The following is a 54,289-nucleotide window of genomic DNA, read 5'->3' on the forward strand; positions in this document are numbered from 1 at the left end:
CTCGGCCGGTATCCGGGCTGGCGGCGGTCCGGCTCGCCTTCCCGCGCGATGACGCGCAGTGGCCCGCGCCCGCCTGCGACCTGCACGCGAAACGCGCCCGAGCCGGCCTGCGTCACACGACGCGGCCGCTTACCGTTGCGGGGGCAGCGCAGGTTGGCACGCTCGTGGAGCCCGCACCCTGCTTCCCGTTTAACCGCGCGTCCTGCGCGCGAGCACCGAGGCGGCGCCAGTTTAGGAGGCGGTCGCGCGAGCGTCAAGGAAGCGTCCGGAGCGGCGCGGGACACGCCTATTCGCGGCAAGAAGCCGGGGTGTTACGACTGGAAACGTTACAGATGTCGGATTGCGCGTTATTCCGCGCTAAAATGCTGGGTCTTTAGAGGACGCAGCAAATGCTCAACGAACTCGAAACCCTATCTCAAAATATTGGCCGTCTGATTTCGCTGAACAAGCGCTATCACTCGGAACGGCTCGCGCTCGAGGAGCAGGTCGCGCAATTGCGCGCGGAAGCGGACACGGTCCGCGCGGAACTCGCGCAGCTGCGCGACGAACGCAATGCGCTCGCGGCCGAGCGCGACACGCTGTCGGCGAAGATCGACGACGCCCAGGTGAAACTGAACGCGATTCTCGAAAAGCTGCCGCGCTCGAAGAGCGCGGAGCAAGCCGACAACCAGCTCGACCTGCTCGATGCGCAGGCGCGCACGGATGGCGATGACGCGGCCAGCCACGGAGAACATGCATGAGCACCAAGCAGATCGAAGTCTCGATTCTCGGTCAGCCGTATCGGCTCGCCTGTTCGGCCGAGACCGAAGCGGCGCTGCTCGAAGCGGTCGCACGCGTCGACGCCGAAATGTCGAAAATCCGCTCGAACAGCTCGGTGCGCGGCACCGATCGCATCGCGGTGATGGCGGCGCTGTCCCTCGCATCGGAATTGCTGCGACTGCAAACGAGCGTGCGGCACGGTGAAGCATTTCCGGCCGAGGAAATCCGTCGTACAATGCACCAGATGAACGAACAGCTCGGCGCGGTGCTCGCACAGCACGAGACGCAGTAACGTTTCAAACGATACGTCGATTCCGCTTGATCTCGACGATCAACGGTGGTCAAATTGGCGCATCGAAACACAGTTCAGTCAGCTTCCCTGCCTGGTTCGCCAAGGTCATATATTCCTTGAACCAATGCCATGTGCACGGTTGCGGAAATTTGTAGCACGGGCGCGCGCGTCACTCTGTCTGATGTACCCGAAGTGCTGCTAACTGCGACCAATTCTGAACCTCAGGTTCAGGATGCCGGCCTAGCGGCCAAGGCGGGGGCCTATCCAACGGCATCGGGCAACGCCCGGTGCCGTTTTCTTTTGTAGCAGCCTCTTTCTGCGTCGATCACGACCATGCAATACTGGCTGATGAAGTCCGAACCGGACGAAGCGAGCATCGACGATCTCGCCAACGCACCGCAGCGCTCGCTGCCGTGGACCGGCGTGCGCAACTATCAGGCGCGCAATTTCATGCGCGACACGATGAAGATCGGCGACGGCGTGCTGTTCTATCACTCCAGTTGCCCCGAGCCGGGCATCGCGGGCCTCGCCGAAGTATCGTCGACGCCCTACCCCGATCCCACGCAGTTCGATCCGAAAAGCCCCTATTACGACCCGAAATCGACGCAGGAAGCGCCACGCTGGCTGCTCGTCGACGTGCGCTTCGTGAAGAAGTCGCCGCTCGTGCCGCTCGCCGCGCTGCGCGAACACGACGAGCTCGCCGACATGCGCGTGCTCGCGCGCGGCAACCGGCTGTCGATCACGCCCGTCACGCGGGCGGAATGGCGATTCATCACCGAAAAGTTGATGAAGTAGGCGCGCGCCAAACGTCAAATCCGGTCAGTACGCGTTGCCGTAACGGAACTCGCGAAGCATTCGCGCAGCCTAAGCAACCGCTGTCGGCCAATCGGGCCGGCTGTCGTTTTTTCGTCGCGCGGTACGCCCGCGTCGCGCACGCGTGATCCGCGTGCGCGCCCTCGCACAAGGAGTCCAACAATGACCAAGAAATCCGCACTCGCGCTGTCGCTCGCCCTCGCCGCCGCCGTTCCCGTCGCGCTGACGCTCGCGTCGCCCGCCGCGCACGCGCAGGCGGCGAATCCGCACTTTCCGGAGCCGGCGGGCGTGCTGTCGCTGTCGTCGCAGGCCAGTGCCGACGTGCCGCAGGACATCATCCACATCACGCTGTTCTACGAGCAGCAGGCCAAGGACCCGGGCAGCCTCACCGCGCAGTTGAACCAGCGCGCAGATGCGGCGCTGTCGCAGGCGAAGGGCGTGTCGGGCGTCACCGCGCACACGGGCGCGTTCTCCGTGTATCCGAGCACCGATCGCGACGGCAAGATTTCCGCATGGCGCGGCCGCACCGAGGTCGCGCTCGAATCGCGCGATTTCGCCGCGGCGTCGAAGCTGGCGGGCCAGTTGTCGAACCTGATGCAGGTCGCGAACGTCGAATTCTCGCTGTCGCCGGAAGCACAGCGCACGGCCGAGCAGAAGCTCACGACCGAAGCGATCAAGTCGTTCCGCGCCCGCGCGGACGAAGCCGCGAAGGCGTTCGGCTACAGCAGCTACACGATCCGCGACGTGAACGTCGGCAGCGGCCGCAACGTGCAGCCGTACCCGCGCATGATGGCGATGGCCGCGGCGCCGATGGACAGCGCGAAGATGAGCGCGCCGATCGCGGTCGAAGGCGGCAAGGCCACCGTGTCGGTCACCGTCAACGGCTCGGTGCAGATGAAGTAACGCGCATCGCGCAGTCGTCGGAAACGAAAAACGCCGGCCCGAGGGTCGGCGTTTTCATGTGCATCGGGGTGACCGACGCGCGCGCCAGGCGCGCATGCATCGTTACTGCGTCATGCGGCCACCTCATGTAGCCATTTCAAGCAGCCGCATTCGCATTCGCCGCGCGGCGGCGATACGCCCAGATCATCATCGCGATACCGGCGAGGATCATCGGCAGCGACAGCCACTGCCCCATCGACAGGCCGAGTGCGAGCAGGCCGAGGAAGTCGTCGGGCTCGCGCGCGAACTCGACCGTGAAACGCGCGAGGCCATAACCGATCAGGAACAGCGCGGATATCGCGCCCATCGGCCGCGGCTTGCGCGCGAACAGGAACAGCACGAAGAACAGCGCGATCCCTTCGAGCGCGATTTCATAGAGCTGAGAAGGATGGCGCGGCAGCATCTGGTATTGCATGAACACGTCCGCGAGATGCCACTTCTCGACGAGTTCCGGATGTTTCGGCAGCCATGCCGCATCGTCGCGCATCGCGCCCGGGAACAGCATCGCCCACGGCGCCGTCGGATCGGTCACGCGGCCCCACAGTTCGCCGTTGATGAAGTTGCCGAGCCGCCCGGCCGCGAGCCCCAACGGCACCATCGGCGCGACGAAATCGGTGACCTGCAGCCAGTGGCGCTTGCGCTGCCACGCGAACAGCATCATCGCGAGCGTCACGCCGAGGAAGCCGCCGTGAAACGACATGCCGCCTTCCCACACCTTGAACACGTCGAGCGGATGCGAGAAATAGAAATCGGCCTTGTAGAACAGCACGTAGCCGAGCCGGCCGCCGAGCACGGTGCCGAGCACGCCGTAGAACATCATGTCGTCGATGTCCTTCGCGGTCCAGCCCTGCGCCGCGACGTACGGCAGCTTCAGGCGGATCCGGCCGACGACGATCGCCGCGATGAAGCCGACGAGATACATGAGGCCATACCAGCGCACGGCCAGCGGCCCGAGATGGATCGCAACGGGGTCGAAATTCGGGTGAATGATCATGGGTTAGCGAAGAAGTTTTCGAATACGGTACGGCCGTCGCACATGTGCGGCACCGCGCGTTGGACGGTGCGCGCGCGCCATCGTTCACGTCACGCGGCAAGACCTTGCGCGCGCACGACGTCGATGAAGCCGGCGAGCACGGGACTCACGTCGCCGGTGCGCCACACGAGGCCCGTCTCGACGACCGGCGCAGGGCCGGCGAGCGGCCGGTAGACCACGCCGGTGCGCCGCAGGTTACGCAGCGATTGCGGCACCAGTGCGACGCCCATGCCGGCCGACACGAGGCTGACGATCGTCTGCATCTGGATCGCCTCCTGGCCGATGTGCGGGGTTTCCCCCGCCGCGCCGTAGCAGCCTGTAATGATGTCATAAAAGCCGGGCGCCAAACGACGCGGGAAGATCACGAGCGGCAACGCGGCGACCTCGGCGAGCTGCACGGGCGCGTCCTCCGGCGCATCGGATGCCCCGGCCGGCATCGCGACCACCAGCGGTTCGCGCACGACGGGCAGGTACGACAATCCGGCCGCGTGACGCGGCGGTACGGGCGGAATGACGAGCCCGGCATCGATGCGCCCGGCGACGAGTTCGTCGATCTGCACGTCGCTCGTCGCTTCCGCGAGCTGCAGCCGCACCTGCGGATAGCGCGCGCCGAACGCACGCAGCAATGACGGCAACAGCCCGTAATCGGCGGTCGATACGAACGCGAGCGACAGCGAGCCGGCCTCGCCGCGTGCGAGCCGCCGCGCGAGCGGCGGCAGCGCGTCGGCCGACGCCAGCAGCCGGCGCACGTCCGGCAGCAGCGCCGCGCCGACCGCCGTCAGCGCCACCGAGCGCTTGGTGCGCACGAACAGCGCGACCCCCAGCGCGTCCTCCAGCGCGCGGATCGCCTGCGACAGCGGCGGCTGCGTCATCGACAGGCGCTCGGCCGCGCGACCGAAATGGCGTTCGTCGGCGATGGTGACGAAATAGCGCCACTGGCGCAGGTCGGGGGTGGGATCGGCCATGCTCGACTCATTCGCAAAACGACTTAATAAGCGACAAATAATATATTGGACATCCGATAACGGAAACTCCATGCTTGGTTGATCCACCCGGCGCGCCAGTCGCGCCGGCGTCGCCAAAACAACGATGGAGCTTCCCCATGTCGTACAACCGCCGCTCTAAAAACATCACGCAAGGCGTGGCCCGTTCGCCGAACCGGTCGATGTATTACGCCCTCGGCTACCAGAAGGACGATTTCGACAAGCCGATGGTCGGCGTCGCGAACGGCCACTCGACGATCACGCCGTGCAATTCCGGCCTGCAGCGCCTGTCGGACGCGGCCGTGGATGCCGTGAAGGCGGCCGGCGCGAACCCGCAGATCTTCGGCACGCCGACGATTTCGGACGGCATGTCGATGGGCACCGAAGGGATGAAGTACTCGCTCGTGTCGCGCGAAGTGATCGCCGACTGCATCGAGACCTGCGTGCAGGGCCAGTGGATGGACGGCGTGGTGGTGGTCGGCGGCTGCGACAAGAACATGCCCGGCGGCATGATCGCGCTCGCACGCCTGAACGTGCCGGGCATCTACGTGTACGGCGGCACGATCCGCCCGGGCAACTGGAAGGGCCGCGACCTGACGATCGTGTCGTCGTTCGAGGCCGTCGGCGAATTCACCGCGGGCCGGATGTCGCAGGAAGACTTCGAAGGCGTCGAGAAGAACGCGTGCCCGACGTCGGGTTCGTGCGGCGGCATGTACACCGCGAACACGATGAGTTCGTCGTTCGAGGCGCTCGGGATGTCGCTGCTGTATTCGTCGACGATGGCGAACCCCGACCAGGAGAAAGTCGATTCGGCCGCCGAATCGGCACGCGTGCTGGTCGAGGCGGTGAAGCGCGACCTGAAGCCGCGCGACATCATCACGAAGGAATCGATCGAGAACGCGGTGTCGGTGATCATGGCCACCGGCGGCTCGACCAACGCGGTGCTGCACTATCTCGCGATCGCGCACGCGGCCGAAGTCGACTGGACGATCGACGACTTCGAGCGCATTCGCAAACGCGTGCCGGTGATCTGCGACCTGAAGCCGTCGGGGCAGTACGTCGCGACCGACCTGCACCGGGCCGGCGGGATTCCGCAGGTGCTGAAGATCCTGCTCGATGCAGGGCTGCTGCACGGCGACTGCATGACGATCACCGGCCGCACGATCGCCGACGAGCTGAAGGACGTGCCGGCCGTGCCGCGCGCGGACCAGCATGTGATCTTCCCGATCGACCGCGCACTGTACAAGGAAGGCCACCTCGCGATCCTGAAGGGCAATCTCGCGGAAGACGGCGCGGTCGCGAAGATCACCGGCCTGAAGAACCCGGTGATCACGGGGCCGGCGCGCGTGTTCGACGACGAGCAGAGCGCGATGGACGCGATCCTCGGCGACCGGATTCGCGCGGGCGACATCCTCGTGCTGCGCTACCTCGGCCCGCAGGGCGGCCCCGGCATGCCGGAAATGCTCGCGCCAACTTCCGCGATCATCGGCAAGGGACTCGGCGAATCGGTCGGCTTCATCACGGACGGACGCTTCTCGGGCGGCACCTGGGGCATGGTGGTCGGCCACGTCGCGCCGGAAGCGTTCGTCGGCGGCACGATCGCGCTGGTGCAGGAAGGCGATTCGATCACGATCGACGCGCACCGGCTGCTGCTGCAATTGAACGTCGACGAGGCGGAACTCGCCCGGCGCCGCGCCGCGTGGCGACAGCCGGCGCCGCGCTATACGCGCGGGGTGCTCGCGAAATTCGCGGCGCTCGCCCGACCGGCGAACCAGGGGGCGGTCACGGGTTGAAGCAGGGCCGCAAGGCATGCGACCCCGATAAACGAGGCCGCCGGGAACACGCAAAACGTGCTTCCCCTTTGCTTCTATAATGCGCGGACCATGAAGCCGGCCGTCCCCGCCGGCGGAGAACCGCATGAAACAGACGATATTGCGCGTGCTGCTCGCCACACTGCTGACCGGCAGCGCGGCGGCGGCGCGTGCCGACCAGACCGACGGGCTCGCGCTGGCGCAGCGCAAGAACTGCATGGCGTGCCATGCAATCGGCAAGCCGCTGATGGGCCCGTCGTTCCACGACATCGCCGGCAAGTACGCGGCGCGCGGCGACGCCGCCGATTATCTGGCGCAATCGATCGTAAAAGGCAGCGTCGGCGTATGGGGCAGCGTGCCGATGCCCGCCAATACGCAACTGACGAGCATCGAAGCCCACACGCTCGCCCAGTGGGTGCTGTCGGTCCGCTGAATCGGATACTCGCGCGGCGTACCCGCGCCGTGTGCAGGGCGCCGCGAGACGGCGGCTCGATACTGGCCGCCCCACACCTCTGCGGCGCCTTCGCAGGCCCTTACCGGCCCCGCCCCTTCTTTTTCGCCAGCGCGAAAGATCGGCCGTTCAGCCGGAATGACCGACGCGACGGCGGGCGATCTCTTCATCGACCGCATCGCGCACCCAGTCCATCACCTCGGTTTCCAGCGCGAGGGCGACTTCGCGCGTGATCTGGCCGACCAGCCAGGCCGAATGCTCGTGCAGCGCATCGCGACAGCGCGCTTCGATGGCGTCGCGCCCCGCCCCGGTCAGATAATTCGTCAGCCGATTGCGCAGCCGCTCGGCGATGTGCTGCGCATCTTCCGGCGTCAGCCCCGCTGCGGCCTGCGCGTCCGGCTGCGGCGCTGCACTCGGCAGGTCCGCCTGCGGCATCGCCGTGTCAGGCGCGTGCGCAACCGCTTCGGGCGCAATCGCGGCGAACGTGTGCGGCGGCAGGTCGTCATCGACCAGCGACGAGCGCAGCGGCGCCGTCATCGCGGCCGCGTCTTCTGCGACCACGTGCTCCGCGGCGCCGGGTTCGGCCGGTGCATCGGTCTCGCCCGCGGCGGCCGCCGTCGCCGCGTCGCCGGGCAGTTCGACGGCCGGCACGTGCGGCGTCGGGATGGGCTCGACCACGACGGATTCGGGGTCGGCTTCGGTTTGACGGAAATCAGCCGGCGCCGCACCGGCGGCGCCCGGGGCGATCACGTCGGTTAGCACCGGAATGGCCGCGCTGTCGTGCGGTTGGGGCGCGGCGGACGCGGACGAACGCGCCGACGCCGGCTTGCCCGGCACCAGCACGTCGGTCAGTGTCGGGATCGAGGATGAATCGGCTTCTGTCACGGGAACACTCCGTCGACGGTTGCGGCTAGCCGCCCTGCTTGTAGTTGTTCAGCGCGTAGCCGCGGTCGCGATAGAACCGGTAGCGGTCGCGGCCCGCGGCCAGCTCGTCCGGCGCGTTGCCGACCACCTCGAGCAGGCGCTCGAAGCGGGCGAACTGCGCGGGCACGGTCGCGCCGAGGTTCAGCAGCACGTGATGATGCGGCGCACGGTCGAGATCGGCGGCCAGCACGATCGGCGTGCCGGCTGCATGCTCGCTGTCGACGCCGCAATGCGGGATGAAATCGAGCGGCGAGAACGTCCAGAGCCGCTCGTCGAGCGCGCGCAGGCGTGCGGGCTCGGCGAGCACGACGACCGGCTGCCTGGCCTGATAGGCCTTGCGCAGCAGCCGGCACGCGTACGCGAGCGAATCGCCGACGTTCGAGTGGAAATCGATCCGCGTCATTGCCCGCGCACCCGCAGCGTCGTCAGCCCCGCCATCACTGGCCGGCGCGGTCGATCAGGAACTGCGCGAGCAACGGCACCGGACGGCCCGTCGCACCCTTCGCGGCACCGCCCTTCCATGCGGTGCCCGCGATGTCGAGGTGGGCCCACGGATAGCTCTCGGTGAAGCGCGACAGGAAGCACGCGGCCGTCACGGCGCCGGCCGGGCGCCCGCCGATGTTCGCGAGATCCGCGAAATTCGACTTCAGCTGATCCTGGTACTCGTCGTCGAGCGGCATGCGCCATGCCGGGTCGTTCGCCTCGCGCGACGCGTCGAGCAGTTCGCCCGCGAGCGCGTCGTTCGTCGAGAACAGCCCGCTGTTGTGGCCGCCCAGCGCGATCACGCACGCGCCCGTCAGCGTCGCGACGTCGATCACGGCGGCCGGCTTGAAGCGCTCGGCATAGGTAAGTGCGTCGCACAGGATCAGGCGGCCTTCGGCGTCGGTGTTCAGCACCTCGATCGTCAGCCCCTTCATGCTGGTGACGATGTCGCCCGGCTTCGTCGCATTGCCGCCCGGCATGTTCTCGCAGGTCGGGACGATCGCGACGACGTTGATCTTCAGGCCCATCTCGGCGACCGCACGCATCGTGCCGAGCACCGAGCCGGCGCCGCACATGTCGTACTTCATCTCGTCCATGCCCTCGCCCGGCTTCAGCGAGATGCCGCCCGTGTCGAACGTGATGCCCTTGCCGACCAGCACGACCGGCGCGGCCTTCGCGGCGGCGCCCTGGTAGTGCAGCACGATGAACTGCGGCGGCTCGACCGACGCGCGCGCCACCGACAGGAACGACCCCATCTTCAGCGCCTGGATCTGCTTGAGCCCGAGGACTTCGGCCTTCAGGCCCCAATCCTTCGCGATCTTCTTCGCGGTGTTGCCGAGATAGGTCGGCGTGCAGACGTTGCCGGGCAGGTTGCCGAGGTCGCGGGTGAGATCCATCCCGTTCGCGAGCGCGACGGCCTGCTTGACCGCGACCTTCGCGGCCTTTTCGTCCGCCGGGTCGACGCTGAACACGACGCGCTTGAGCGTGTGCGACGCCGGTTCCGGCTTGCTCTTCATCTGCGTGAAGCGGTAGGTCTCGTTGCGCAGCGCGAGGATCGCGGCGCGCACGCCCCAGTCGGAGCTGCGCTCGTCGACCGGCAGTTGCGCGAGCGAGAACGTGACCTGGACGACCTTGGTCGCCAGCAGCGCGCGCCAGGCGGCCGTCGCCGCATCGTTATAGGCTTTCTGATTGAAAGCATCCTGCTTGCCGAGCCCGACGAGCAGCACGCGCGACGCGCCGATGCCCGACACTTCGTGCAGGAACAGCGTCTTGCCGCGCTTGCCGTCCATGTCGCCGGCCTTCACCACGCGCGAGATCAGTCCCTTGGTGGCCGTGTCGATGTCGAGCGCCGCGCCCGACAGGGTCTGCGCCTCGAAGATGCCGAGCACGATGCAGTCGGACTTCCCGGTCAGGAACCCCTTGGCCTCGCCTTTGCTCCAATCACAGCCTTTTATGCTAAAGTCCATCGCGCTTGTCCTCGGATAAAATCTGGGCTAAGGATGAAAGCCGCAATTATCCGCTATTTTTCCCGTGGCGGCGCGAGCGCTCCACCACGCGTGCGCAGCCTCCCGCCCTCTTCTCATCAAGAATGATCTTCGAACGCTCCCTCCAGCGCGAGCTTGCGTATACGGCTGGCGCCGTGTTCATGGTGCTGCTCACGATCATGCTCACGACGATGATGATTCGCATCGTCGGCTACGCCGCGTCCGGCGAAATCGATCCGCGGGACGTGCTCGTGCTGATCGGCCTGACCGTGATCGGCTACCTCGCCGTGATGCTCGTCGTCACGCTGTTCGTGTCGATCCTGTTCGTGCTGACCCGGTGGTACCGGGACTCCGAAATGGTGGTGTGGCTCGCGTCGGGCGTGAGCCTCACGCGCCTCATCAAGCCGATCGGCGTGTTCGCCACGCCGATCATCCTGCTGATCACCTTCTTCGCGTTCGTCGGCTGGCCGTGGTCGAACCAGCAGAGCAAGATGATCCGCGCGCGCTTCCAGCAGCGCGACGAAATCTCGCTGCTCGCGCCGGGCCAGTTCCGCGAATCGGCCGCGAACCATCGCGTGTTCTTCATCGAGAAGATGTCGCCGGACCAGAGCAAGGTCCAGAACGTCTTCGTCACGTCGACGGAAAACGGCAAGGTCAACGTGGTCGTGTCGCAAACGGGCCATACGGAAACCTCGAAGGACGGCGATCGCTTCGTCGTCCTCGAGGACGGCCGCCGCTACGACGGCACGCCCGGCCAGCCGAACTTCAAGATCATGGAGTTCGAGCGCTACGGCGTGAAGATCACGAGCAAGCCGGTCACCAACGTGCAGACCACCAACAGCACGCCCACGCCCGACCTGCTGCGCAACCCGACGCGCGACAATCTCGCGGAATTCGCGTGGCGCGCGGGACTGCCGCTGATCGCGATCAACCTGATGGTGCTCGGCATCCCGCTGTCGTACCAGAACCCGCGCCGCAGCCGCACGATCAACCTCGTGATGGCCGTGCTGATCTACCTCACGTACTCGAACCTGCTGAACGTCGTGCAGGCGCAGATCGAGCAGGGCAAGATGTCGTTCGGCGTCGGCCTCGTCGGCCTGCATGTGGTCGTCGCGGCGATCGTCGCGTTCATTTTCTGGTTGCGCGTGCGCAATCGTCCGTTGTTGACACGCGCGCTGTTCGGCCGCTCGGGAGCATGATCGATGCGGCTCTATGAAAAATACTTCGCGCGGCAGATCTACATCACGTTCGTCTTCATCCTGTTCGCGTTCTCGGGTCTGTTCTTCTTCTTCGACCTGATCAGCGAGCTGAACTCGGTCGGGCACGGCAACTACAAGTTCGGTTACGCGGTGCTGCGCGTCGCGCTGCAGACGCCGTCGCGTTTCTACGAGATCATCCCGGTCGCCGCGCTGATCAGCGCGATCTACGTGTTCGCGCAGATGGCCGCGAACTCGGAATTCACGATCTTCCGCGTGTCGGGCCTCGCGACCAACCAGGCGCTGCGCTCGCTGCTGAAGATCGGCGTGCCGCTCGTGATCGTCACCTACCTGATCGGCGAATTCGTCGGCCCGTACGCCGACCAGTTGTCCGAACGCGTGCGGCTGCAGGCGCTCGGCGCCTCGGTGTCGTCGAACTTCCAGTCCGGCGTGTGGGTCAAGGACACGCTCGCCGCCCGCGAGAACGGCGAGCAGGTCACGCGCTTCGTCAACGTCGGCAGCCTGTCGCCCGACTCGACGATCAGCAACGTGCGCATCTACGAATTCGACTCGAAATTCCAGCTGCAGAACGTGCGGATCGCGCAGACGGGCCGCTACGAGCCGCCCGGCCACTGGCTGCTGAAGGGCGTCACCGAGACGGAGCTGACGCCGATCAAGCCGATCACCGGCCAGCCGGCCGATGCGCTGAACCCCGTGTACCGGTCGCAGCAGGTGTCGCTGCCCGAATACCGGCTGCGCTCCGACCTGACGCCGCAGATCCTGTCGGTGCTGCTCGTGTCGCCGGAGCGCATGTCGATCATCAACCTGTTCCGCTACATCCAGCACTTGCGCGAGAACCAGCAGGACACGCAACGCTACGACATCGCGCTGTGGCGCAAGCTGCTGTATCCGTTCGCGGTGTTCGTGATGCTCGTGCTGTCGCTGCCGTTCGCGTACCTGCACACGCGGGCGGGCGTGGTCGGCGTGAAGGTGTTCGGCGGCATCATGCTCGGCATGAGCTTCCAGTTGCTCAACACGCTGTTCTCGCACATCGGCACGCTGAACACGTGGCCCGCGCCGCTCACCGCCGCGACGCCGGGCCTCATCTATCTCGCGCTCGGCCTGTTCGCGCTCAAGTGGGTCGACCGGCACTGAGCGCCGTCACGACGGAGGCTTCCACATGAGTTCGCACGGTATCGTCCTGTTCGGCCACGGCGCCCGCGACCCGCGCTGGGCCGAGCCGTTCGAGCGGCTCGCCGCGCGGCTGCGCGGCGCCGGCTCCTCTGCCACGCACGTGTCGCTCGCGTTCCTCGAACTGATGACGCCGTCGCTCGGTGAGGCCGTGGCCGCACAAGTCGCGGCCGGCTGCGCGCGCATCACCGTGGTGCCCGTGTTCTTCGGCCAGGGCGGCCACGTGCGCCGCGACCTGCCGCAGCTCGTCGATGCATGCCGCGCCGCGCATCCGGGCGTCGAGATCCGCTGCGCGACGGCCGTCGGCGAAGACGACGGCGTGCTCGACGCGGTCGCGCGCTATTGCATCGACCAGCTCGGCGGCGACGTGTAGCCGCCCGCGCCTTCGCCGTACCCAAAGAAAAAGCGCCGGCATCTGCCGGCGCTTTTTTCGTTTCGGACCGCGTTCGAGCCGTGCTCAGGCGGCATGGCGCACCGGCGCACCCGCCTGCGCCTGCCGTGCGCGTTCGGCGAACGCATCGCCGATCATCAGCAGGCTCGGTTCCGCGGGATCGAGCCACGCCTGCGCGTCGCCGGCCGCCATCTGCGCGAGTGTCAGCGTCAGCGTGCGTTCGCGTGCGGTGCTGCAGGCCTCGACGATCGCCACCGGCGTCGCAGGTGCACGGCCAGCGTCGATCAATTCCTGCGCGATGCCGGGCGCGCTGTCGCGGCCCATGTAGTAGACGATCGAATCGGCACGCGCGGCTTCGCGAATCTCGTCGCTGCCCGGCGCGCGGCTGTGCGTCGCGAACGCGACGCTGCGCGACACGCCGCGCAACGTCAGCGAACGCTTGAGCGTCGCCGCGCCGGCCAGCGCCGCGGTGATGCCCGGCACGACCTCGTAGTCGATGCCGGCCGCCTCCAGCGCGCGCATTTCCTCTTCCGCGCGGCCGAACAGCATCGGATCGCCGCCCTTCAGCCGCACGACGCACGCATGCTCGCGCGCCGCATCGACGACCTGCTTGTTGATGAAATGCTGCGCGGTCGAGCGCTGCCCGCAGCGCTTGCCGACCGCGATCTTCCGCGCGTTCGGCGCATAGTCGAGCATCGCCGGCTCGACGAGCGCGTCGTGCAGCACGACGTCGGCCTGCTCGAGCAGCCGCATGCCGCGCACCGTGATGAGGTCCGCCGCGCCCGGTCCTGCTCCGATCAGATATACCTTGCCCATGTGTGTCGCTTCGCTAGGGTCCTGCGTCGGCGGCCGGTTCGCCGCCGCGCAGATTGACGATTACGCCGAGAACGCGCGGATCATGCCCGCGGCGACCGTGTGATGCGTCGCCTCGTCGATCAGCACGAACGCGCCCGTACCGGGGTGCGCATCGTACGTGTCGCAGACGATCGGCTTTTGCAGCGTCAGCGCCACGCGGCCGATGTCGTTCATTTTCAGTTCCTGACGGTCGGTCGCGTGCGACAGCGTATGCACGTCGAGCACCTGCTTGATCGCGCCGATCTTCGCGAACACCGTGCTGGTGGTCTGCTTCAGCAGGTACTTGCGCTGCGGCGACAGCGGCGCCTCGTCGAACCAGCACAGGTCGGCCTCGAGCTTCTTGGCCGGCTCGACCGGCTCGGCGGTCGTGACGAACATGTCGCCGCGCGACACGTCGACGTCCTCTTCGAGACGGATCGTCACCGTCTGGCCCGCGAACGCGTGCGCAACCGCCGCGGTGCCGCCCGGCACCGGCGCGACGATCTCGGCAACCGTCGCGGTGCGGTTCGACGGCAGCACCACGATTTTGTCGCCGACCTTCACTTCGCCCGACTCGATGCGGCCCATGTAGCCGCGGAAATCGTCGGCCGAACTGCCGTCCTGGCGTGCGACCCACTGCACCGGGAAGCGCAGCGCGTCATGCGCCTGCGTCTCGACCGGCAGCGACTCGAGCACGTCGAGGAGCGGCTCGCCCGCGTACCACGGCATCCGCTCGCTCGCGCCGACGATGTTGTCGCCCTTCAGCGCCGACACCGGCACGAAGCGCACGTCGGTCAGGCCGAGCTGCTTCGCGAGCGCGACGTACGCGTCGCGGATCTCGTTGAACCGCGCCTCGCTGTAGTCGACGAGGTCCATCTTGTTGATCGCGACGATCACGTGCTGCAGGCCGAGCAGCTTGACGATCGCGCTGTGGCGCTTGGTCTGCGGCAGCAGTTGCACGACGCCGTTCTCGACGGTGATGCGCGTCGCGTCGATCAGCACGATCGCCGCGTGCGCGGTCGACGCGCCCGTCACCATGTTGCGCGTGTACTGCTCGTGGCCCGGCGTGTCGGCGATGATGAACTTGCGCTTCGCGGTCGCGAAGTAGCGGTACGCGACGTCGATCGTGATGCCCTGCTCGCGCTCGGCTTCGAGGCCGTCGGTCAGCAGCGCGAGATCCAGCTCGTCGCCGACCGTGCGCTTGTTCTTCGCGCGCGACAGCGCGGACAGCTGGTCGGACAGCACGGCCTTGCTGTCGTACAGCAGGCGGCCGATCAGCGTGCTCTTGCCGTCGTCGACGCTGCCCGCGGTGATGAAACGCAACACGCCGAGGTCTTCGGTGTTCTCGATGATGCTCATGATGTGAATGTCCTCGTGTGCTTCAGAAATAACCTTGCTTCTTGCGCTGTTCCATCGCGGCTTCGGAGGCCTGGTCGTCCATCCGGGTCGCGCCGCGCTCGGTGATCTCGGTCACCGCCGTCTCGGCGATGATCTTCTCGACGTCGTCCGCGTCGCTCTCGACCGGGCACGTGCAGCTGATGTCGCCGACCGTGCGGAAGCGCACCTGCGCCAGCTCGCTCGTCTCGCCGTCACGCATCGGCGTGAGCGGCGTGACCGGCACGAGCAGCCCGTTGCGGCGCACGATCTCGCGCTGGTGCGCGTAATAGATCGACGGCAGTTCGAGGTTCTCGCGCGCGATGTACTGCCACACGTCGAGCTCGGTCCAGTTCGAGATCGGGAACACGCGCAGGTGCTCGCCCTTGTGCAGGCGGGCGTTGTACAGGCTCCACAGTTCCGGGCGCTGCGCCTTCGGGTCCCACTGTCCGAATTCGTCGCGGAACGAGAAGATCCGCTCCTTCGCACGCGCCTTCTCTTCGTCGCGGCGCGCGCCGCCGATCAGCGCCGTGTAGCCGTGCTGTTCGATCGTCTCGAGCAGCGTGACGGCCTGCGCGGCGTTGCGCGAATCGGTCTCGCGGCGCAGCACGACCGTGCCGCGCTTGATCGAATCCTCGACGTGGCCGACCACCAGCTCGGCGCCGAGCTCTTGCGCACGGCGATCGCGGAAGTCGATCACTTCCTCGTAGTTGTGGCCCGTGTCGATGTGCACGAGCGGGAACGGCAGCGTCGTCTTGCGGTTCGCGCCGAGGCCGAACGCCTTCAGCGCCAGATGCAGCACGACGACCGAATCCTTGCCGCCCGAGAACAACAGTGCCGGCTTGCTGCATTCGGCAACCAGTTCGCGCAGGATGTGGATCGACTCGGCTTCGAGCCAGTCGAGGTGGCCCATACGGCTGTCGGCGCCGGTGGGCGGGGCAAAGGCGGATTGCTCGAGCGTCGTGCTCATGATTTCAGTCCTTCTCTTCTGGGTTCGTGCCGCCCGCTGTCGCAGGCGGCGCAATATTCAGTTTCTTGTCGGCTTTCAGTGCGCGGCGCCGGCTTCGGCATCCGCGGAAATCGGGGTGATCGTCGTGATGTGCAGCCCGCATTCCTTCGTGTCGCGCGATTCCCACCACCAGCGGCCCGCGCGGCTGTCCTCGCCGGGACGGATCGCGCGCGTGCACGGCTCGCAGCCGATGCTCGGATAGCCGCGGGCATGCAGTGGGTTGACCGGCACGTCAAACGCCTTAAGGTACGCCCACACGTCGGCTTCCGTCCAGTCGGCGAGCGGGTTGTACTTCGCGATCCCGCGCGCTTCGTCCTGTTCTTCCTCGTGCAGCTCCGCGCGCGTGACCGACTGCTCGCGGCGCTGGCCCGTCACCCACGCGCCGACGTCGGCCAGCGCGCGGTTCAGCGGCTCGACCTTGCGGATGTGGCAGCACGACTTGCGCAGCTCGACGCTCTCGTAGAACGCGTTCAGGCCGTGCTCGGCCACATACTGGTCGACCGCGTCCTGCCGCGGATGGAACTGCTCGATCTCGTAGCCGTAGCGCTCGCGCACGCGGTCGATCATGCCGAGCGTTTCCGCGTGCAGGCGGCCCGTGTTCAGCGAGAAGATGCCGATCGACACGCCCTTCGACAGGATCGCGTGCGTGAGCAGCATGTCTTCCGCGGCGAGGCTGCTCGCGAATTTCACCTTGTCGTGACGCTCGCCGATCCGCGCGAGCAGCGCGTCGAGGCGCTCGACCTTCGCGGCGAGTTCCGGCGCCAGCGCGGGGGCGGTCGCGGTGCTCATGCGCTCACCTTGGCGGCAGCCGCCTCGCGGCGGCGGAACAGCGGCGCCGGCTCGTCGAACGCGCCCTGGTAACGCTGCGTGAATTCGGTGAACGCTTTCAGCGCGTCGTGGATGTCCTTGTCGGCACGCACCGCGAACGCGTCGAAGCCGCAACGCGACATGTACAGCAACTGGTCGCGCAGCACGTCGCCGATCGCGCGCAGCTCGCCGGTCCAGCCATGACGCTCGCGCAGCAGGCGCGCGATGCTGTAGCCGCGGCCGTCCGCGAAGCGCGGGAAGTCGACGGCGATCAGCGAGATCGCGCCGAAGTCGGCCACGAGATCGGCCGGTTCGCTGTCCGGCGCGAGCCACACGCCGAGTTCGTCCTTCGTCTTCGCGGCGACGAGCGCCGCGCGCTCGGCCTGCCACAACGCGAACGGCACCAGCACCTTGCCGGCCGGCAATGCGTCGACCGCGGGCAGCGTACCGTCTTCCGCCGCGCGTACGACCTGCCATGCGTCGTCGATCACTGCGCGGTTCTTGATAATCGAAGCCATCTGCAAATTCCCTCTACCCGGTTGGTTACGCGTTCACTGCCTGGCGCGCCGCATACACGCGCTCCTTGAACGGCGCGATGCCGATGCGGTCGTACGTGTCGATGAAGCGCTCGCTGTCGATGCGCGCCTCGACGAACGTATCGATCAGCGTCGCGATCACGTCGGGCACTTCTTCCGCCGAGAACGACGGCCCGATCACGCGGCCGAGACGCGCGCCGTTGCGGCCCGTGCCCTGCTCGCCGCCGAGCGACACCTGGTACCACTCGGCGCCGTCCTTGTCGACGCCCAGGATGCCGATGTTGCCGACGTGGTGGTGACCGCACGAGTTCATGCAACCGGAAATGTTCAGCGACAGGTCGCCGAGGTCGTACACGTAGTCGAGATCGTCGAAACGCTGCTGGATCGCCAGCGCGATCGGGATCGACTTCGCGTTCGCGAGCGAGCAGAAGTCGCCGCCCGGGCACGCGATGATGTCGGTCAGCAGGCCGACGTTCGGCGTCGCGAAACCGGCCGCCTTCGCCTTTTCCCACAGCGCGAACAGGTCGCGCTTCTTCACGTTCGCGAGAATCAGGTTCTGCTCGTGCGACACGCGCAGCTCGCCCAACGAATACGCGTCGGCCCAGTCGGCGACCAGATCCATCTGCGCGTCGGTCGCGTCGCCCGGGGCCACGCGGTGGTCCTTCAGCGACAGCGTGACGGCCGCATAGCCCGGCACCTTGTGCGGCGCGACGTTACGCTCGACCCAGCGCGCGAACGCCTTGTTCTCGAGCAGGTGCTGTTCGAACGACGCGTCGGTGTCGGCCAGCTTCTCGTAGACGGGCGGCTGGAAGTACTGCGACACGCGGTCGATTTCGGCCTGCGTGAGCGTCGACGGGCCATCCTTCAGGTGCTGCCATTCTTCCTCGACCTGCTGCGCGAACTTCGCCGGCGACAGCGCCTTCACGAGGATCTTGATGCGCGCCTTGTACAGGTTGTCGCGGCGACCGTAACGGTTGTACACGCGCAGCACGGCTTCGCAGTACGTGAGCAGGTGCTGCCACGGCAGGTCTTCCTTGATCACCGCGCCGACGATCGGCGTACGGCCGAGGCCGCCGCCCGCGAGGATGCTCGCGACCACCTCGCCCTGCGCGTTCTTCTTCAGGTACACGCCGAGGTCGTGGATCTGCACGGCCGCGCGGTCGCGCTTCGAGCCCGACACCGCGATCTTGAACTTGCGCGGCAGCCACGCGAATTCGGGGTGGAACGTCGACCACTGGCGCAGGATCTCGGCCCACGGACGCGGATCGATCTCTTCGTCCTGCGCGACGCCGGCGAACTGGTCGGCCGTGATGTTGCGGATGCAGTTGCCCGACGTCTGGATGCCATGCATCTGCACCGACGCGAGCTTCGCGAGGATCTCGGGCGTATCTTCCAGCTCGATCCAGTTGAACTGGATGTTCGAGCGGGTCGAAAAATGGCCGTAGCCGCGGTCGTGTTCGCGGGCGATGCGCGCCAGCATCCGGAGCTGGTCGCTGCGCAGGTTGCCGTACGGAATCGCGATGCGGTGCATGTACGCGTGGCGCTGCATGTACAGGCCGTTCTGCAGACGCAGCGGACGGAATTCGTCTTCGCTCAACTCGCCCGACAGCCGGCGGCGCACCTGATCGCGGTACTGCGCGACTCGCTCGTCGACGATCGTCTGGTCGTATTGGTCGTACTGATACATTCGGGGACCCCAGGGTTTTCGTGGTGACTGCGCGACGTCCTAGCCACGTCGCGCCCGAATCTCCGTTCCGTCGTCATCGCCGCCAACCGCTGCCGGCTGGATTGCTAATGACGAAAACAGATATCCATATTTGAAAAACTCCGGTGAATCGTAATAAACTCGCCTTATATTTCAAACGACTAAAAAATTCTGTTGATATGCGGAAGGGTTATAAATGAACCTGCACCAATTTCGCTTCGTGCGCGAGGCCGTCCGGCAGAATTTCAACCTCACCGAGGCCGCCAAGGCGCTCTACACGTCGCAACCGGGGGTGTCGAAGGCGATCATCGAGCTCGAGGACGAGCTGGGCGTCGAAATCTTCACGCGGCACGGCAAGCGCGTGCGCTCGCTCACCGAGCCGGGCCGGATCATTCTCGCGTCGGTCGAGCGAATTCTCCAGGAAGTGGAAAGCCTTAAAAGGGTCGGGAAGGATTATGCGGCGCAGGACCAGGGCAACCTGACCATCGCGGCGACCCACACGCAGGCCCGCTATTCGCTGCCGGCCGCGATCGCCGAGTTCAAGAAGCGCTTTCCGAAGGTGCACCTGTCGATCCTGCAAGGCAGCCCGACGCAGGTGGCCGAGATGGTGATCCACGACCAGGCCGATCTCGCGATCGCCACCGAGGCGATCTCCGACTACAAGGAGCTCGTGTCGCTGCCCTGCTTCCAGTGGCATCACGCGGCCGTCGTGCCGGCCGACCATCCGCTGCTCGAACGCAAGCCGGTCACGCTCGACGATCTCGCTCAATACCCGCTGATCACCTACGACGACGCGTTCGCGGGCCGCAAGAAGATCAACCATGCGTTCGCGCTGCGCGGGCTGTCGCCGGACATCGTGCTCGAGGCGATCGACGCCGACGTGATCAAGACCTATGTCGAACTCGGCCTCGGCGTCGGCATCATGGCCGACATCGCGTTCAATCCCGAGCGCGACCGCGGCCTGCGGCTGATCCCGGTCGGCCACCTGTTCGGCAGCAACGTGACGCGCGTCGCGCTCAAGCAGGGTGCCTACCTGCGCAGCTATGTGTATACGCTCGTCGAACTGCTGTCGCCCACGCTGAACCGCAAGCTGATCGAGCAGGCGCTCAAGGGCGAAGCCGAATCGTACGAGCTTTGACGGACAGGTATGAACGCCGGGGCGCACATTGCGCCCCTTTTTCGTTGCCCGACGGAGATGGAGATTCCCGCATGACGCTTCCCGCCCTGTTGCGACGTCCCACCCTGTTGCGCCGCGCCGCCGGCGCCGCCCTCGTGCTGGCCTGCGCGGCCGCGCATGCCGACCTGAAGGTCGGCGTCGACCTGTCGTCGACCGGCCCGGCCGCCGCGATCGGCATCACGAGCAAGAACGCGATCCTGATGTGGCCGAAGACGATCGCCGGGCAACCCGTGCAGGTCACGGTGCTCGACGACGCGTCCGACCCGGGCGCGGCGGTACGCAACATCCGCAAGCTGGTCGACGAGGATCACGTCGACGTCGTGGTCGGCCCGAACATCACGCCGGCCGCGCTCGCGGCGCTCGACGCAGTGGCCGCCGCGCAGACGCCGATGATCACGCTGGTCGGCTCGGGCTCGATCGTCGAGCCGCAGGAAGGCGCGCGGACCTGGGCGTTCAAGATGGCGCAGAGCGACCGCGCGATGGCCGACGTGATGACCCGCTACATGGCCAACCACGGCGTGAAGACGGTCGGCTTCATCGGCTTCGCGGACAGCTACGGCGACAGCTGGCTCAACGAATTCACGCGCTTCGCGGACCTGCGCAAGATCCGCGTGATCGCGACCGAGCGCTTCAACCGCACCGACGCGAGCGTCACCGGCCAGGCGCTGAAACTGATCGCGGCGAAGCCGGACGCGATCCTGATCGCGGGCGCCGGTACGCCGACCGTACTGCCGCAGCGCACGCTGATCGAGCGCGGCTACAAGGGCCCGATCTACCAGACGCACGGGATTGCGACGCCGGAATTCATCAAGCTCGGCGGCAAGGATGTGGACGGGACGCTGTTCCCGACCCAGCCGGTGGTCGTCGCCCGCACGCTGCCGGCCGACCACCCGGCCCGCCAGGCCGCGCTCGCGTTCGTCGACGCGTACGAGGCGAAATACGGCGCCGGCACGGTCACGCAGTTCGCGGGCGATGCGGCGGGCGTGTACCCGCGCCTCGCCGATGCGGTCGGCCGCGCGCTGAAAGCGGCGCAACCCGGCACGCCTGCGTTCCGCGCGGCGCTGCGCCGCGAGCTCGAACGCGCGCACGAGCTCGTCGTGCCGAACGGCGTCGTCAATACCAGCGACAAGGATCACGTGGGGCTCGACCAGCGCGCGAGCGTGATGGGGATCGTGAAGCAGGGCCGGTTCGTGTACCTGAGCCAGTAGCAGAAGCAGCCGGTCGCCGGGCTGCTTGCCCGGTGCCCGGTTTTCCGCCATAATCCGCGTTTCGCCGCGCACAATCTGCATCGGGCGCGCGGCCAGGATCAAGCCCAGGTGGTGAAATTGGTAGACGCAGGGGACTCAAAATCCCCCGCCGCAAGGCGTGCCGGTTCGATTCCGGCCCTGGGCACCAGAATTTCGCAGCGTCATGCGCTGCAACTGTCGAAACCCGCGCAAGCTCGCCGCTTCGCGGGTTTTTTGTTGTCGCGCCGCGTTCGCCGCAACAGGTGGCCCGCTCCGGTAGTCCAAGCATCAGGGAATGCCGACCATGGAGGCGCCCATGTCCATGCGCACGATTTCATGCCGGATCTGCCGCGGGGTGCTCGCCACCGTGCTGGCGCTTATGCTCGGCGGGTGCGACATACTGAGCGCGCCGCCCGTACCCGACTGGCCCGGGCCGCATGCGCCCTATCCGTTCCCGGACAACGTTCCCCATCGCACCGAATGACCCGACGGCCGCCGTTCGCTCGGCAGACTCAGGCCATCAACTCGCGGACGAAGTCGAGAAACACCCTAACCTTGGCCGCAACGAGATTCGACGCGTGGTGATACGCATAAAGCGGAAAAGTCTCGTCGGCCCACTCGGGCAACAACTGAACCAACCGCCCGTCGGCGAGGATCTCCCGCGCATAGAGCCCCAGCAGTTGCGCGATGCCGACGCCGCCCAGGCACGCGCCGAGCAGCCCGCCCGTATCGTTGACGGTCAACCTGCCGGCGACGTCGACCGGCACCACTTCCTTGCCGCGATGAAACTCCCATTCGTACGGTCGCCCCGTCACCGGATCGCGGATCAGCACGCAACGATGCCCGTCCGCGAGATCGCGCGGATGACGCGGTTCGCCATGACGCGCGACGTAGGCCGCCGATGCGCAGGTCAGCACACGCGTCTCGAGCAGCAGTCGCGCACGATATGACGACGGCTCCGGGATACCGAAGCGCACGGCCACGTCGAAGCCGTCGGCGACGAGGTCGCCCATCCGGTCCCGCACGCTGATCTCGACCGACAGATCGGGAAAGCGGTCGAGAAATTCCGCCATCCGCGGCGCCAGCACGTAGTGGCCGAACGTACCGTCCACATTGACCCTCAGCCGCCCTCTCACGCGCGCCTTCGACTGGCCGGCGTCGAGCGCCGCCTCCTCGATGCCGGCCAGCAGCGGCGCGACCGCCTCGTAAAAGCGTCGCCCTTCGTCGGTCAACGTGATCGCGCGGGCCGTCCGGTTGAAGATCCGGATGCCGACCCGCTCTTCCAGCCGGGCGACGGCGCGGCTCACCGCCGGTTGAGTCAGCCCCATCGCCTCGCCCGCCCGCGCGAAGGTGCCGGCCTCGATCACCGCGGAGAGCACACCGATACCGCTGAGCAGCCTGCTGTCGAATCCCATGAGACATACTTTTAGTCATTCATCTACTGATCATTATTCATTATTTTTATTGATCGAGGAAGCCTACAGTTGTCCTGTCGCCGGATCGAACGGCATTCATCCAGTCATCAGGAGCAGGACATGAGCACATCGGAACAGGTCGCCCTCGTCACGGGTTCGTCGCGCGGCATCGGCGCGGAAATCGCCCGCCAACTCGCCCGGGACGGATTCCGGGTCGTCGTCAACTATGCCGGGAGCGCCGGCCCGGCCCGCGAAGTGGTCGACGCGATCGTCGCCGACGGCGGCCATGCGGTCGCGGTGCAGGCGAACGTCGCCGACCCGGCGGCCGTGGCCGCGCTGTTCGACACCGCGCAACAAGCATTTGGCGCTCTGGACGTGGTGGTCAATTCCGCGGGCGTGATGAAGCTCGCGACCATCGCCGACTGCGACGATGCGCTGTTCGACGAAACGCTCGCCATCAACGTGAAGGGCACCTTCAACGTCTGCCGCGAAGCGGCCAGGCGGGTGCGCGACGGCGGACGCATCATCAACCTGTCGACCAGCGTGATCGGCATGCGCATGCCGACTTACGGCGTGTACGTCGCCAGCAAGGCGGCGGTCGAAAGTCTCACGCAGGTGCTTGCGCAAGAAATGCGCGGGCGCGGCGTCCGCGTGAATGCCGTCGCGCCCGGGCCGGTCGCGACCGAGCTGTTCCTGCAGGGCAAGAGCCCGGAACTCGTCGAGCGGCTCGCGAAGCTGAACCCGCTCGAGCGGCTCGGCCAGCCCGACGACATCGCGCGCGTCGTCGCGTTCCTCGCCGGCCCGGACGGTGCGTGGATCAACGGCCAGATCCTGCGCGCCAACGGCGGCATGTGCTGACGAACCCCTCGCCGCCACCTCATCTTTCTGCCAGGAGATCGCTCATGAAGGAAGTCGTCCTCGTCACCGGCGCGTCCAGCGGCTTCGGCTTGCTGACGGCCCAGGCGCTCGCGCGCGCCGGTCACACGGTCTATGCATCGATGCGCGAGCGCGCCGGGCGCAACGCGCCGCGCGCCGCCGCCGTCGCGGCCTATGCGCAGGAACACGGCGTCGACCTGCGCAGCCTCGAACTCGACGTCGGCGACGGCGCATCGGTCGACGCCGCCATCGAGCGCGTGATCACCGACAACGGCCGTCTGGACGTCGTCATCCACAACGCCGGCCACATGGTGTTCGGGCCGGCCGAAGCCTTCACGCCGGAGCAGCTTGCGCAGCTCTACGACGTCAACGTCGTGTCGACCCAGCGCGTGAACCGCGCGGCGCTGCCGCACCTGCGCCGCCAAGGCCGCGGCCTGCTCGTGTGGGTGTCGTCCTCGTCGGCGCGCGGCGGCACCCCGCCGTTCCTCGCGCCCTACTTCGCCGCGAAAGCCGCGATGGACTCGCTCGCGGTGTCCTACGCCGCCGAACTCGCCCGCTGGGGCATCGAAACGTCGATCGTCGTGCCGGGCGCGTTCACCCGAGGCACGAATCACTTCCTCCATGCGGGCAAGCCGGCCGATACCGCCGTGCAGGCTGCCTACGACAGCGGGCCGTACGCGGGCGTCGCCGAGCAGGCGTTGACGGGCCTCGCCGCGCTCGAACCGGCGGACGCCGACGCCGGCGCCGTCGCCACGGCGATTGCCGAGCTCGTCGCGGCGCCGGCCGGCAAGCGCCCCTACCGCGTGTTCGTCGACCCGTCGCAGGACGGCGCCGAGGAAGTGTTCCGCGTCGGCGATCGCATCCGCCGCGAGATGTTCCGGAACATCGGGCTCGCCGATCTGCTCGCGCCGCGTGTCGGCGGCTGATTTCTTCGCGCGCCGGGCCGGCCGGCGCGCGTCAATCCTGCTCGCAGAAGCCGAGAATCGCGTCAGCGACCGCCGCCGCGAATTCGCGCTGCGGAAAGTGCCCGATACCGTCGAGCACCTGCCGCTCGTAGCGCCCCGCGAAGAACCGCTCGCGCCCGGCCGAGCTGTCCGGATGATTGCAGGTGTCCGCGCCGCCGTGCAGCACGAGCGTCGGTACCGTCAGCACGGGCGCCGGGTTCAGCCGCGCGTCGTCGTCGGCATAAGCCGGCGTGCCTGGCGCGAAGCCCCAGCGCTGCCGGTACGAATGCAGCACGACGTCGATCCAGTCGGGTCCGTCGAACGCGGCGGCCGCCGCGTCGAAATCGCTGTCGCGATACCAGCCCGGTGGCGACCACGTATCCCACATCAGGCGCGCGAACGCGCGGCGGTCGTCGCGCAGCGCCTGCTCGCCGCGCGGCGTCGCCATGAACCAGTGATACCAGTAGTTGCGCGCCTGCTGCAGCGACAGCGGCTGGGCGGGATCGTTGGTGCCGTAGCCGACCGACAGCATCACGAGCTGCGAGGCAACACCGTCGCGTAGCCCGCATGCGTTCGCGGCCGCGCGGGCGCCCCAGTCGTGCCCGACCAGCACGGGCCGCTCGATACCGAGCGCATCGACGAATTCGAGCAAGTCGCGCCCGAGCGCGGCGAGCTGGCCGCTGCGCGGCACGGACGCGTCGCGAAAGCGCGTCGGCGCGAAGCCGCGCAACGCGGGGGCCAACACGCGATAGCCGTGCGCGGCCAGCGCCGATGCCACCGCCTCCCAGCCGACCGGGCTGTCCGGCCAGCCGTGCAGCAGCACGGCCACGCGTTCGCCGCGCGGGTTCCATTCGAGATAGGCAATGTCGAGCGACGCGGTCGTCGCATGCGCATAGGTCGTCATCGTGTACTCCGTGAGATCACCGTGAACCTACGATGGTAGGTCGGTCTTTCATCACGATTCACGGAGTATCATGATTCATTCTTCAAATCTTGCATTGAATCGATCCATGCCACCGCCGACCGACCCCGCGTCGACCACGCTCGACATCGCGCTGCTGCGCACCTTTCTCGAAGTCGTCGACCGCCGCGGGTTCGCGCCGGCCGCGGAACGCCTCGCGCTGACGCCGTCCGCGGTGAGCGGCCACATCAAGCGGCTCGAACAGGCGGCCGGCACCGTGCTGCTGGCGCGCACCACCCGCCGCATCGCGCTGACGCCGGCCGGCGACACGCTGTACGCGTACGCGCGCAACATCGTCGACATGGAACGCGAGGTGCGGGCACGGCTGCGCGGCGCGCCGGCGCACGGGCCGCTGCGGATCGGCGCGTCGGAGGATTTCGCGGGCACGTGGCTGCCGCAGGTGCTGCGCACCTTCCGCGACAGCCATCCGCGCGCATCGATCGAACTGAAGGTCGGCATCACCGCATCGCTGCTGCGGGAGCAGACGTTCGGCCGGCTCGACGTCGTGTTCGGCAAGCAATGCCGACAGGTCGACACGCCCGCCGAACTGCTGTGGGAGGAGCCGCTCGTGTGGGCCTTCGCGGCCGATACGGCGCTCGACGCCGAGGAAGGCGTGCCGCTCGCGCTGTTTCCGGAACCATGCGTGTACCGGGAAGCCGCGGTGTCCGCGCTCGCCGCGGCGCTGCGGCCGTTTCGCGTGCTGTTCGAAAGCGCGAGCATGGCCGGCTGCATGTCGGCCGCGCTCGCCGGCTTCGCGGTCACGACGCTCGCGCGCAGCCAATTGCGCGACGGCTTGCGGGAATGCGGGCCGCACGACGGCCTGCCGGCGCTGCCGGCCGCACGCTTTTATGCATTCGCGTCGAAACCCGCGGGCGCCGGCGCCGCGCTGATCGACGCGGTGCGGGCCACCGGGCGCACGCGGCAGTTCGCCGCCTGAGTACGCACGGCGCGCTCGTCGCACGGGCCGCCTCGCGCCGGCGCCGATCGGCCGGCGTCACCGGCCAGCGAGCAATAAGCCGGCCCGCGGATACCGGCACGATGCCGCCGTCAGTCGCCGCTGCCGCGCGCGCCCGCGTCGTTCAATGCATCGGCCATCAACGCGCCGAACCACTCGATGAACGCGTTGAGCCGCCGCGAGCGATGCCGGCGGTGCGGATACACGGCCGACACGTCCATCGGCTCGGCGCGGTGGCCGGGCATCACGTCGACGAGCGCGCCGCTTGCCAGCAGATGCTCGACGTCGAAGCGCGGAATCTGGATCAAGCCCATTCCGGCGATGCAGCCGGCGATATACGTTTCGGCGTTGTTGACGATCACGCGGCTCGGCAGCGTCAGCGTGTGCCGCTGCCCGTCCGCGCAGTATTCCCAGCCAAGCTCGCGTCCCGTCGTCGGCGACGCATAGCCGATCGCCCAGTGCCCGTGCGCGAGCGCGTCCGGATGCTCGGGCACGCCGCACTCGCGCAGATAGTCGGGGCTCGCGCAGTTGATCAGCGTGAACTGCCCGAGCGGCCGCACGACGAGGCTGCTGTCCGCGAGCCGCCCAACGCGGATCGCGCAGTCGACGCCTTCCTGCACGAGGTCGATCGAGCGGTCCGTCGAGCCGAGCGACAGTTGCAGCTTCGGGTGGCGGCGAAACAGCGACGGCAGCGCGGGCGCCACGACGCGGCGCGCGATCCGGCTCGGCACGTCGACGTTCAGCCGCCCGACCACGTCGCGGTCGCGGCGCCGAAACAGGCGGTCGAGTTCGTCGGCCTCCGCGAGCAGGCGCCGGCCGCGCTCGAGCAGCAGCGCGCCGTCGGCGGTCAGCTGCACCTGGCGGGTCGTGCGGTGCAACAGACGCGTGCCGAGCGCCGTCTCGAGTTGCTGGACGGCCGCCGACACGGTCGCGCGCGGCACGTCGAGCGCATGCGCGGCCTTGATGAAGCTGCCCATCTCGGCAACCTGCAGGAAGATCCTGACCTGATCCAGCTTGTCCATCGGCGGGGAAACCCGGGTTCGAACGACGGTCGGCGCCGGCCGCCGCGCATCGCGGCCGGCTTCGGCGGCACAGAGAAAACGGGCGCGCGGCCTCGTGGCTGCGCGCCCGTCCATTGTCCACGCAAACGCGCCAGTGCGGTGCGCCGCGCGGCCTGCAAGCGGCCCGGTTACTTGGTCGTATAGCCGCCGTTGATCAGGATCGTCTGGCCCGTGATCCACCAGCCGTCGGTCACCAGATGGCGGATGAACGGCACGACGTCCTCGATGTCGGTCAGCCCCGTCTTGCTGAACGGCGACAGCGCGGCGGCCGTCTTGTGATACGCGACCGCATCGGCGCCTTCGGCCGGATAGAAGAACGGCGTGTCCATCGGGCCCGGCCCGACGGCCGTCACCGAGATCCCGCGCGCGCCGTACTCCTTCGATGCCGCGCGCGTGAAGTGCTCGACCGGCGCCTTCGATCCTTCGTACGCCGCGTAGAACGGCGTGAACGCGCCGAGCAGCGACGTCACGAGCGTGACGAGCTTGCCGTGATCCTCGAGATGCCGGCCGGCTTCCTTGATGAAGAAGAACGCCGACTTGCTGTTGACCGCGAACATCTCGTCGTATTCGGCCTCGCTGATCTCGGTGAACGGCTTCTTCAGCACCTTGCCGACCGTGTTGATCGCGATGTCGATCTTGCCGAAGCGCTGCTTCGCGTCGCCGAACAGCTTCTCGACCGCGGCGGCCGTCGTCAGGTCCGCCTGGAACGTCGCGGCCTCCGCACCGGCCGCGCGCACCGCGGCGGCCGTCTCCTCGGCCTGCGCCTGCGACGCCGCGCTGTTGTAGTGAATCGCCACCGCCTTCGCGCCGTGGCCCGCCAGGTCCCGGGCGATCAGGCCGCCGAGATTCTTTGCGCCGCCTGCGATCAGGACGACCTTGTCTGCGAGCGTATGAGTTGCCACGGTTGACTCCTTTTTTCGTTGAACGAAGCTAGGAGTGTAGGCATGCGCGACGCGCCGGTCAGCCGGCCGCGGCTGGATGGATTATCCAGAAAACCGATCCAATCAAAGCGGCACAAGGTGGTCTGCCGCACCGACGACGACGCCGGATTCTGAAGCCGGGCGCGGCCGCCGGCCAGGTCAGCGCGCGTACAGCGCCGCGTCGATCTTGCCGAGCAGCCACTGCATGCCGGCCAGATGCTGCTGGTCGTGGCTGCACAGGTAATGGACGAGCCCGCGCACGGTCAGCGAACCGTAGCCGTCGAACTCGCCGGTACGCTCGAACTGTGCGGGCGTGAGGCGCGACAGCCATTCCAGCGTTTCGCGTCGTGCGTCGCGGATCGCCGCGAGCACGTCGGACGCATACGCGTCGTCGTAGCGCCGCTCGATCGCGAGCGCGTCGCCGTCGATCGACACGAGCAGCGGCCGGTCTTCGTCGAGCATGCGCCGCAGCCGCACGTGATAGCCGTCGATCTCGATGTCGCGCACATGGCAGAGCTGCCCGAGCGGCGAGAAATGCTCGCTCGGGATGCCGGCCCAGTCGTCGGGCGTCCAGCGCGCATAGCCGTCGGGCACGGCCGCGAAATGCGCTTCGAGCTGACGGGGGAAATCGGCGAGTGCGTCGAGCGTCGTCGGATTCATGCGGAGACTCCCTGTCGGATAAAGGCGGGCGGCAACCCTGGCACGGGCCTGCCGCCGTCGTGGCGTCACTTCACGCTGAAGCCGTACGCGCCCTGCGTGCGATGCCCGTCGGTCGCGACGGCCACCCACTTCACCGTATACGCGCCGGTGCCGAGCGCCGCGAGCGGCACCGTCATCCGCTTGCGGTTCGACGCGTCGATGCGCGCGCGGTCGTTCGACACCGTCTTGCCGTCGCCGTCGACGACGACGATCGAGCTGAATGCCGGCTCCAGCGGCTCGGTGAAGTCGATCGTGACGGCCGCCGGTGCGGCGGCCAGCGCCGCGCCCGCCGCCGGGTCGCTCTTCGCGAGATGCGCATGCGCGAACGCGGCCGACGAAACGGTCGCGGCCGCGATGACGGCGGCAACGTGGCGGCCGAACGGGAATGAATCGAAAGGCATGGACTTTCCGTGAAGAATGAACGGGTGCCGCGCGCTGCGCGGCGTCCCGGCAGCTTACCAGCGCGGGCGCGTTCATGCCGCCCATGCGCCGGTGCTTGATAGAATGCGCGCGCTATGGATCTCGAAAGCATTCTCTACACCCAGGGCTTCGGCTCGCGCCGCCAGTGCCGCGGCCTGATCGAAGCGGGCCGCGTCGCCGTCGCGGGCGCCGCCGCGACCGACCCGGACGCCACCTTCGACACCGACGGCCTCGTGTTCTCGGTCGACGATACGGCGTGGCCGTTCCATGCACGCGCGTACCTCGCACTCAACAAGCCAGCGGGCTACGAGTGTTCGCGCGATCCGCAGCACCATGCGAGCGTGTTCAGCCTGCTGCCCGCGCCGCTCGTCGCACGCGGCGTGCAATGCGTGGGCCGGCTCGACCAGGACACGACCGGCCTGCTGCTGCTGTCCGACGACGGCCAGTTCGTGCACGCGTACACGTCACCGAAGCGCAAGGTGCCGAAGACCTACGTCGCGACCGTGCGCCACCCGCTCGACGACACGCAACTGCACGCGCTGCGCACCGGCGTGCAACTGCATGGCGAATCGAAGCCGATCGCGGCCGTCGCCGCCGACGCCCGCGACACGCACGCACTCGCGCTGACCGTGCTCGAAGGCAAGTACCACCAAGTCAAGCGGATGGTCGCCGCGGCGAGCAACCGCGTCGAATTGCTGCACCGCGAAAGCATCGGCGGGTTCGCGCTGCCGGCCGACCTCGCGCCCGGCGCATGGCGGTGGCTCGACGAAGCCGACCTCGCCGCGCTGCGCAATCCGGTCAAAACCCTGTAAGGGAAAATCCGCACGACCGTTCGGTGCCTGGCCGCGTCTCGGCCGCAAGTTCCCCCGCTATACTGAAATCACAAGCTGCAAGAGCAGCGATGCAGGGGGAGGCATCATGAACGTCAACCATTCTTTCGAACTGTCGTCGGTGATGATCGCGTTCGCGGTCATCGGTGTCATCGTGATCGGCGGCCTGCTGGCCACGATGCATCTGAAGCACAAATATCATCCGAACCTGATCGGCGCGCTGATCGGGGCGCTGCTGTGCTTCCTGCTGATCGAGGCGTTACCGGCGCTCACCTGACGCACTGCCCGGCGCGAGCGTTTGAAGGAAATCGTCTACGGTCGGATAGCGCAACGTCACGCACAATTCGGCCTTGAGCCGTATGTTGGACAGGCGCCGCGACTCGCGCATGAACGACAGCAGCGTCGGCTCGAGCACGCGCTCGGCGTCCGCGCGGCTCACGCGCGGCGGCTTCGGCAGGCCGAGCACCTGCGCGACCCGGTCGAAATACTCTCCCATCCGCAGTTCGGTGTCGTCCGACGCGTGCACGACGCGCGCCGGCTTGCCGCGCTCGACCACCCGGCGCAGGATCGCCGCGAGATCGTCCGCATGGATGTGGTTCGTGTAGACGTCGTCGGCCGGCTCGAGCGCCGGCGTGCCGCGCTCAAGCCGCGCGACCGGCAGGCGGTTCGCCGCGTAGATGCCGGGGATGCGCACGATGCGCGCGGACAGCACGCCGCGCACCGTCGCCGCACGCAGTTGCCGCTCGGCCGACACGCGCCGGAACGCGCGCGGATTCGCGGGGCGCAGCGGCTGCGTTTCGTCGATGCGCGCGCCGCCGCAGTCGCCGTAGACGCCCGTCGTGCTGGCGTAGACGAGCGTCGGCGCGCGAAGGCCGTCGGGTACAATACGCGCTGCCCGAACGGGCGCGCCGGCCTGTCGCGCCGCGCTGCGCAGCGTTCGGAGCCGGCCGACCGCCGATGCCGGCGGTGCCGCCGGCCGACGCGCGGGCATGGACGTTGCGGCGATCAGCGCACGCGTGCGCCGGTCGTCACGGCCGTCGGACGGCGGCGGCGCGAGATGCAGGATCGTGCGGGCGAGGCCCGCGAGACGGCCGAGCGTCGCCCGGCGATCGAGGTCGCCGACGATCGGCGTCGCGCCCGCGGCGCGCAGTTCGTCGCGGCGAGCCGGATGGCTCGTCAGCGCGAGGATATGCAGGTCGGGGCGCGCGTTACGCCATTGCGCGACGCAGCGCATGCCGACGTTGCCGCAGCCGACGATCAGTACGCGCGGCCGGCGCAGGATTCGTGTCGCGATCATGTTGGTTGCGAAATCAGTAGCCGCCGTTGCGCGACGCGCAACGGCTTTGCATTGTAGCTGCCGTGCGCGACATGCACGGTCCCCCCATTTTGTTCTAGTTTGGTTCTATGGCATTCAACGTCACTCTCAAGCAAAGCGGCCGGCAATTCCAGGTCGAGTCGGACGAAACCGTGCTGGCGGCCGCGCTGCGCCAGAACGTCCATCTGCCGTACGGCTGCAAGAACGGCGCGTGCGGCTCGTGCAAGGGCCAGATCGTATCGGGCCAGATCGAACAGGGCCCGCATGCCGCGTCGGCGCTGTCCAACGACGAACGTACGCGCGGCCTCGCGCTACTGTGTTGCTCGAAGGCCCAATGCGATCTCGAGATCGACGTGCGCGAGATCGCCGGCGTCGACGGCGTGCAGGTGAAGAAGCTGCCGTGCCGGATCGCCGCGCTCGAACGCAAGGCGGACGACGTGATGGTCGTGAAGCTGCAGTTGCCCGCCAACGAACGCCTGCAGTACCTCGCGGGCCAGTACGTCGAATTCATTCTGAAGGACGGCTCGCGCCGCAGCTACTCGATGGCGAATGCGCCGCACGAGGAAGGCCCGATCGAACTGCACATCCGCCACATGCCGGGCGGCAAGTTCACCGACCACGTGTTCGGTGCGATGAAGGAGCGCGACATCCTGCGCTTCGAAGGCCCGCTCGGCACGTTCTTCCTGCGCGAGGATTCCGACAAGCCGATCGTGCTGCTCGCGTCGGGCACCGGCTTCGCGCCGATCAAGGCGATCATCGAGCACGTGAAGCATTCGGGCATCACCCGCCCGATGACGCTCTACTGGGGCGCGCGCCGCAAGAAGGACATCTACCTCGCCGAGCTCGCCGAGCAGTGGGCGCGCGAGATCCCGAACTTCAAGTACGTGCCGGTGCTCTCCGAGCCGGACGACGCCGACCAGTGGACGGGCCGCACCGGCTTCGTCCATCGCGCGGTGATCGAGGACCTGCCCGATCTGTCCGGCCACCAGGTGTACGCGTGCGGCGCGCCGGTGATGGTCGAATCCGCGCAGCGCGACTTCACGCAGCACCACGCGCTGCCGGCCGACGAGTTCTACGCGGACTCGTTCACGAGCGCCGCCGATCTCGCGCATCCGGTCTGAGCACCGGGCGCGCCGCGCTCCCGCTGCGCGCCGCCGTGTCACATCCGTGGCATCGCGGCGGTTTACAGTGGGGCGCGGGATGCCTTATGCTTGCGCACATGAACCGCTTCCTGTCCGCTCTCCGACGTCGCCGCTCGCCGCTCCGCCCGGATGCCGCCGGCTCGTCACGGACTCGCGCGTAACCCTCCTCCGCTTCACCGGTTACGCACAAGCTGTTCGACCCACCAGCCACGGCCTTCCGTGGCTTTTTTATTGCCCGTTTCCCTTTCAACACCCGCTGGAGTCTGCTGCCATGCCCCTGAACGATTATCCGATCGACTCGCTGATGTACATCACGAACCGCCCCGACATCGTGTTTACGCACGGCAAGGGTTCGTGGCTCTACGATCACACGGGCAAGCGCTATCTGGACTTCATCCAGGGCTGGGCCGTCAACAGCCTGGGCCACTGCAACGACGGTATCGTCGAAGCGCTGAAGACGCAGGCCGAGAAGCTGCTGAACCCGTCGCCGGCGTTCTACAACGAGCCGATGGCGAAGCTCGCGGGCCTGCTCACGCAGCACAGCGTGTTCGACAAGGTGTTCTTCACGAACAGCGGCGCCGAGGCGAACGAAGGCGCGATCAAGCTCGCGCGCAAGTGGGGCCGCAAGTTCAAGAACGGCGCATACGAGATCATCACGTTCGACCACAGCTTCCACGGCCGCACGCTCGCGACGATGTCGGCCAGCGGCAAGCCGGGCTGGGACACGATCTACGCGCCGCAGGTGCCGGGCTTCCCGAAAGCCGAGCTGAACAACATCGAGTCGGTCGAGAAGCTGATCACCGACAAGACCGTCGCGGTGATGCTCGAGCCGATCCAGGGCGAAGGCGGCGTGATCCCGGCCACGCGTGAATTCATGCAGGCGCTGCGCGCGCTGACGAAGCAGCACAACCTGCTGCTGATCGTCGACGAAGTGCAGAGCGGCTGCGGCCGCGCGGGCACGCTGTTCGCGTACGAGCTGTCCGGCATCGAGCCGGACGTCATGACGCTCGCGAAGGGCATCGGCGGCGGCGCACCGCTCGGCGCGCTGCTGTCCAAAGCCGACGTCGCGGTGTTCGAGGCCGGCGATCAGGGCGGTACGTACAACGGCAACCCGCTGATGACGGCGGTCGGCTATTCGGTGATCTCGCAGCTCGTCGCACCCGGCTTCCTCGAAGGCGTGCGTGCGCGCAGCGAGTATCTGAAGCGCAAGCTGCTCGAGCTGTCGGAGGAACGCGGCTTCGAGGGCGAACGCGGCGAAGGCCTGCTGCGCGCGCTGCTGCTCGGCAAGGACATCGGCCCGCAGATCGTCGAGAAGGCGCGCGACATGCAGCCCGACGGCCTGCTGCTGAACGCCGCACGGCCGAACCTGCTGCGCTTCATGCCTGCCCTGAACGTGACGACCGAAGAAATCGACCAGATGATGGCGATGCTGCGGTCGATCCTCGACACGCTGTAAGGAGACCGTCGCGATGGATGCCGCCGCCGATGCTGTCGCTATCCGCCCGTTCGAACGCGCCGACACCGATGCCGTGCTCGCGGTATGGCGCGACGCGTTCCCGCAGTACGACGAAGCCGGTGCGCCGCCGCACCGCGATCCGCTGCGATCGATCGAGCTGAAGCTCGCGACGCAGCCGGAACTGTTCTTCGTCGCGACCAGCGGCGCGCGCGTCGTCGGCACGCTGATGGCCGGTTTCGACGGACATCGCGGCTGGCTCTACTCGTTCGGCGTCGCCAACGACGCGCGCCGGCTCGGCATCGGCCGCGCACTGATCGCGCATGCGGAACGCGCGCTCGCCGCGCTCGGCTGCCTGAAGATCAACCTGCAGGTGCTGCCCGGCAACGACGACGCATGCCGCTTCTATGCGGCGCTCGGCTATCGCGTCGAGGAACGCATCTCGTTCGGCAAGACGCTGTCGGCCGCGTAACACGGCCGCTCGTAGCAGTACGGCTCAGCGCGTGATCGGCCCCGCGCCCGGCAGCGGATTGCCGAGCGCGTCGGTCGGCACGGCCTGCTGCTCGAACGCCGCGAAATACGCGGCCCATTGCGTGTCGCTCACACGCACGAGCAGCGCGCCGTCCTGCCAGACGTCGTTGTGGTCGTTGTGGTCGTCACCCGCGCGATGCAGGTAGTTCGGGCCCGTCGATCCCTGGTTCATGTGCGTGTCGTGGATGCCGTTGCCTTGCGCATAGGTGCGGCCGAACACGACGACGTCGAGGCCCTGCGACTGCGCGGCGTTCACGAGCCGCAGCAGCGACGGGATCGGCTCCGGATGCTCGGTGCCGTCCATCACCGCGCTCGCACGCCACGCGCCCGTCTCGTTCAGGATGTCGCTGCGCAGATAGTCGAGCGCGGGCAGCGCGGCCCGCCCCGTCAGATCGGTATAGCCCTCGGCCGCGGCGGCGAGCGTCGCCGTGACCGGATGGTGGAAATCGTAGACGAGCTTGTAGTTCAGCAAATCGTCCGCATCGCTGGTGCCGACGTTGATCGCGACGTCCCAGTCGCCCGCCGGCAGCGCCAGCGTCAGGTGAACGTGATACTGGATCTCGCGGCCGTGCGGCGAGCCCTTCAGCCTCGCCACCGACGTCACCTTCGCCTTCACGAAACCGTAGTCCAGACTCATGCGTGTTCTCCGTGTCCCGATGGGTCATCGATGCTACGCGGCCCGTGTGTCGGTTTGCCGACGGCCAGCCGCGTGCACGACCCAACAGTCGAATGGAGTCGCCTTTGCGCGCAGAGTTCGACGCGATCGCCCAAGACGAAAAAAAGCCGTCACGGTTTCTGCCGTGACGGCTTTTCGACAGCCCGGGCGCGACTTGCGCAACCGGGCCCGTTCGTTCGATCGCTTACTCGCCCAGATACGCGGCGCGCACCTTCGGATCGTCGAGCATCTGCTTCGCGTCGCCTTCCATCGTGACCGTGCCCGAATCCATCACGTAGCCGCGGTCGGCCGCCTGCAGCGCGAGGCGTGCGTTCTGCTCGACCAGCAGCACCGTGATGCCCTCCTTCGAGATCTCCCGAACCACTTCGAAGATCTTCTCGACCATGATCGGCGACAGCCCCATCGACGGCTCGTCGAGCAGCAGCAGCTTCGGCTTGGACAGGATCGCGCGCGACATCGCCAGCATCTGCTGCTCGCCGCCCGACAGCGTGCCCGCGAGCTGCGTCGCCCGTTCCTTCAGGCGCGGGAAGAAGCCGAACATCCGGTCGACGTCCTTCTTGATCTGCTCGTTGTCGTTGCGCAGGTACGCGCCCATCTGCATGTTCTCGATGATCGACATGCGCGCGAAGATCCCGCGGCCTTCCGGCACCATCGCGAGGCCGCGCTTGAGCAGCTCGTGCGACGGGATGCCCTTGATCGACTTGCCTTCGTACTCGATGTCCCCGGCCGAATACGGCTTCAGGCCAGTGATCGCCTTCATCGTCGTGGTCTTGCCGGCGCCGTTCGCACCGATCAGCGTCACGAGCTCGCCCTGACGGACTTCCATGTCAACGCCCTTGACGGCCTGAATGCCGCCGTAGTTGACCTGCAAGCCCTTGATTTTCAACATTGCCGCTGCCATCAGTGCACCCCTGCGCCGAGATATGCCTCAATCACCTTCGGATTCTTCTGCACGTCCTGCGGCAGACCTTCGGCGATCACCTTGCCGTAATCGAGCACCGTCATCCGGTTGCACAGCCCCATCACGAGCTTCACGTCGTGCTCGATCAGGAGAATCGTGCGGCCGTCCGAGCGGATCTTGTCGAGCAGGCGCGTGAGTTCCACCTTCTCGGTCGCGTTCATCCCGGCCGCCGGCTCGTCGAGCGCGAGCAGCTTCGGGTCGGTCGCGAGGGCCCGGGCGATTTCCAGCCGACGCTGGTGACCGTACGACAGGTTGCGCGACGTGTAGTCCGCATACTGCAGCACGCCGACGTATTCGAGCAGCTCGATCGCGCGTTCCTTGATCTCGCGCTCTTCCTGGCGTTCGGCCGGCGTCTGGAACACCGCGCCGAGCAGCCCGTGCTTGGTGCGCACGTGGCGGCCCACCATCACGTTCTCGAGCGCCGTCATCCCGCCGAACAGGCGGATGTTCTGGAACGTGCGCGCGATGCCGGCCTTGGCCACCTGGTGCACGGCCGTCGGCGTGTAGTTCGTGCCGTCCAGCTTGAAGTCGCCGGAGTCGGGCGTGTAGAGGCCCGTGATCACGTTGAAGAACGTCGTCTTGCCGGCGCCGTTCGGGCCGATCAGACCGTAGATCTCGCCTTCGCGGATCTGCAGGCCGACGTCGGACAGCGCCTGCAGCCCGCCGAAACGCTTGTTCACGCCCGAGACGGACAGTCGGATTTGCTTGTCGCTCATGTGTGTATCCCCTTGTCCGTAGGTTAAGCGCGCACCGGCTTCTTGCTGTTGCGCTTCGCCAGTTTCGCGATCTTGTCCTCATGCTTCGGCGCGGGCCACAGGCCTTCCGAGCGGTACAGCATGATGATCACCATCGCGAGGCCGTACAGCGCCTGACGGATCACTTCGGTATCGACGATGTCATGACCGAACAGCGCGTGCTGCAGCGGGCTCATCGTCGAGCGCAGGAATTCCGGGAAGATCGCGAGCAGCACCGCGCCCAGGATCACGCCCGGGATGTGGCCCATGCCGCCGAGCACCACGCAGGCGAGCACGACGATCGATTCCCAGAACGTGAACGACTCGGGCGACACGAAGCCCTGGAACGCACCGAACATCGAGCCCGACAGGCCGCCGAACGACGCGCCCATCGCGAACGCGAGCAGCTTCACGTTACGGGTGTTGATGCCCATCGCCTTCGCGGCGATCTCGTCTTCGCGGATCGCGGCCCATGCGCGGCCGATACGCGAGTGCTGCAGGCGCGTACACACCCAGATCACCAGCAGCGAGCAGAGCACGAACAGGTAGTAGTACATGTACACCGACGGCAGCTGGAAGCCGAACAGCGTATGCGTCTGCGACAGGTTGAAGCCGCCGACGTGCACCGGATCGATGCCCGTGATCCCCTTCGGGCCGTTGGTGATGTTCACCGGACGGTCGAGGTTGTTCATGAAGATCCGGACGATTTCACCGAAGCCGAGCGTGACGATCGCCAGGTAGTCGCCGCGCAGGCGCAGCGTCGGCGCGCCGAGCAGTATCCCGAAGGTCGCCGCCAGCGCCATCGCGATCGGCACGATCAGCAGGAACGGCACGTGCAGCCCGTTCGGCGCGAGCGCCGCGATCCACTCGAACTGCGAGGTCAGGTGCGGCGAGCTCAGGAGCGCCGCCGTGTAGGCGCCCACCGCGTAGAACGCGATGTAGCCGAGGTCGAGCAGGCCGGCAAAGCCGACCACCACGTTCAGGCCCAGCGCGAGCATCACGTACAGCATCGCGAAGTCGAGCACGCGGACCCAGTAGTTGCCGCCGGCCGAGCCGATGATGATCGGCGCGGCGATCACGAACGCGGCGGTCAGGATGCCGATGACGACGGTCTTGGCGGTATTGCGCTCTTCGACCAGCGACGTCGACGATTCGATCGGTTGAATGGATGTCATGTTGTTTGCTCCCCTTCCGTTACGCGCGGTCCGCGACCCGTTCGCCCAGCAGGCCCGACGGGCGGAACACCAGCACGATGATCAGCACGACGAAGGCGAACACGTCCTGGTAGTTACTGCCGAATACGCCGCCCGTGAGGTTGCCGATGTAGCCGGCCCCGAGCTGCTCGATCAGGCCGAGCAGCACGCCGCCGACCATCGCGCCGCCCAGGTTGCCGATCCCGCCGAGCACCGCCGCGGTGAACGCCTTCATGCCGGGGATGAAGCCCATGTAGAAGTGCACGTTGCCGTATTCGGACGCGATCATCACGCCGGCCAGCGCGGCGAGCGCGGAGCCGATCATGAACGTCGCGGAGATCACGAAGTTCGGATTCACGCCCATCAGGCTCGCCGTGTTCGGGCTTTCGGCGATCGCGCGCATCGCGCGGCCGAGCTTGGTCTTGTGCACGAGCAGCAGCAGGCCGCCCATCACGATGAACGCGACCGCGATGATCACGATTTCAGTGACCGAGATCACGGCGCCGGGGGTCGTGTCGGTGGCCTTGATCACGTTGATCGGGTCGGTCGGCAGCAACTGCGGGAACGGCAGCGGGTTGCGCGACCAGATGATCATCGCAGCGGTCTGCAGCAGGATCGACACGCCGATCGCGGTGATCAGCGGGGCGAGACGCGGCGCGCGGCGCAGCGGCCGGTATGCGACGCGTTCGATGGTGAAGCCGACGAACGCACAGACGACCGCGGCGATGCCCAGGCCGATCGTCAGCGTCGCGACGTTGCCGAGTCCGGGAAAGTGGTTCTGCAGCACGGTGATGGCCGACAGCGCGACCATCGCGCCGATCATCAGCACGTCGCCGTGCGCGAAGTTGATGATGCCGAGAATGCCGTACACCATCGTGTATCCCAACGCGATGATGGCGTACACACTGCCGAGCACCAGCCCGTTGAGAACCTGCTGGACGAAAATATCCATTTAAAGCTCCTTGGCCCGTGCTGCCGGAGGACGTTGCGCCCCGCGGGTAAGCGAGGAATCGCGCCTTCTCGGCGACACTGCGGGTACTAGTCGATACCGGTAAGGGTGGATCGTTCCGGCGCGCGCCGCCCGGCCTGTACGGCCGGACCTGCCGCCGGAGCGGATACAAAAACGGCACCGCACTGTTCCGGTGCCGTCATGAGTCCCGTCGCTAAATCGTCACGACATCGAGGACGGTGTTCGTGGCCTCCTTGAAGTCGTGGGGCTGCATGCCGAGACGGCCGTCGTCCGGTTTCCCGGCATCCGTGCCTTGGCCCGTCCAGTGCCATGCAAGCATCGCGCCAGGACGGATCGGATTCCGCGTCGCGTCGCCGGCGAGGGCGTTGCGACAGCCGCGCCCGACTTTCGTCAGGACTGCATCGGAATCCATCGTACGAACCAGACTGCGCGTCGCGACACGGTCGGTCGCGGCGGCGCGCTGTTTCGTCGAATCGAATTGAAGGGGGGACAGTGGCCTCGGCACGCTGCCGGCCTGGCCGTGAGCGTCCGGCATCCGTCGATCGGCGGCTGGCCGCGACGCAGCCGGCATACCCGCTGCCGGCCCGATCGTCGGGCCGGGCACGTGGATTTCCTCGATCGCCAAACTCGTCAAACGTGCCCCGTTTTCCTTGTCCCTGCCCAGTTGCGCGATACGGCGCGCCGATGGCGCCGCACGTCCGGCTCCGGCGACGCGCACGTCGCCGGCCGATGGTGCCGCGCCCCCCGCGGCCTCCCTGCCCGCCTCGCCGTCGCTCTTTTTGCTGCAGCCGGCAAGCATTGCAACCGGCGCGGCGACGGACACGGCGTAAGCCAACTTCACATGCATTGAATGGTCTCCCGCGCCTTGCCAAATCCCGATTTCAAAGCCATTCCGGCTTGAAAACGGGCGCATTGTAACTCCATTTATAGGACGCCAATATTCCTGATTCGATGGGGTTTTCCTGCATTGCAACCAATTTTGAGACGCGATTGGGCGCAGCCGGAGCAACCGGGTTGCACCATGACCGGGAATAATGGTTGCGATTTGAATTTCGAGGCACAAAAAAAGCGCGCCGGGAGGGCGCGCTTCGGTGTTCCGCGGAGTGCGATGCGGCAATCAGGCGGCGGGCGGCAGGTTCAACCCGCGCGGCAGCGGAAACGACACGTTTTCCTCGATGCCGTCGAGTGCGCGGACGTTGCGCACACCGAGTTCGCGCAGCCGCGCGATCACGGCCTGGGCGAGCACCTCGGGCGCCGACGCGCCGGCCGTCACGCCGATGCGGCGCTTGCCGGCGACCCATGCCGGATCGATCTGGTCCGGTGCATCGACCATGTACGCGGCCACGCCGCGCTTTTCGGCCACTTCGCGCAGCCGGCTCGAGTTCGAGCTGTTCGGACTACCGACCACGATCACGACGTCGCATTGCGGCGCCATGAACTTCACCGCGTCCTGGCGGTTCTGCGTCGCGTAGCAGATGTCCTGCTTCTTCGGCTCGCGGATCTTCGGATACTTCGCCTTCAGCGCGCCGATGATCTCGGCCGCGTCGTCGACGGACAGCGTCGTCTGCGTGACGAGCGCGATGCGTTCGGGATCGGCGAGCTCGAGCTTCTGCACGTCCTCGACGCTTTCGACGAGGTGCATGCCGCGCTCCACCTGGCCCATCGTGCCTTCGACTTCGGGATGGCCCTTGTGCCCGATCATGACGATGTCGACACCGTCCTGGCGCATTTTCGCCACTTCGACGTGCACCTTCGTGACGAGCGGGCAGGTTGCGTCGTAAATGCGCAGCCCGCGCACGTCGGCCTCGTCGCGCACGGCTTTCGACACGCCGTGCGCACTGAAGATCACGGTGTTGCCGGCCGGCACTTCCTCGAGCTCCTCGACGAAGATCGCGCCCTTCTTCTTCAGATCCTCGACCACGTACTTGTTGTGGACGATTTCGTGACGCACGTAGATCGGCGCACCGTGCATCGCGATGGCGCGCTCGACGATCTCGATCGCGCGGTCGACGCCCGCGCAGAAACCGCGCGGCTGGGCCAGCAGGATTTCGGCGTCGGCGGCGACGGTCTGCCCGGACAGCGTATCGGTGGTACTCATGATTACAGGATTCCGATGATTTTCACTTCGAACGTGAGCGCCTGGCCCGCGAGCGGATGATTGAAGTCGAACAGCGCGGAAGTCTCGCTGACTTCCTTCAGCACCCCCGCGTAGCGACCGCCATCCGGCGCATTGAACTCGATGAGTTCGCCCGGCGTGAAATCGTCGCCGACCATCCCGTTCTCGCGCAGCGTCGACAGCGTCACGCGCTGGAGCATGTCCGGATTGCGGGGGCCGAACCCCTGATCGGGGGCTAGCTGAAAAGTCGAATGGTCGCCGACCCTGAGCCCGAGCAGAATCTGTTCCAGCGACGGCGCCAGTTGCCCCGCGCCCAGCAACAGCGTGGCCGGCTTGTCCGAGAAGGTGTTGACGATGTCGGCGCCGTCGGCCAGTGCCAGCCGGTAATGCAACGTGACGTGGGAACCGGGCTTCACTTCGGATAGATCGATGAGGCTCATGAATTACTCGTTCAGTCGGCGCCCGCTACGGCCGAATGGCCCGGCGCAAAGCCAATATTGTAAGTCACCTGAGCGTGCAAGGCGGAAAGTGCGACGACGTTGCGCACGCCGCACGCCGCCAATGGAGTTCCGACCATGCTGTCTCCCTGCCCCATCCTGCCGTCGGCCGAATGCCGCGACACCCCTGATACGCCGGCCGATCCGCCCGGCCGCGTCATCCCGATCAACCGGCGCAGGCGCCGTCCGGGCGACTGGCGGCCCGAGCGGCCGCGCGAACGGTTGCTGGAACGCGGGCCGGCCGCGCTGACCGACGACGAGCTGATCGCGCTGCTGCTCGGCACCGGCAAGCCCGGTCACGATGTATTCGTCACCGCCCGCGCACTGGTCGATCAGTTCGGCACGCTGCACGGGCTGCTCGAAGCGACCGCCGACGATTTCGAGGCGCACCCCGGCATCGGCCCCGCACGCTCCGCGCGGCTCGTCGCGGTCACCGAGATCGCGCGGCGCATGCTGGTGGAGAAGGCGGAAGAACGGATGCAGATCGACTCGCCGGGTGCCGTCGAGGATTGTTTGCGACTGAAGATCGGCACGCGCCAGTACGAAGTGTTCATCGCGGTCTATCTGGACGCGCGCAATCGCCTGATCGACATGGAGGAAATCGCGCGCGGCTCGCTCACGCGCATGGCCGTCTATCCGCGCGAGATCGTGCGCCGCGCGATGAAACACAACGCCGCGGCGCTGATCGTCGCGCACAACCATCCGTCGGGCGCGGTGCAGCCGAGCGCGGAAGACCGCCGCCTGACCCGCGTGCTGAAGGACGCGCTCGAACTCGTCGACGTGCGGTTGCTCGATCATGTCGTCGTCGGCGTCAGCGATACTTTCTCGTTCGCGCGGGCCGGTTGGCTGTAGACTGTGGCGCGGCGGCCCATCCCAGGGCGCCGCAACGACGAAGCGAAATTAGGTTTGATTTTTCTGAACTTTTTCTGCTAGAATCGTCGTCTGTCTTTTTTCCAACCAGTTCTAGCCATCGAAGGGCCTTGTCTGTAAGGGCTACGGCGTTCTGAGTGCAGCCATGGATCACGTGGCGGTGCGATGGAACCTTCACCGGCGATCGAACCCCGAATTTAGCGTATTAGGAGTGCTCTCATGGCACGCGTATGCCAAGTAACTGGGAAAGCGCCGATGAGCGGCAACAACGTTTCCCACGCCAACAACAAGACGAAGCGCCGCTTCCTCCCGAACCTGCAAAACCGCCGGTTCTGGGTTGAGAGCGAAAACCGCTGGGTGCGCCTGCGCGTCTCGAACGCCGGCCTGCGCCTGATCGACAAGAACGGCATCGATTCCGTGCTCGCTGACCTGCGCGCACGCGGCGAAGCCTAAGCCCAAGGAGCACAATCATGGCAAAAGGCGCCCGCGACAAGATCAAGCTTGAGTCGACCGCTGGTACGGGTCACTTCTACACGACCACGAAGAACAAGCGCAACATGCCGGAAAAGATGGCGATCAAGAAGTTCGATCCCGTCGTCCGCAAGCATGTGGAATACAAAGAAACCAAGATCAAGTAATCTCCGGTTTCTGCCAGCCTGACGGCGACCGAAAAGCCCCGCACATGCGGGGCTTTTTGTTTTGCGCGTGTTTTGCGCGCACGCTCGAGCCCGACGCGGTATGCTCTCCCCTTCCGCGGCCACGGTCGCCGGAACGCACAAGATCAAAAGCGTAACGATGGAGATGCAGCATGAAATTCGACGTGGCGATCGTCGGCAGCGGCCTGGCAGGGCTGTCGGTCGCACTCAACCTGGCCAGCACGCGACGTGTCGCACTGATCGCGAAACGTTCGATGATGGAGGGGGCGAGCGATAACGCTCAGGGCGGCATCGCGGCGGTCCTCGACTCGGCGGACAGCATCGAGAACCACGTCGACGACACGCTGGTCGCCGGTGGCGGCCTGTGCGACGAAGGCGCGACGCGCTACATCGTCGAGCACGGCCGCGAAGCCATCGAATGGCTGATCTCGCAAGGCGTCCCGTTCACGAAGGACGACGCGGCCGAACTCGGCTTTCACCTGACGCGCGAAGGCGGCCACAGCCACCGGCGGATCATCCATGCGGCCGATGCGACCGGCCATGCGGTGCTCGCGACGCTGTCGGAGCGGGCGCGCCAGCATCCGAACATCACGTTCTTCGAAAACCACCATGCGATCGACCTGATCACGTCCGACCGGCTCGGCCTGCCCGGCCGCCGCTGTCACGGCCTGTATGCGCTCGACGTCGACAACGACCGCACGATCACGATCGAGGCGCCGCACACCGTGCTCGCCACCGGCGGCGCCGGCAAGGTCTACCTGTACACGACGAACCCCGACACCGCGACCGGCGACGGCATCGCGATGGCATGGCGGGCGGGCTGCCGCGTGTCGAACATGGAATTCATCCAGTTCCACCCGACCTGCCTGTTCCATCCGTATGCGAAGTCGTTCCTGATTTCGGAGGCCGTGCGCGGCGAAGGCGGCCTGCTGAAGCTGCCCGACGGCACCCGCTTCATGCCCTCGCACGATCCGCGCGCGGAGCTCGCGCCGCGCGACATCGTCGCGCGCGCGATCGACTTCGAGATCAAGAAGCGCGGGATCGACTGCGTGTATCTCGACATCAGCCATCAGCCGGAAGCGTTCCTGCGCGAACACTTCCCGATGATTTATGCGCGCTGCCTCGAATTCGGCATCGACATCGCGAAACAGCCGATTCCCGTCGTGCCGGCCGCGCACTATACGTGCGGCGGCGTCGTCACCGATCTCGCAGGGCGCACCGATCTCGCCGGCCTGTATGCGGTCGGCGAAACGTCGTACACGGGGCTGCACGGCGCGAACCGGCTCGCGAGCAACTCGCTGCTCGAATGTCTCGTGATCGGCCGCGCGGCAGCCGAGGCGATCGAGGCGGCCGGCTTCGACGCCGACACGCCGGCCACGCTGCCCGCGTGGGACGAAAGCCGTGTGTCGGATGCGGACGAGGAAGTCGTCGTCGCACACAACTGGGACGAACTGCGCCGCCTGATGTGGAACTATGTCGGCATCGTGCGCACCGACAAGCGCCTCGAACGCGCGAAACATCGCCTGTCGCTGCTGCGCGACGAGATCCACGAGTACTACGCGAACTTCCGCGTGACACGCGATCTGCTCGAACTGCGCAACCTGGTCGACGTGGCCACGCTGATCGTCAAGAGTGCGCACTCCCGTCGAGAAAGCCGCGGGTTGCACTACAGCCGCGACTGGCCGCATACGCTGCCGAAGGCGTTGCCGAGCGTGCTCACGCCGCGCGTGCGCCGCTGAGCGGCGCGCCGCCCTGCCCGGCGGCGGCCGCAGCACAAGAAAAAAGCCGTTGGCGTTTGCGCGCCAACGGCTTTTTGTCTGATCGGATGACGTTCGGTCAGTCGACGATTCGCATCGAATAGTCGGTCGCCCGCACGTCCTTCGTCAGCGCGCCGATCGAGATCCGATCGACGCCCGTCTCCGCGAACGCACGCACCGTATCGAAATTGACGCCGCCGGAGACTTCGAGCACGGCCTTGCCCTCCGCCACGCGCACCGCTTCGCGCATCATGCCGAGCGTGAAGTTGTCGAGCAGCACCGACTGCGCGCGATGCGCGAGCGCCGTATCGAGCTGCGCGAGCGTCTCGACTTCGACCTGCACCGGCACACCCGACTCCAGCGCGAACGCCGCATCGAGCGCCTCGCCGACACCGCCTGCCGCCGCGATGTGGTTCTCCTTGATCAGGATGCCGTCGTACAGCGCGAGCCGCTGGTTCTCGCCGCCGCCTACGCGCACTGCGTACTTCTGCGCGAGCCGCAGCCCCGGCAGCGTCTTGCGCGTATCGAGGATCTTCGCGCGCGTGCCTTCGACGCGCTCGACGTAACGGCGCGTCGCCGTCGCGACACCCGACAGCAGTTGCAGGAAGTTCAGCCCGTTGCGCTCGGCCGTCAGCAGCGCACGAGCGGGCCCTTCGAGTTCGCAGACGGTCGAATCAGCCGTCATCCGGTCGCCTTCGCGATAGCGCCATTGCACGACGATCGACGGATCGATCCGGGCGATCACGCCCTCGAACCACGGTACGCCGCACAGCACGGCTTCCTCGCGCACGATGATCCGCGCACGGCGCCGCTCGCCGGCCGGCACGAGCCGCCCGGTCTGGTCGCCGGTGCCGACGTCTTCGGCGATCGCGTCGGCCACGTTACGCGCGATCGCTTCGTCGAATGCCGCGCCGTATTGGGCGCGGACGGCTTCGAACAGCGGGGATACGGCGTTGCTCATGCCGCCCCCACGTTCGCGAACAGCGACTGGTCGCGCTGCAGATCGCCGCTCGCCTGCACGCGCTTCTTGTGCGCAGCCGCGAATTCGAGCATCCGGTCGATCGGCAAACGCGCACGCTCGCCGATCGCGGGATCGACGAAGATCTCGTTGTGACCGCGTTCGAGCACGTCGGCGAGGTTCGCGAGGCCGTTCATCGCCATCCACGGGCAGTGCGCGCAGCTCTTGCAGGTCGCGCTGTTGCCGGCCGTCGGCGCGGCAATGAAGGTCTTGCCGGGCGCGGCCAGCTGCATCTTGTGCAGGATGCCGAGATCCGTCGCGACGATGAAGCGCTTCGCATCGAACTTGACGGCCGCGTCGATCAATTGCGTGGTCGAACCGACGACATCGGCCTGCGCGACGACGTTTTCCGGCGACTCGGGGTGGACGAGCACCTTCGCGTCCGGATATTCGGCGCGCAGCAGGTCGAGCTCGATGCCCTTGAATTCGTCGTGGACGAGACACGAGCCCTGCCACAGCAGCATGTCCGCGCCGGTCTTCTTCTGGATATAGCTGCCGAGATGACGGTCCGGCGCCCAGATGATCTTTTCGCCGCGTGCATGCAGGTCCGCCACGATCTCGAGACCGATCGACGACGTGACCATCCAGTCCGCGCGCGCCTTCACGGCCGCGCTGGTGTTCGCGTAGACGACGACGGTACGGTCCGGATGCGCATCGCAGAACGCCGAGAATTCGTCGACCGGGCAGCCGAGGTCGAGCGAACAGGTCGCGTCGAGATCGGGCATCAGGATCCGTTTGTTCGGGCTCAGGATCTTCGCGGTTTCGCCCATGAAGCGCACGCCGGCAACGACCAGTGTCTGCGCGTCGTGATCGCGGCCGAAGCGGGCCATTTCGAGCGAATCGGCCACGCAGCCGCCCGTTTCGTCGGCCAGTTCCTGCAGTTCCGCATCCACGTAGTAGTGGGCGACGAGCACGGCCTTTTCACGGGCGAGCAGCGCCTTGATGCGTGCCTTCAGCGCAGCGCGCTCCTCGGCGGACGGCGCGTCGGGCACCTTGGCCCATGCCTGTCCGACGCCGCACACGGTCCCTGCTGCGACGGGCCGGTCGTACTCGACGGGTTTGATCGTCGATTGCATCTCCATATCTCCTGTCGACCCAAGTTAGCGCTTCAGCGCTTACTTGGGTCCCATGCATAGCAGTCGGCCGGAGTGAATGCTTCAACACTTACACCGGCCCCAAGCCTCATACCAATCCCGGTGCTGCCGATCCGTCAAAAACCGGCGGCCCAAATGAAAAAACCCCGCCAACGCGGGGTTTGTGACGTCCTGAGATTCTAATCGATTTCGAATCAGGCGTAGCGACGCAGGCGTGTCGCGAATTCCTGCAGCGCCTTGATGCCGCTTTGTTCTGCGCGGTGGCACCAATCCTGCAATTGCGCGAGAAGCTGTTCGCGCGACGCGGTCGAACGATCCCAGATCGCGGCGAGATCCTGACGCAGCTGGAAGTACGTATGCAGCTTCTGGCTGTTCGCGAAGATTTCCGGCAGCAGCTTCTTCTGCGGCTCGTCGAGGCCGTCGGCGTCCTTGTGGAACCACTTGCGCGCGCCGCGCATCAACTGGTACTTCTCGCTCGAACCGAGTTCCTTCAGGTGCGCGAGCTCCTGGCGGTACGCACGCTTCACGGCCTTGCCGTAACGCGCCATCACTTCGTAGCGATTCGACAGCACGGCCTGCAGCGTTTCCTGGTCGAGCACCGTCTTCGGCTTGTTCAGGCGCGGCGTCGGCGCGACCTTCTTCACCTTCGCGAGACCGAATGCCGACATGATGCGGATGTACATCCAGCCGATGTCGAACTCGTACCACTTGTTCGACAGCTTCGCCGACGTCGCGAACGTGTGATGGTTGTTGTGCAGCTCTTCGCCGCCGATCACGATGCCCCACGGGAACAGGTTCGTGCTCGCGTCGGCCGAGTTGAAGTTGCGATAGCCCCAGAAGTGACCGAAGCCGTTGACGACGCCCGCCGCCCAGAACGGGATCCACACCATCTGCACGGCCCACACGGTCAGGCCGAGCACGCCGAACAGCGCGACGTCGATCACCATCATCATGCTGATGCCGAGAATCGGGTACTTCGAGTAGACGTTGCGCTCGAGCCAGTCGTTCGGCGTGCCGTGGCTGAACTTGCGCATCGTCTCTTCGTTCTTCGCTTCCGCGCGATACAGCTCGGCGCCCTCGAGGAACACCTTCCAGATGCCGCGCGTCTGCGGGCTGTGCGGATCTTCCTCGGTCTCGCACTTCGCGTGGTGCTTGCGGTGAATCGCGGCCCACTGGCCAGTCAGCATGCCGGTGGTCATCCACAGCCAGAAACGGAAGAAGTGGCTCGCGATCGGATGCAGCTCCAGCGCGCGGTGCGCCTGGCAGCGGTGCAGGTAGACGGTCACGCCGATGATCGTGACGTGCGTGACGGCGAGCGCGAACAACGCGACCTGCCACCACGAAAAACGCAGGAGCCCGTGGGAAAGAAAATCGAGCAGGGAATTCAACAAGGCAGTTACCTGTGATGAGAGCGACGCCGCACCGGCGTCAGAAGAATGAAAGCATACCGCGTGTAGACCAGAATTTTACTTCAACCGTTCCAAGTCTTTGTAAAAAATGAATATTTTCTTGCCCTGACGCAATCCGCGCGGTCCATGTCCGGACTGGGAAAGGCCCGCGATCCGGTTTCGACCGCGGAATCGGTATGATTGACCGCCCGTGGCCGCTACGCCGCCGGCGCGCGCCCGTCCAGCGCACCATTGGCAAGCGCCGGATCGAGCCCGGCCGCCACGCCCGCCGCCGCGGGAAAGCCGTCCGGCAGCCCGACCACGCGCACTTCGCGCTGCGGAAACGGAATCGAGATCCCGTGCTCGCTGAACAGCCGCCAGATGTTGCGGTTCACGCTCGAGCGCACGCCCGATGTCCCTTTCGCCGAATCCTCGATCCAGAAACCGAGCTCCAGATCGATGCCGTCCGCGCCGAACCCCACGAGGTACGGCGTCGGCGCCGGCTCGGCCAGCACGCGCGGCACGTCCTTCGCGGCGTCGGCGAGCAACGCGAGTGCCTGCTCCACGTCGCTCGTGTACGCGACCTGCACCGCGACTTTCGCGTAGCCGCGCGTCAGGTATGACGACTGGTTCTGCACGACGTCGGTGATCAGCTTCTCGTTCGGGATCAGCGTCTCGTTGCCGTCGAGGCCGCGCACGACCGTGTAGCGCGTGCGGATCTGCGTGACGACGCCCTGCAGCCCGCCGACGCTGATCGCATCGCCGAGCCGCAGCGAGCGGTCGAGCAGGATGATGAAACCCGACACGTAGTTGCTGGCGATCTTCTGCAGCCCGAATCCGAGGCCGACGCCCACCGCGCCGCCGAACACGCCGAGCACCGTCACGTCGATGCCGACCAGCGACAGCCCGATCAGGATCGCCGCGAACACGAGCAGCGCACGGCCGACCCGCGACAGCACGACCTTCAGATTCGCGTCGAGCGTGCTCGCGCGCGACAGGCGATCCTCGAGCACCGAGCCGAGCCACATCGCGACCATCAGCGTCACGCACACCCACAGCGCGCCGGAGATCACCGACAGCAGCGTGAGGTGCGCGGTCGCGACCCGGAACTGCACGCTGTCGAGCCAACCCAGCACGTCGCGCTGGATACCGAGCACGGTCATCACCATCGCGGCCCACACGACGGTCGACACGATCTTCTCGACGATCGACAGCCACGCGTGCGTGTGGCCGTCGCGCGCGAACACGCGCCGCGCGAAGAAGAACAGCACGTAGATCAGCCCGATGCCGAACAGCGGCACGAGCGCGAGCGACAGCAGCGACGTCGACATGAACGGGTCGAACGCGAGCTGCGCGCCGCCGACGAACACGCTGCCGAACAGCGGAAACAACGCACGTTTCAGGCTTTGCGCGCCCGCGCCGGGCGCACGCCCGGCCGCCCGGCGCCGTGCATCGATCCGGCCGTGCACGAAGCGCGCCGCCACCCACGCGAAACACAGCGCACCGATGAGGATCGCCGCCTGCCAGATCATCACCGGCTGGTGGAAATCGCGAATCACCGATTCCAGCCGGTGCGACAGCAGGCGGCTCTGCAAATTCTCCATCGTCCGTCCGGGCAGTCGTTACTGCGCGGCGCGGCGCTCGAGCACCGCGGCGAAGAAGCCGTCGGTCGCGTGACGGTGCGGCCACAGCGACAGGTAGTCGCCCGTCTCGAGCTCGATGCGCTGGTCGGCCAGCACCTGCTGCGCCGGCACCAGCGTGAACTCCGGATGATCGGCCAGGAACTGTTCGACGATGCGCTCGTTCTCGGCGTCGAGCACGCTGCAGGTCGCGTAGACGAGCCGGCCGCCCTTTTTCACGAGTCGCGCGGCGCTCGCGAGGATCGACGCCTGCTTCGGCGTCAGTTCGTCGATCGCCGTGCGCGTCTGGCGCCACTTCAGGTCCGGATTGCGGCGCAGCGTGCCGAGGCCGCTGCACGGCGCGTCCACCAGCACGCGGTCGATCTTGCCGGCGAGCCGCTTGATCTTCGCGTCGTGCTCGCTGTCGATCAGCACCGGGTTCACGTTCGACAGCCCGCTGCGCGCAAGGCGCGGCTTCAGCTTCGCGAGACGCTTCTCCGAGATGTCGAACGCATAGAGGCGCCCGGTCGAGCGCATCATCGCACCGAGTGCAAGCGTCTTGCCACCCGCGCCCGCACAGAAATCGACGACCATCTCGCCGCGGCGCGGCGCGACCAGCGAGCACAGCAGCTGGCTACCTTCGTCCTGCACCTCGATCGCGCCTTCCTCGAACAGCTTCAGGCGCGTCAGCGCCGGCTTGCCGACCACGCGCACGCCGAACGGCGCGAACGGCGTCGCGCCCGCTTCGATGCCGCTCACCCGCAGCGCTTCGATCACCTGGTCGCGGCTCGCCTTCTGCGCGTTGGCACGCAGGTCGAGCGGCGCCGGGTAGTTCAGCGCAGCGGCGAGCTGCGCGAGTTCCTCGGCGTCGAAACGCTCCGACAGCGCCTGGTGAATCCAGTCGGGCAGGTTCGTGCGAATGCGCACCGGCAGGCTCGTCGGATCGATCTTCGACACGTGCTCGAGCCACGCGGACTCGGTGTCGGACAGGAACGGCTTCAGCGCATTGCGCCCCATCGTCTGCATCAGGCCGAGCAGCGTGAGGCGCCGCGCGGGCGTGCCGGTGCCGCTCTCGGCCAGATGCGAGAACTCCATCTTCCGGCGCAGCACCGCGAACACGGCCTCGGCAATCACGCCGCGCTCCGCATGCCCGAGCTTCGGGTGCGCACGGAAGAACCGGCTCGTCGTCGCGTCGGCGGGGCCGGCGAACTTCAGCACCTCGGCGAGCAGGGTTTCGGTCTGGCCAATCAGGAATCCGTGCAGCTTCATACGCCCTCACTCGTTTCGGTTTGCGGTTGATCCGCGAAAATCCAGCGCGCCTCTTCGGGCGCGACCACTGCACGGCCGTCCTCGAGGCGCAGGCGCCCTTCGACGAACCAGCGCACCGCACGCGGATACAGCACGTGCTCGACCGTCAGCACGCGTCGCGCGAGCGCGGCCGCGTCGTCGCCGGCACGCACCGGCACCGCGCCCTGCGCGACGATCGCGCCGCTGTCGAGCTCGGGAATGACGAAATGCACGCTCGCGCCATGCAGCGCGACGCCCGCATCCAGCGCCTGCTGGTGCGTGTGGATGCCCTTGAAGCTCGGCAGCAGCGACGGATGGATGTTGAGCAGCCGGCCCTCGTATCGTCTGACGAATGCAGGCGTGAGGATGCGCATGAAGCCGGCGAGAACGACGAGATCGGGCGCGAAACGGTCGATTTCGGCAGCGAGCGCCGCGTCGAAGCTGTCGCGGCCGTCGAACGACCGGTGGTCGACCACCGCCGTCGCCACCCCGTGCGACGCGGCAAAAGCCAGTCCGGCCGCATCGGGCCGGTTGGCGATCACGGCGGCAATCTCGGCCGGCCAGCGTTCCTGCGCGCACGCGCGGACGATGGCCTCCATGTTGCTGCCGCGACCGGAAATCAGGATCACGAGTTTTTTCATCCGCGAATTTTACCATTCGCCCTCGCGTTTCCCGCCTTCTCGGCCGTCGGCCCGCCCGAACGTTTATAATCTTCTGCTTTGCGGCATCCCACCGCCCATTCCCCGACGCTGCATCCGCTATCGTGAAAGTCTTCCGCGGCCTGCCCAACGCCGAGAGCCGCGCCCCGTGCGCGCTGACGATCGGCAACTTCGACGGTGTCCATCGCGGCCACCAGGCCCTGCTCGCGCGCGTGCGCGCGGCAGCGGACGCGCGCGGCCTGCCCGTGTGCGTGATGACGTTCGAGCCGCACCCGCGCGAATTCTTCAATCCGGCCGGCGCACCGCCGCGCATCGCGATGCTGCGCGACAAACTGGAAGCGTTGCGCGACCACGGGGTCGACCGCGTCGTCGTCGAGCACTTCAACCACACCTTCGCGAGCCAGTCGCCGCAGGCGTTCGTCGAACGCACGCTGGTGAACGGGCTGCACACGCGCTGGATGATGGTCGGTGACGATTTCTGCTACGGCGCGAAGCGCGCGGGCACCTTCGACACGCTGAAGGCGGCCGGCGAGCTGCACGGCTTCGAGGTCGAGCAGATGGGTACGGTGGCCGGCAGCGACGGCACGCGCATTTCCAGCTCCGGCGTGCGCGCAGCGCTCGCCGCGGGCGATCTCGACGCGGCCGCGCAGGCGCTCGGCCACGGCTACGCGATCAGCGGCCACGTCGCGCACGGGCTGAAGCTCGGCCGCGATCTCGGCTTCCCGACGCTGAACCTGCCGATCCAGCACAAGCGGCCGGCGCTCGCGGGCATCTTCGTCGTGCAGGTGCACGGCCTCGGCCCCGAGCCGCTGCCGGGCGTCGCGAGCCTCGGGCTGCGCCCGACCGTCGACGATTCGGGCCGCGTGCTGCTCGAAGTTCATCTGCTCGACTGGCACGGCGACGCGTACGGCAAGCTGATCCGTGTCGAATTCCTGAAGAAGCTGCGCGACGAGGCGAAATTCGACGATCTCGAGGCGCTGTCGCGCGCGATCGCGCTGGACGTCGCGAATGCCCGCGCCTACTTCACCGAACGCGACCATGCGCCGGGCAGCCGCGCGACGGGCTTCGCGACGTCGGCCACCGACCGAATTAGCTGATCCGGACGGCGGCGCCTCGCGCCGCACCCTCGCGCCGCCCTCGCGCGCGCCTACCCGATTCACGACGCCCGAGCGTCCCCCGATTTAGATAGCGATCCCATCATGAGCAACAAGAAAGCCGATTCGAAACCGCAGGCCAAGTATCCGGTCAACCTGCTCGACACGCCGTTCCCGATGCGCGGCGATCTGCCCAAGCGCGAGCCGCAGTGGGTCAAGGAGTGGGAAGAGCGCGGCATCTACGAGAAGATCCGCGCGGCCAGCAAGGGCCGCCCGAAGTTCATCCTGCACGACGGCCCGCCGTATGCGAACGGCGACATCCACCTCGGTCATGCGGTCAACAAGATCCTGAAGGACATCGTCGTCAAGTCGCGCAACATGGCCGGCTTCGACGCGCCGTACGTGCCGGGCTGGGATTGCCACGGGATGCCGATCGAGATCCAGATCGAGAAGCAGTTCGGCAAGTCGCTGCCGGCGGCCGAAGTGATGAGCAAGGCGCGCGCGTACGCGACCGAGCAGATCGAGAAGCAGAAAGTCGGCTTCAAGCGCCTCGGCGTGCTCGGCGACTGGGCCAACCCGTACAAGACGATGAACTTCGTGAACGAGGCGGAAGAAATCCGCGCGCTCGGCAAGATCATCGAGAAGGGCTACGTGTACCGCGGGCTGAAGCCGGTGAACTGGTGTTTCGACTGCGGCTCGGCGCTCGCGGAAGCGGAAGTCGAGTACAAGGATCGCACCGATCCGACGATCGACGTGA

Annotated in this window: 58 protein-coding genes, 1 tRNA gene, 1 other RNA gene and 1 riboswitch (1 of these 61 cut by a window edge); of the genes, 28 read left to right on the plus strand and 32 right to left on the minus strand. The window is 66.9% G+C overall.

Annotation, left to right across the window (positions count from 1 at the left end):
- Positions 1 to 235, minus strand: a riboswitch (cobalamin riboswitch). This riboswitch is flagged as partial in the annotation.
- 154 nt (positions 236 to 389) lie between these two features.
- From H3O04_RS04120 to H3O04_RS04140, 5 genes are all read left to right on the plus strand, one after another.
- Positions 390 to 740 (plus strand): ATPase, encoded by a 351-nt coding sequence (locus tag H3O04_RS04120; protein ID WP_006478092.1) that lies wholly within the window; start codon positions 390 to 392, stop codon positions 738 to 740.
- A complete protein-coding gene (locus H3O04_RS04125; RefSeq protein ID WP_006478091.1) occupies positions 737 to 1,051 on the plus strand; it encodes a cell division protein ZapA in 315 nt (104 codons plus the stop codon). Before H3O04_RS04120 ends, H3O04_RS04125 begins: the two co-directional genes overlap by 4 nt.
- Before the next feature lie 81 nt (positions 1,052 to 1,132).
- Positions 1,133 to 1,314: non-coding RNA, 6S RNA (gene ssrS, locus H3O04_RS04130), on the plus strand.
- Between the two features lie 70 nt (positions 1,315 to 1,384).
- A complete protein-coding gene (locus tag H3O04_RS04135; protein WP_006478090.1) occupies positions 1,385 to 1,846 on the plus strand; it encodes an EVE domain-containing protein in 462 nt (153 codons plus the stop codon).
- 180 nt (positions 1,847 to 2,026) lie between these two features.
- Positions 2,027 to 2,767, plus strand: coding sequence for an SIMPL domain-containing protein (locus H3O04_RS04140; RefSeq protein WP_011545975.1), 741 nt, complete (start codon positions 2,027 to 2,029; stop codon positions 2,765 to 2,767).
- A 136-nt stretch (positions 2,768 to 2,903) separates the two neighbouring features.
- On the opposite strand, the gene lgt is transcribed toward H3O04_RS04140, so the two are convergent.
- Together lgt and H3O04_RS04150 are read right to left on the minus strand one after the other, a co-directional pair.
- Positions 2,904 to 3,800, minus strand: a complete 897-nt coding sequence (lgt, locus tag H3O04_RS04145; RefSeq protein ID WP_012329025.1) for a prolipoprotein diacylglyceryl transferase — start codon at positions 3,798 to 3,800, stop codon at positions 2,904 to 2,906.
- A gap of 89 nt (positions 3,801 to 3,889) precedes the next feature.
- A complete protein-coding gene (locus tag H3O04_RS04150) occupies positions 3,890 to 4,804 on the minus strand; it encodes a LysR substrate-binding domain-containing protein (RefSeq protein ID WP_202587202.1) in 915 nt (304 codons plus the stop codon).
- A 137-nt stretch (positions 4,805 to 4,941) separates the two neighbouring features.
- Here H3O04_RS04150 and ilvD point away from each other — a divergent pair, with 137 nt between their 5' ends.
- Entirely contained in the window at positions 4,942 to 6,615 is a 1,674-nt protein-coding gene (ilvD, locus tag H3O04_RS04155; protein ID WP_202587203.1) for a dihydroxy-acid dehydratase, read from the plus strand.
- A 124-nt stretch (positions 6,616 to 6,739) separates the two neighbouring features.
- On the plus strand, positions 6,740 to 7,066 hold the full coding sequence (locus H3O04_RS04160; protein WP_006478085.1) for a c-type cytochrome: 327 nt from the start codon (positions 6,740 to 6,742) through the stop codon (positions 7,064 to 7,066).
- Positions 7,067 to 7,213: 147 nt separating this feature from the next.
- Here the strand turns inward: H3O04_RS04160 and H3O04_RS04165 are convergent, their stop codons facing one another.
- The 3 genes from H3O04_RS04165 to H3O04_RS04175 are packed head-to-tail and all read right to left on the minus strand — an operon-like array spanning position 7,214 to position 9,957.
- Positions 7,214 to 7,969 carry a DUF2486 family protein gene (locus H3O04_RS04165; RefSeq protein ID WP_202587204.1) on the minus strand — a complete coding sequence of 252 codons (756 nt, stop codon included), beginning with the start codon at positions 7,967 to 7,969 and terminating at the stop codon, positions 7,214 to 7,216.
- A gap of 25 nt (positions 7,970 to 7,994) precedes the next feature.
- Positions 7,995 to 8,411, minus strand: a complete 417-nt coding sequence (locus tag H3O04_RS04170) for a DNA polymerase III subunit chi (protein ID WP_023477178.1) — start codon at positions 8,409 to 8,411, stop codon at positions 7,995 to 7,997.
- A gap of 34 nt (positions 8,412 to 8,445) precedes the next feature.
- Positions 8,446 to 9,957, minus strand: coding sequence for a leucyl aminopeptidase (locus H3O04_RS04175; protein WP_006478082.1), 1,512 nt, complete (start codon positions 9,955 to 9,957; stop codon positions 8,446 to 8,448).
- Positions 9,958 to 10,079: 122 nt separating this feature from the next.
- Between H3O04_RS04175 and lptF the strand changes: the two genes are divergently transcribed.
- The 3 genes from lptF to H3O04_RS04190 are packed head-to-tail and all read left to right on the plus strand — an operon-like array spanning position 10,080 to position 12,735.
- Positions 10,080 to 11,174: an LPS export ABC transporter permease LptF gene (gene lptF, locus H3O04_RS04180; protein ID WP_011694363.1), complete on the plus strand. Its 1,095-nt coding sequence runs from the start codon at positions 10,080 to 10,082 to the stop codon at positions 11,172 to 11,174.
- A gap of 3 nt (positions 11,175 to 11,177) precedes the next feature.
- A complete protein-coding gene (gene lptG / locus H3O04_RS04185; protein ID WP_011694364.1) occupies positions 11,178 to 12,326 on the plus strand; it encodes an LPS export ABC transporter permease LptG in 1,149 nt (382 codons plus the stop codon).
- Positions 12,327 to 12,351: 25 nt separating this feature from the next.
- The gene (locus H3O04_RS04190) at positions 12,352 to 12,735 is read left to right on the plus strand and encodes a sirohydrochlorin chelatase (protein WP_006478079.1); all 384 of its coding nucleotides are present in this window, start codon (positions 12,352 to 12,354) and stop codon (positions 12,733 to 12,735) included.
- Positions 12,736 to 12,819: 84 nt separating this feature from the next.
- Here H3O04_RS04190 and cobA read toward each other — a convergent pair whose 3' ends face one another.
- The 6 genes from cobA to H3O04_RS04220 all read right to left on the minus strand — a co-directional run bounded on the left by cobA (position 12,820) and on the right by H3O04_RS04220 (position 19,000).
- Positions 12,820 to 13,569: a uroporphyrinogen-III C-methyltransferase gene (cobA, locus tag H3O04_RS04195; protein WP_006478078.1), complete on the minus strand. Its 750-nt coding sequence runs from the start codon at positions 13,567 to 13,569 to the stop codon at positions 12,820 to 12,822.
- A 60-nt stretch (positions 13,570 to 13,629) separates the two neighbouring features.
- Complete coding sequence (locus H3O04_RS04200; protein WP_202587205.1) at positions 13,630 to 14,946, minus strand: sulfate adenylyltransferase subunit 1; 1,317 nt, start codon at positions 14,944 to 14,946, stop codon at positions 13,630 to 13,632.
- A gap of 22 nt (positions 14,947 to 14,968) precedes the next feature.
- Entirely contained in the window at positions 14,969 to 15,931 is a 963-nt protein-coding gene (cysD, locus tag H3O04_RS04205; protein ID WP_006478076.1) for a sulfate adenylyltransferase subunit CysD, read from the minus strand.
- Between the two features lie 75 nt (positions 15,932 to 16,006).
- A complete protein-coding gene (locus H3O04_RS04210; RefSeq protein WP_124592344.1) occupies positions 16,007 to 16,759 on the minus strand; it encodes a phosphoadenylyl-sulfate reductase in 753 nt (250 codons plus the stop codon).
- Positions 16,756 to 17,295 carry a DUF934 domain-containing protein gene (locus tag H3O04_RS04215; RefSeq protein ID WP_006478074.1) on the minus strand — a complete coding sequence of 180 codons (540 nt, stop codon included), beginning with the start codon at positions 17,293 to 17,295 and terminating at the stop codon, positions 16,756 to 16,758. Before H3O04_RS04215 ends, H3O04_RS04210 begins: the two co-directional genes overlap by 4 nt.
- 25 nt (positions 17,296 to 17,320) lie before the next feature.
- The gene (locus tag H3O04_RS04220) at positions 17,321 to 19,000 is read right to left on the minus strand and encodes a nitrite/sulfite reductase (protein ID WP_202587206.1); all 1,680 of its coding nucleotides are present in this window, start codon (positions 18,998 to 19,000) and stop codon (positions 17,321 to 17,323) included.
- Between the two features lie 214 nt (positions 19,001 to 19,214).
- Here H3O04_RS04220 and H3O04_RS04225 point away from each other — a divergent pair, with 214 nt between their 5' ends.
- The 4 genes from H3O04_RS04225 (at position 19,215) to H3O04_RS04240 (ending at position 21,905) form a co-directional block, all read left to right on the plus strand.
- On the plus strand, positions 19,215 to 20,156 hold the full coding sequence (locus H3O04_RS04225; RefSeq protein ID WP_006478072.1) for a CysB family HTH-type transcriptional regulator: 942 nt from the start codon (positions 19,215 to 19,217) through the stop codon (positions 20,154 to 20,156).
- A gap of 89 nt (positions 20,157 to 20,245) precedes the next feature.
- Complete coding sequence (locus tag H3O04_RS04230) at positions 20,246 to 21,403, plus strand: ABC transporter substrate-binding protein (protein WP_212171429.1); 1,158 nt, start codon at positions 20,246 to 20,248, stop codon at positions 21,401 to 21,403.
- 102 nt (positions 21,404 to 21,505) lie between these two features.
- A tRNA-Leu gene (locus H3O04_RS04235) sits at positions 21,506 to 21,590 on the plus strand.
- A gap of 147 nt (positions 21,591 to 21,737) precedes the next feature.
- Positions 21,738 to 21,905 carry a hypothetical protein gene (locus H3O04_RS04240; RefSeq protein ID WP_202587207.1) on the plus strand — a complete coding sequence of 56 codons (168 nt, stop codon included), beginning with the start codon at positions 21,738 to 21,740 and terminating at the stop codon, positions 21,903 to 21,905.
- Positions 21,906 to 21,933: 28 nt separating this feature from the next.
- Here H3O04_RS04240 and H3O04_RS04245 read toward each other — a convergent pair whose 3' ends face one another.
- Positions 21,934 to 22,836: a LysR family transcriptional regulator gene (locus H3O04_RS04245; RefSeq protein ID WP_124592347.1), complete on the minus strand. Its 903-nt coding sequence runs from the start codon at positions 22,834 to 22,836 to the stop codon at positions 21,934 to 21,936.
- 120 nt (positions 22,837 to 22,956) lie between these two features.
- Between H3O04_RS04245 and H3O04_RS04250 the strand changes: the two genes are divergently transcribed.
- Entirely contained in the window at positions 22,957 to 23,694 is a 738-nt protein-coding gene (locus H3O04_RS04250) for an SDR family oxidoreductase (RefSeq protein ID WP_034174441.1), read from the plus strand.
- Between the two features lie 44 nt (positions 23,695 to 23,738).
- Positions 23,739 to 24,638, plus strand: coding sequence for an SDR family oxidoreductase (locus H3O04_RS04255; RefSeq protein ID WP_202587208.1), 900 nt, complete (start codon positions 23,739 to 23,741; stop codon positions 24,636 to 24,638).
- Between the two features lie 31 nt (positions 24,639 to 24,669).
- Here the strand turns inward: H3O04_RS04255 and H3O04_RS04260 are convergent, their stop codons facing one another.
- Entirely contained in the window at positions 24,670 to 25,560 is an 891-nt protein-coding gene (locus H3O04_RS04260) for an alpha/beta fold hydrolase (protein ID WP_202587209.1), read from the minus strand.
- Between the two features lie 106 nt (positions 25,561 to 25,666).
- Between H3O04_RS04260 and H3O04_RS04265 the strand changes: the two genes are divergently transcribed.
- Positions 25,667 to 26,554, plus strand: coding sequence for a LysR family transcriptional regulator (locus tag H3O04_RS04265; protein WP_043888186.1), 888 nt, complete (start codon positions 25,667 to 25,669; stop codon positions 26,552 to 26,554).
- 110 nt (positions 26,555 to 26,664) lie between these two features.
- On the opposite strand, the gene H3O04_RS04270 is transcribed toward H3O04_RS04265, so the two are convergent.
- The 4 genes from H3O04_RS04270 to copC all read right to left on the minus strand — a co-directional run bounded on the left by H3O04_RS04270 (position 26,665) and on the right by copC (position 29,653).
- Positions 26,665 to 27,594 (minus strand): LysR family transcriptional regulator, encoded by a 930-nt coding sequence (locus H3O04_RS04270; RefSeq protein ID WP_011694365.1) that lies wholly within the window; start codon positions 27,592 to 27,594, stop codon positions 26,665 to 26,667.
- Between the two features lie 167 nt (positions 27,595 to 27,761).
- Positions 27,762 to 28,535 carry an SDR family oxidoreductase gene (locus H3O04_RS04275; protein ID WP_027805260.1) on the minus strand — a complete coding sequence of 258 codons (774 nt, stop codon included), beginning with the start codon at positions 28,533 to 28,535 and terminating at the stop codon, positions 27,762 to 27,764.
- A 177-nt stretch (positions 28,536 to 28,712) separates the two neighbouring features.
- Positions 28,713 to 29,213 (minus strand): DinB family protein, encoded by a 501-nt coding sequence (locus H3O04_RS04280; protein ID WP_202587210.1) that lies wholly within the window; start codon positions 29,211 to 29,213, stop codon positions 28,713 to 28,715.
- A 65-nt stretch (positions 29,214 to 29,278) separates the two neighbouring features.
- The gene (copC, locus tag H3O04_RS04285) at positions 29,279 to 29,653 is read right to left on the minus strand and encodes a copper homeostasis periplasmic binding protein CopC (RefSeq protein WP_027813257.1); all 375 of its coding nucleotides are present in this window, start codon (positions 29,651 to 29,653) and stop codon (positions 29,279 to 29,281) included.
- A gap of 114 nt (positions 29,654 to 29,767) precedes the next feature.
- Between copC and H3O04_RS04290 the strand changes: the two genes are divergently transcribed.
- On the plus strand, positions 29,768 to 30,484 hold the full coding sequence (locus tag H3O04_RS04290; RefSeq protein WP_027813256.1) for a 16S rRNA pseudouridine(516) synthase: 717 nt from the start codon (positions 29,768 to 29,770) through the stop codon (positions 30,482 to 30,484).
- 106 nt (positions 30,485 to 30,590) lie between these two features.
- On the plus strand, positions 30,591 to 30,779 hold the full coding sequence (locus H3O04_RS04295; protein WP_012329060.1) for a hypothetical protein: 189 nt from the start codon (positions 30,591 to 30,593) through the stop codon (positions 30,777 to 30,779).
- On the opposite strand, the gene H3O04_RS04300 is transcribed toward H3O04_RS04295, so the two are convergent.
- On the minus strand, positions 30,762 to 31,799 hold the full coding sequence (locus H3O04_RS04300) for an NAD-dependent epimerase/dehydratase family protein (RefSeq protein ID WP_202587211.1): 1,038 nt from the start codon (positions 31,797 to 31,799) through the stop codon (positions 30,762 to 30,764). The genes H3O04_RS04295 and H3O04_RS04300 overlap by 18 nt on opposite strands.
- A 107-nt stretch (positions 31,800 to 31,906) precedes the next feature.
- Between H3O04_RS04300 and H3O04_RS04305 the strand changes: the two genes are divergently transcribed.
- The 3 genes from H3O04_RS04305 (at position 31,907) to H3O04_RS04315 (ending at position 34,884) form a co-directional block, all read left to right on the plus strand.
- Entirely contained in the window at positions 31,907 to 32,938 is a 1,032-nt protein-coding gene (locus tag H3O04_RS04305) for a CDP-6-deoxy-delta-3,4-glucoseen reductase (RefSeq protein ID WP_006478058.1), read from the plus strand.
- A 292-nt stretch (positions 32,939 to 33,230) separates the two neighbouring features.
- Entirely contained in the window at positions 33,231 to 34,415 is a 1,185-nt protein-coding gene (locus H3O04_RS04310) for an acetylornithine transaminase (protein ID WP_023477026.1), read from the plus strand.
- A gap of 13 nt (positions 34,416 to 34,428) precedes the next feature.
- Positions 34,429 to 34,884, plus strand: coding sequence for a GNAT family acetyltransferase (locus H3O04_RS04315; RefSeq protein ID WP_023477027.1), 456 nt, complete (start codon positions 34,429 to 34,431; stop codon positions 34,882 to 34,884).
- A 24-nt stretch (positions 34,885 to 34,908) separates the two neighbouring features.
- On the opposite strand, the gene H3O04_RS04320 is transcribed toward H3O04_RS04315, so the two are convergent.
- From H3O04_RS04320 to H3O04_RS04355, 8 genes are all read right to left on the minus strand, one after another.
- Entirely contained in the window at positions 34,909 to 35,580 is a 672-nt protein-coding gene (locus tag H3O04_RS04320; protein WP_012329063.1) for a DUF2278 family protein, read from the minus strand.
- 223 nt (positions 35,581 to 35,803) lie between these two features.
- The gene (locus tag H3O04_RS04325; RefSeq protein WP_006478054.1) at positions 35,804 to 36,520 is read right to left on the minus strand and encodes an ABC transporter ATP-binding protein; all 717 of its coding nucleotides are present in this window, start codon (positions 36,518 to 36,520) and stop codon (positions 35,804 to 35,806) included.
- Positions 36,520 to 37,296, minus strand: coding sequence for an ABC transporter ATP-binding protein (locus H3O04_RS04330; protein ID WP_006478053.1), 777 nt, complete (start codon positions 37,294 to 37,296; stop codon positions 36,520 to 36,522). Before H3O04_RS04330 ends, H3O04_RS04325 begins: the two co-directional genes overlap by 1 nt.
- Before the next feature lie 23 nt (positions 37,297 to 37,319).
- Positions 37,320 to 38,489, minus strand: coding sequence for an ABC transporter permease subunit (locus tag H3O04_RS04335; RefSeq protein WP_006478052.1), 1,170 nt, complete (start codon positions 38,487 to 38,489; stop codon positions 37,320 to 37,322).
- A 19-nt stretch (positions 38,490 to 38,508) separates the two neighbouring features.
- Positions 38,509 to 39,459 (minus strand): branched-chain amino acid ABC transporter permease, encoded by a 951-nt coding sequence (locus tag H3O04_RS04340; protein ID WP_006478051.1) that lies wholly within the window; start codon positions 39,457 to 39,459, stop codon positions 38,509 to 38,511.
- 211 nt (positions 39,460 to 39,670) lie between these two features.
- A complete protein-coding gene (locus H3O04_RS04345; RefSeq protein ID WP_202587212.1) occupies positions 39,671 to 40,324 on the minus strand; it encodes an amino acid-binding protein in 654 nt (217 codons plus the stop codon).
- 270 nt (positions 40,325 to 40,594) lie between these two features.
- Positions 40,595 to 41,575 carry a 4-hydroxy-3-methylbut-2-enyl diphosphate reductase gene (gene ispH / locus H3O04_RS04350; RefSeq protein ID WP_006488968.1) on the minus strand — a complete coding sequence of 327 codons (981 nt, stop codon included), beginning with the start codon at positions 41,573 to 41,575 and terminating at the stop codon, positions 40,595 to 40,597.
- Between the two features lie 2 nt (positions 41,576 to 41,577).
- Complete coding sequence (locus H3O04_RS04355) at positions 41,578 to 42,033, minus strand: FKBP-type peptidyl-prolyl cis-trans isomerase (protein WP_006488950.1); 456 nt, start codon at positions 42,031 to 42,033, stop codon at positions 41,578 to 41,580.
- Between the two features lie 135 nt (positions 42,034 to 42,168).
- Here H3O04_RS04355 and radC point away from each other — a divergent pair, with 135 nt between their 5' ends.
- The 4 genes from radC (at position 42,169) to nadB (ending at position 45,355) form a co-directional block, all read left to right on the plus strand.
- Positions 42,169 to 42,942: a RadC family protein gene (gene radC, locus H3O04_RS04360; RefSeq protein ID WP_006478048.1), complete on the plus strand. Its 774-nt coding sequence runs from the start codon at positions 42,169 to 42,171 to the stop codon at positions 42,940 to 42,942.
- 237 nt (positions 42,943 to 43,179) lie between these two features.
- Positions 43,180 to 43,413 (plus strand): 50S ribosomal protein L28, encoded by a 234-nt coding sequence (rpmB, locus tag H3O04_RS04365; protein WP_004186391.1) that lies wholly within the window; start codon positions 43,180 to 43,182, stop codon positions 43,411 to 43,413.
- Between the two features lie 17 nt (positions 43,414 to 43,430).
- Positions 43,431 to 43,598, plus strand: coding sequence for a 50S ribosomal protein L33 (rpmG, locus tag H3O04_RS04370; protein WP_006478046.1), 168 nt, complete (start codon positions 43,431 to 43,433; stop codon positions 43,596 to 43,598).
- Between the two features lie 170 nt (positions 43,599 to 43,768).
- Entirely contained in the window at positions 43,769 to 45,355 is a 1,587-nt protein-coding gene (nadB, locus tag H3O04_RS04375; protein WP_202587213.1) for an L-aspartate oxidase, read from the plus strand.
- A 97-nt stretch (positions 45,356 to 45,452) separates the two neighbouring features.
- Here nadB and nadC read toward each other — a convergent pair whose 3' ends face one another.
- The 6 genes from nadC to purN all read right to left on the minus strand — a co-directional run bounded on the left by nadC (position 45,453) and on the right by purN (position 52,420).
- A complete protein-coding gene (nadC, locus tag H3O04_RS04380; RefSeq protein WP_202587214.1) occupies positions 45,453 to 46,334 on the minus strand; it encodes a carboxylating nicotinate-nucleotide diphosphorylase in 882 nt (293 codons plus the stop codon).
- Positions 46,331 to 47,467, minus strand: a complete 1,137-nt coding sequence (gene nadA / locus H3O04_RS04385) for a quinolinate synthase NadA (protein ID WP_023477032.1) — start codon at positions 47,465 to 47,467, stop codon at positions 46,331 to 46,333. The genes nadC and nadA overlap by 4 nt, the downstream gene beginning before the upstream one ends.
- A gap of 212 nt (positions 47,468 to 47,679) precedes the next feature.
- A complete protein-coding gene (locus H3O04_RS04390) occupies positions 47,680 to 48,876 on the minus strand; it encodes a DesA family fatty acid desaturase (RefSeq protein WP_006478042.1) in 1,197 nt (398 codons plus the stop codon).
- A 215-nt stretch (positions 48,877 to 49,091) separates the two neighbouring features.
- Positions 49,092 to 50,477, minus strand: coding sequence for a mechanosensitive ion channel family protein (locus H3O04_RS04395; protein ID WP_202587215.1), 1,386 nt, complete (start codon positions 50,475 to 50,477; stop codon positions 49,092 to 49,094).
- Positions 50,478 to 50,495: 18 nt separating this feature from the next.
- Positions 50,496 to 51,761, minus strand: a complete 1,266-nt coding sequence (locus H3O04_RS04400) for an RsmB/NOP family class I SAM-dependent RNA methyltransferase (RefSeq protein WP_023477034.1) — start codon at positions 51,759 to 51,761, stop codon at positions 50,496 to 50,498.
- On the minus strand, positions 51,758 to 52,420 hold the full coding sequence (gene purN / locus H3O04_RS04405) for a phosphoribosylglycinamide formyltransferase (protein ID WP_006478038.1): 663 nt from the start codon (positions 52,418 to 52,420) through the stop codon (positions 51,758 to 51,760). Before purN ends, H3O04_RS04400 begins: the two co-directional genes overlap by 4 nt.
- A gap of 122 nt (positions 52,421 to 52,542) precedes the next feature.
- On the opposite strand from purN, the gene H3O04_RS04410 reads away from it, so the two are divergent.
- Positions 52,543 to 53,535 (plus strand): bifunctional riboflavin kinase/FAD synthetase, encoded by a 993-nt coding sequence (locus tag H3O04_RS04410; protein ID WP_006478037.1) that lies wholly within the window; start codon positions 52,543 to 52,545, stop codon positions 53,533 to 53,535.
- A 102-nt stretch (positions 53,536 to 53,637) separates the two neighbouring features.
- Positions 53,638 to 54,289, plus strand: partial view of an isoleucine--tRNA ligase gene (gene ileS / locus H3O04_RS04415; protein WP_023477035.1) — the beginning only. Its footprint extends 2,186 nt past the window's final position; 652 of the gene's 2,838 nt are visible here — the first part of the coding sequence; it begins with the start codon at positions 53,638 to 53,640; its stop codon lies beyond the right edge, outside the window.

It is taken from the genome of Burkholderia sp. KCJ3K979 (genome assembly GCF_016759955.1).
Taxonomy (GTDB): Bacteria; Pseudomonadota; Gammaproteobacteria; order Burkholderiales; family Burkholderiaceae; genus Burkholderia; species Burkholderia orbicola.

Excerpts from the sequence above, each read along its gene's own strand:
- H3O04_RS04140 (WP_011545975.1), top strand. The coding sequence starts at position 2,027 with ATGACCAAGAAATCCGCACTCGCGCTGTCGCTCGCCCTCGCCGCCGCC.
- H3O04_RS04150 (WP_202587202.1), bottom strand. The coding sequence starts at position 4,804 with ATGGCCGATCCCACCCCCGACCTGCGCCAGTGGCGCTATTTCGTCACC.
- H3O04_RS04120 (WP_006478092.1), top strand. The coding sequence starts at position 390 with ATGCTCAACGAACTCGAAACCCTATCTCAAAATATTGGCCGTCTGATT.
- H3O04_RS04325 (WP_006478054.1), bottom strand. The coding sequence starts at position 36,520 with ATGGCAGCGGCAATGTTGAAAATCAAGGGCTTGCAGGTCAACTACGGC.
- H3O04_RS04210 (WP_124592344.1), bottom strand. The coding sequence starts at position 16,759 with ATGAGCACCGCGACCGCCCCCGCGCTGGCGCCGGAACTCGCCGCGAAG.
- H3O04_RS04305 (WP_006478058.1), top strand. The coding sequence starts at position 31,907 with ATGGCATTCAACGTCACTCTCAAGCAAAGCGGCCGGCAATTCCAGGTC.
- H3O04_RS04400 (WP_023477034.1), bottom strand. The coding sequence starts at position 51,761 with ATGAAGCTGCACGGATTCCTGATTGGCCAGACCGAAACCCTGCTCGCC.
- H3O04_RS04280 (WP_202587210.1), bottom strand. The coding sequence starts at position 29,213 with ATGAATCCGACGACGCTCGACGCACTCGCCGATTTCCCCCGTCAGCTC.
- H3O04_RS04310 (WP_023477026.1), top strand. The coding sequence starts at position 33,231 with ATGCCCCTGAACGATTATCCGATCGACTCGCTGATGTACATCACGAAC.
- H3O04_RS04270 (WP_011694365.1), bottom strand. The coding sequence starts at position 27,594 with ATGGACAAGCTGGATCAGGTCAGGATCTTCCTGCAGGTTGCCGAGATG.
- nadB (WP_202587213.1), top strand. The coding sequence starts at position 43,769 with ATGAAATTCGACGTGGCGATCGTCGGCAGCGGCCTGGCAGGGCTGTCG.
- H3O04_RS04265 (WP_043888186.1), top strand. The coding sequence starts at position 25,667 with ATGCCACCGCCGACCGACCCCGCGTCGACCACGCTCGACATCGCGCTG.
- ispH (WP_006488968.1), bottom strand. The coding sequence starts at position 41,575 with ATGAGTACCACCGATACGCTGTCCGGGCAGACCGTCGCCGCCGACGCC.
- H3O04_RS04225 (WP_006478072.1), top strand. The coding sequence starts at position 19,215 with ATGAACCTGCACCAATTTCGCTTCGTGCGCGAGGCCGTCCGGCAGAAT.
- H3O04_RS04295 (WP_012329060.1), top strand. The coding sequence starts at position 30,591 with ATGAACGTCAACCATTCTTTCGAACTGTCGTCGGTGATGATCGCGTTC.
- H3O04_RS04220 (WP_202587206.1), bottom strand. The coding sequence starts at position 19,000 with ATGTATCAGTACGACCAATACGACCAGACGATCGTCGACGAGCGAGTC.
- rpmB (WP_004186391.1), top strand. The coding sequence starts at position 43,180 with ATGGCACGCGTATGCCAAGTAACTGGGAAAGCGCCGATGAGCGGCAAC.
- H3O04_RS04215 (WP_006478074.1), bottom strand. The coding sequence starts at position 17,295 with ATGGCTTCGATTATCAAGAACCGCGCAGTGATCGACGACGCATGGCAG.
- copC (WP_027813257.1), bottom strand. The coding sequence starts at position 29,653 with ATGCCTTTCGATTCATTCCCGTTCGGCCGCCACGTTGCCGCCGTCATC.
- radC (WP_006478048.1), top strand. The coding sequence starts at position 42,169 with ATGCTGTCTCCCTGCCCCATCCTGCCGTCGGCCGAATGCCGCGACACC.
- H3O04_RS04260 (WP_202587209.1), bottom strand. The coding sequence starts at position 25,560 with ATGACGACCTATGCGCATGCGACGACCGCGTCGCTCGACATTGCCTAT.
- H3O04_RS04125 (WP_006478091.1), top strand. The coding sequence starts at position 737 with ATGAGCACCAAGCAGATCGAAGTCTCGATTCTCGGTCAGCCGTATCGG.
- H3O04_RS04330 (WP_006478053.1), bottom strand. The coding sequence starts at position 37,296 with ATGAGCGACAAGCAAATCCGACTGTCCGTCTCGGGCGTGAACAAGCGT.
- lgt (WP_012329025.1), bottom strand. The coding sequence starts at position 3,800 with ATGATCATTCACCCGAATTTCGACCCCGTTGCGATCCATCTCGGGCCG.
- H3O04_RS04335 (WP_006478052.1), bottom strand. The coding sequence starts at position 38,489 with ATGACATCCATTCAACCGATCGAATCGTCGACGTCGCTGGTCGAAGAG.
- H3O04_RS04300 (WP_202587211.1), bottom strand. The coding sequence starts at position 31,799 with ATGATCGCGACACGAATCCTGCGCCGGCCGCGCGTACTGATCGTCGGC.
- H3O04_RS04255 (WP_202587208.1), top strand. The coding sequence starts at position 23,739 with ATGAAGGAAGTCGTCCTCGTCACCGGCGCGTCCAGCGGCTTCGGCTTG.
- H3O04_RS04175 (WP_006478082.1), bottom strand. The coding sequence starts at position 9,957 with ATGGACTTTAGCATAAAAGGCTGTGATTGGAGCAAAGGCGAGGCCAAG.
- rpmG (WP_006478046.1), top strand. The coding sequence starts at position 43,431 with ATGGCAAAAGGCGCCCGCGACAAGATCAAGCTTGAGTCGACCGCTGGT.
- H3O04_RS04340 (WP_006478051.1), bottom strand. The coding sequence starts at position 39,459 with ATGGATATTTTCGTCCAGCAGGTTCTCAACGGGCTGGTGCTCGGCAGT.
- cysD (WP_006478076.1), bottom strand. The coding sequence starts at position 15,931 with ATGAGCACGACGCTCGAGCAATCCGCCTTTGCCCCGCCCACCGGCGCC.
- purN (WP_006478038.1), bottom strand. The coding sequence starts at position 52,420 with ATGAAAAAACTCGTGATCCTGATTTCCGGTCGCGGCAGCAACATGGAG.
- H3O04_RS04135 (WP_006478090.1), top strand. The coding sequence starts at position 1,385 with ATGCAATACTGGCTGATGAAGTCCGAACCGGACGAAGCGAGCATCGAC.
- H3O04_RS04355 (WP_006488950.1), bottom strand. The coding sequence starts at position 42,033 with ATGAGCCTCATCGATCTATCCGAAGTGAAGCCCGGTTCCCACGTCACG.
- nadC (WP_202587214.1), bottom strand. The coding sequence starts at position 46,334 with ATGAGCAACGCCGTATCCCCGCTGTTCGAAGCCGTCCGCGCCCAATAC.
- lptF (WP_011694363.1), top strand. The coding sequence starts at position 10,080 with ATGATCTTCGAACGCTCCCTCCAGCGCGAGCTTGCGTATACGGCTGGC.
- H3O04_RS04290 (WP_027813256.1), top strand. The coding sequence starts at position 29,768 with ATGGATCTCGAAAGCATTCTCTACACCCAGGGCTTCGGCTCGCGCCGC.
- H3O04_RS04250 (WP_034174441.1), top strand. The coding sequence starts at position 22,957 with ATGAGCACATCGGAACAGGTCGCCCTCGTCACGGGTTCGTCGCGCGGC.
- lptG (WP_011694364.1), top strand. The coding sequence starts at position 11,178 with ATGCGGCTCTATGAAAAATACTTCGCGCGGCAGATCTACATCACGTTC.
- nadA (WP_023477032.1), bottom strand. The coding sequence starts at position 47,467 with ATGCAATCGACGATCAAACCCGTCGAGTACGACCGGCCCGTCGCAGCA.
- H3O04_RS04345 (WP_202587212.1), bottom strand. The coding sequence starts at position 40,324 with ATGCATGTGAAGTTGGCTTACGCCGTGTCCGTCGCCGCGCCGGTTGCA.
- H3O04_RS04315 (WP_023477027.1), top strand. The coding sequence starts at position 34,429 with ATGGATGCCGCCGCCGATGCTGTCGCTATCCGCCCGTTCGAACGCGCC.
- H3O04_RS04160 (WP_006478085.1), top strand. The coding sequence starts at position 6,740 with ATGAAACAGACGATATTGCGCGTGCTGCTCGCCACACTGCTGACCGGC.
- H3O04_RS04320 (WP_012329063.1), bottom strand. The coding sequence starts at position 35,580 with ATGAGTCTGGACTACGGTTTCGTGAAGGCGAAGGTGACGTCGGTGGCG.
- H3O04_RS04200 (WP_202587205.1), bottom strand. The coding sequence starts at position 14,946 with ATGAGCATCATCGAGAACACCGAAGACCTCGGCGTGTTGCGTTTCATC.
- cobA (WP_006478078.1), bottom strand. The coding sequence starts at position 13,569 with ATGGGCAAGGTATATCTGATCGGAGCAGGACCGGGCGCGGCGGACCTC.
- H3O04_RS04395 (WP_202587215.1), bottom strand. The coding sequence starts at position 50,477 with ATGGAGAATTTGCAGAGCCGCCTGCTGTCGCACCGGCTGGAATCGGTG.
- H3O04_RS04245 (WP_124592347.1), bottom strand. The coding sequence starts at position 22,836 with ATGGGATTCGACAGCAGGCTGCTCAGCGGTATCGGTGTGCTCTCCGCG.
- H3O04_RS04170 (WP_023477178.1), bottom strand. The coding sequence starts at position 8,411 with ATGACGCGGATCGATTTCCACTCGAACGTCGGCGATTCGCTCGCGTAC.
- ilvD (WP_202587203.1), top strand. The coding sequence starts at position 4,942 with ATGTCGTACAACCGCCGCTCTAAAAACATCACGCAAGGCGTGGCCCGT.
- H3O04_RS04190 (WP_006478079.1), top strand. The coding sequence starts at position 12,352 with ATGAGTTCGCACGGTATCGTCCTGTTCGGCCACGGCGCCCGCGACCCG.
- H3O04_RS04240 (WP_202587207.1), top strand. The coding sequence starts at position 21,738 with ATGTCCATGCGCACGATTTCATGCCGGATCTGCCGCGGGGTGCTCGCC.